Origin of the sequence: Fervidobacterium gondwanense DSM 13020 (genome assembly GCF_900143265.1) — a bacterium.
GTDB lineage: Bacteria > Thermotogota > Thermotogae > Thermotogales > Fervidobacteriaceae > Fervidobacterium > Fervidobacterium gondwanense.
On sequence record NZ_FRDJ01000011.1, the window covers coordinates 1 to 54577 of the forward strand.

Sequence of the window (54577 nt, forward strand, 5' to 3'; positions counted from 1 at the left end):
TTTCCAGCTGATATCGAGCAGATATGAGAAGAGCAGTACAATAATAACAACTAATGTTGTATTCTCTGAATGGGGAGAGATATTTGGTGGAGCGACGATAGCAAATGCAATTTTGGATAGGCTACTCCATCATTCTTACGTGATTTTCATAAAAGGTCCTTCATACAGATTGCAGTCAAAAACAGCATATTTTAGCAACACAAACCAGCAAAACTAAGTTTATTTTTTGTACATTTTTATTTTCGATTTTTTGTTCATTTTGATATTGACATTTACACAAGGATATATGCTCACTAGAGAAGGCGATGACTTCATTGGAGAAAATTGTGAAAGAAGCTCCCGAGATGAATCTTTCGGAACTTCTCATAAATGCATTTTTTCAAATCAGGACGTTTTTGTCACTCCGTGATTCAAAGCTGAATATCACTTCTGAAATCTTTGTCAATGGAGAAAGGATCTTCCCTCCAAAAAACATAAGAGTAGAAAATCACTACCTTCCAAACCAATACAACTATAAGATCAACATTAAACATAATGCTGTAAAGTTCTCCTTGTACACTTCGCGTGATTTGAAGGCTTTCGAGTCTGCTTATGTAAATTCTTTACTAAAGAATATAGAAAGCGCTTTTGTTCAGAAGGAAGGATTTGATGTTGAAGATGAATTCGTCTTGATGATTTCCAAGCTCGTCGAGGCAAGGTCCGAAGAAACAGGAGAGCATGTTAATAGAGTATCGGAAATTGCAAAGTTTTTGGCACAACTTTCCGGCCATAGTTCGAGAGATGTAAAGTTAATTCACGGTGCCGCCGCACTACACGATATAGGAAAGGTAGGTATTCCGGACTATATACTCAACAAGCCTGCTAAACTCGATGATAAGGAATTCGCGATAATGAAGGAACACACTCTGATAGGTTTTGAACTTTTGAGGAATTCCTCACTTAAAATATTCCAGACAGGTGCAGTCATAGCTTTGGAACACCATGAGAGATGGGACGGAACAGGATATCCATATGGACTGGAAGGCGAACAAATTACTCTCGAGTCGAGAATAGTCCAGATTGCCGACGTTTTTGAGGCGTTAACTCAAGACAGGTGCTATAGGCCCGCATGGCCGCTTGAAAAAGCTATAGAATATATGAACGATATGAAAGGCAAGCAGTTCGACCCGTGGCTAATAGAACTGTTTAACAAGCATTTAAGAGAATTTGTACAAATTGTTCAAGATAAACAGGACGAGGAAGCAAATTAATTCCCATTTCTGAGTTGATCAACAAATTTGTTTAGATTTTCAATAGCTTTGGCAAAATCTTTCGGAAGTCGTGCAATGAATCTCATCTTTTCGCCAGTCCTTGGGTGGTAGAATGATAAGCTGAGTGCATGGAGCATTTGCCTGTATATTTCAAACTGCTCGTCTTCTTTTGCTCTTCCGTACACCTCATCACCCATCAGCGGGTGTCCTATGTACTTCATATGCACCCTTATCTGGTGAGTCCTGCCTGTTTTCGGATATGCAAACACCAGAGAGCCGATATTTCCGAATCTCCGTACAACTTTATAATGTGTTAACGCCGGTTTCCCATATTCAGACTGTGTCGTTGTCATCTTGACTCTAAGCACAGGATTTCTCGCTATGCTTATCTCAATATCACCCTCAGGTCTTGTAGGAACGCCCTTAACAAGGCAAACATAAAGCTTTTCAGTCACTCTGTCTTTGAATTGTTTTGTAAGTGATTGGTGCGCTAAATCATTCTTAGCTATTACCATCACTCCGCTTGTGTCTTTGTCAAGCCTGTGAACAATTCCGGGTCTCATTACCCCGCCTATACCTTGCAAGTCTTTGCAATGATACAGCACTGCATTAACAATAGTACCAGATGTGTGTGATGGAATTGGGTGAGTGATTATGCCCGGCTGTTTGTTTATCACCAGTATATCTCTATCTTCATAGATTATATCAAGTGGTATATTCTCCGGAAGAATCTCCGGAAGTTTCGGTTTCTCCGGGACTTTCAAGGTAATTATATCCCCAGACTTCACCTTGTAGCTCGGCTTCTTCGAAGTCCCATTGACCAGAACTTCCCCGCTTTTGATAGCCTTTTGAATATACGTTCTCGAGATCCAGTCTGGAGTCTTTTCCATTACGAATTTGTCGAGTCTCCAGCCGTCTTCCCTGTTCGTCACTTGTATATCCATCAGTTCTGTTCGGTCTGTATCTCCTGTATATACCTCTTGAAATTGTACCATTTGTTAACGTCTCACCTGCACTTTTTGATCTATCTTTACTTTTCCGATGTGAGAAAAGTGGTCCGTGTTTAAGTTCTTCCCTGATAAACGATATGCCTAAACCGACAGTGCCAATCGTTATGAATATGTCAGCAACATTGAAAACTGTTGGCCATCCTAAGAACGTTATGAAATCAACAACATAACCGTATCTGATTCTATCGATGAGGTTCCCGAGTGCACCACCTAATATGAACCCAAGCATTGTTTGGGTAAATTTGTTAAGCTTTAAAAACAGAGGTATAGTTGACAGTCCAATTATAATCAAGAGAGTAAGGTAAATAACAATCTCTTTCACGCCCGCAAACAGTCCAAACGAAATGCCTCTGTTTGTAGCATGTGTTAAGAAAAATATGCCATAGATTCTCTTAATCGTTCCAAGTGGTATGTACAGAGTCGTGAGATGCTTAGTTATTTGATCAAGCGTAAGTGCTAAGACAAGCCAGAACATCCTATCATTCCTTATCAAGATATTTGAGAAAACACGTCTCAGATTTTTCTGTAGATGAAAGGACTGGCAACTTCAAGACCGAGGTTTCTGTAATTGAATATCCTCTCAGTATTCCCTACAAAGAGTATTCCACCTGGTCTGAGGCTCTCTGCAAATCTTCTGTAAAGTTGGTCCTTTGCCTCCATTTCAAAGTATATGACAACATTCCGGCACATAATCATATCGAGACCTTTTTCAAATGGGTCTTGCAGCAAGTTGTGCCTCTTAAACTGTACGCGGGCTTTTACGTTCGGTTTCACGACGTATTTACCATCTCTTACGATAAAGTATTTCTGTATGTACTCTAACGGTGTGCTCACCATCGACCTTTCTTCGTACTCTCCGATTTGCGCTCTCGTTAGAACACCCATATCTATATCGGTTGCGAGTACCTTTGCTGTTAGTGGAGCCTTTAATTCTTCAAGAAGTATAGCTAATGAATACGGCTCCTCGCCAGAAGAACAACCGGCACTCCAAGCTTTAAACCTTGCACCGCTTTCCTTCAAAAGTTCAGGTAAGAAAGTCTTTTTTAATTCTTCCCATTTTTCAGGATTTCTGAAGAACTCTGTCACGTTTATCGTCAATTTATCAAGGAATTCGTCCTTTTTCTTATTATCCTTCATAATCAAGTCAAAATATTCTTTATAACTCTTGCAGTTGTACTTTCGTATAAGCATTTCGATACGTCTTTTCATTCTCTCAGGCTTGTAACCGGAAAGGTCGAGCCCCATCGTTTCTTTTATCTTGCCAACAAACCATTCAAACTGATCCCAAGGAAGTTCTGGAATATCACCAGATTGGAAATTCGACATCCAGGCGAACTTCTTTTCCTTGAAGTCGTCCAACGACATAGACTCCACCTACCTTCCAAATCACTCTTCCAATTATAGTATCGTTTCCATCTATATTATCGTTTACAATATTGATTTCAAAGTTATCCGTTTTGAGAGCCATCCCGTTTACTAAATCGAAGCTGTTTGCACTATCTGATGAGTGATAAATTAGCGCATAAAGAACGACGTTCTTTTCCGATAAAAAGAAACCTAAACCTGTCTTTTCTCCTGTGAAAACGTAAACTGTGTTGCCGATTCCAAAGTTAAACCCATTTTGTGTCCGTTCTACGAACGCGTACAAATTAGCTGAACCTATAGGAATTCTTATAGAGGCGTTGACTGCCATCCCGGAACCCAAAATCGAAAAATTCTCGGTTTTATGGATTAGTCCGCTACCTGCGTATCCTGTGCCTACCCACGTGGCATACCAAACTTTCTGAGCAGGGTTGAAAAAAGTTGAGAAAGGAATAGAAGTGTTAAAAGCGGTGTAAGTAACTTTATACGGGGCTTCGATGAATTCAAACGATTCGAAAAGGTCTGAAATATCGGGCTTAATAAATACAAAACCAGCGTTCTCTGTTAGAGGTATATCCACATCGAACTTAGCTTTGAATTTCCAAAAAGAAAAATCGTACTTAGCATTTAACTTCATCGTAGTATCAAACGGAGAGACGCCAAAGTAGAGCGTCTCTCCATTTGATATCTGGTTAAGTAGTATTAAAAATGCAAACGTCATCACAAAAATAGGAATTCTTTTCCTGAATTTCTTCCCTGGATAGTCTTTTGCCTTTTTCAAAAGTTCCAACCCCAAGTTAGTTTTGGTTTAAGTTTTAGCCTTCGAGTTTCGCCATTATCGCTTCGAGTTCTGCATCATCAATATCGAAGTTGCCAAATACTTCTTGAACATCGTCGTTGTCTTCGAGTGCATCTATAAGTTTGAGAACCTTTTCTGCTTCCGAACCTGTTACCTTAACGCTGTTCTTTGGTTTGTACGTAATCTTTGCTTCTCCTGTAAATCCGTTGCTTGCAAGTGCTTCTTTCACACTTGTTAGAGATTCTGGAGCTGCGTAAACGAGTACTGGGTCTCCCTCTTCTATATCTTCTGCACCTGCATCGATTGCAAGAAGCGTGAATTCATCCATGTCAGAGATCTTCTCTGCAGGAATTTCAATAACTCCCTTTCTTTCAAATATCCATGCAACTGAACCGCTTTCTGCTAGTGAACCGCCGTTCTTGCTGAGGATGTGCCTGAGTTCTTGAGCTGTCCTGTTCTTGTTATCTGTGAGTGCAAGTATGTAAAGTGCTACTCCACCTGGTGCATATGCTTCGTATATTATTTCTTCGTACCTTTCGCCTTCGAGTTCACCCGTACCTTTTTTGATTGATCTTTCAACGGTGTCTTTTGGCATGTTCGCATCTCTTGCTTTTTCTAAAACTGCTCTTAGCCTTGGGTTCGTATCTGGATTTCCGCCGCCTTCTCTTGCCGCTACGATGATTTCTCTAATCAACTTTGTGAATATCTTCGATCTTTTCGCGTCCTGCGCAGCCTTCCTGTGTTTAATATTCGCCCACTTATTGTGACCTGACATACTCTCTTCCTCCTTAAGAAATTTTCATTTAAAATTATCTTTCTCCCGGTTTTATTACCTTATCTATTATACCATATTCCTGTGCTTCTTGAGCACTCATGAAAAAGTCCCTGTCCGTGTCTTTTTCTATTCTTTCAATGTCTTGCCCTGTATGTTTGCTTAGAATATCGTTAATTATGTGCTTGATTCTGAGTAGTTCCTTCGTGAGTATCTCCACATCTTTGGCAGTACCTTCCGCTCCGCCGAGTGGTTGGTGTATCATAATCCTGCTGTTTGGCAATGCGAAACGCTTACCTTTCGCACCGGCAGCAAGAAGAACTGCCCCCATTGAAGCAGCTTGACCGACACATATGGTTGCAACATCGCATTTCACGTACTGCATTGTGTCGTATATCGCAAGTCCTGCTGTCACCAATCCGCCAGGCGAGTTGATGTAAAGCTGGATGTCTTTATCAGGGTTTTCTGCTTCTAAGAAAAGTAACTGAGCAACGACAAGGTTCGCTACATGGTCATCGATCGCACTGCCAAGGAATATTATCCTGTCTTTCAGCAACCTTGAATATATGTCGTACGCTCGCTCATATCTTCCGGTCGTCTCTATAACTATAGGCACATACTGGTCAAAAATCTTTTTCATTTCTTTATCCATCAAATATCATCCCCTCTTGAGAGGCTTAAAATCTTGTTATTTATTCCTCTTTTCCCTCTTCTTTTTCTTTGAAGGAAACTTCCTCAATCTGTGCTTTCTCAGAAAGTATCTTTGCAACCTTTGACTCCACTATTTCCATTATTACTTCATTCCTGATGTCCTGCCTTCCTTTGATTATCGCTTCTGCTCTGTCCGGGCTGACTCCCCACTCGACAGAAACTCTTTCTGCGTATGCCTTTATATCTTCATTGTCAACCTTTATATCATTTTCTTCGGCAACTTTCTTGACAACAAGGTCTTTCTTAATCATGTTTATGTAATAGCTTCTTAACTCCTCAACGAGCTTTTCTTCGCTTCCATAGTTCTGGACATATGCATCGTACTTTCCTTCTTCTTTCAGATTGTCGATGATATTTTCAACAGCTCGCTGTATTGTTCTTTCACTGATATTTATCTGTGCAATTGATGGTATCTGGTCAATTATCTGCACTCTATATGAATCTCCGAGTTCTCTGTCGTATATTTCTTTTCCTTCACTCTTAAATTTGTCTTTAAGTTGGTCAACTGTTTCAACGTTTTCAACAGCCAAAGATTTGACGAATTCGTCTGTAAGTTCTGGTAATATTCTGTTGTATACTTCCTGAACTTCGAGGATGTACTTGTAAACAATCTTCTCTTCACCTTTTTCGAATGTCTTTTCAAATTCAACAACATCGCCTTTTTTCTTACCGTAAAGCTGTTTTACAACATCACGTTCGTCATCCTTAAGGAGCACGTATTCTCTCTCTTCGCCGTCTCTAACTTTCTTTTCACCAAGCAAGACGGTTTCCTTAACCTTAACCATGTCGCCTTCTTTAGCTTCCTCTTCCTTCGGTTCTAATATGGCATGTTCTTCTATTACATATTTTACCCTCATGTCGACATACCCTTCAAGTACTTCCTCTTCCTTAGCTTTTCTAATCTTCAACTGAGCCGGATCAAAGTTAACTTCTGGCTCGAGGTGGAGCTCAACGGTGACCTTGCCACCCTCTGGTGTAACCTTTACATCCGCGACAACAGGCGGTAAGAGCAGATTAACGCTTTCCTTATCGAGTTCTTTTTCCGCTTCTTTGATAGCTTCGTCCGCAATGTAGATATCGTAGAATGCTTCTTTGAGTCTGAGTTTGTAAACTTCCTTTGGAACTCTTCCTGGTCTGAATCCTTCGATATGGTATTTTCTCTTATTCAATTCTTCAACTGTTTTGTCTTCGAGTCTTTTTATATCCGCACTGTCGAATGTGTACTCGCGGATTATAACATTTTCCTCTTTGCTGATTTCTTTGACTTCCATTCTTGCACCTCCATTTTCCCGTTTTCCATTATCACTTTAAAAAGGGGCGTTCAGCCCCTCCTTTTTAAATACGACTAATCAATTCACTATTATTCTCGATTATTCTTCCACGAGTTGGAGAACTGACAATTCAGCACCGTCTCCTCTTCTTGCACCGACTTTTATAACTCTTGTGTATCCGCCGTTTCTTGAAGCATATTTTGGAGCTATTTCGTCAACAAGTTTGTTAACAAGTTGCCTATCTCCAAGTTCTGCAAATATCTGTCTTCTGATCGCTACGCTTTCATCTTTGTTTTCATTCTTAATCTTGTACGCCTTAACTGCCTTCGTTATGAGCTTTTCAACGTATTCCTTACCTACTTTTGCTTTTACTGTTGTGGTCATTATCGTTCCATGCTCGATGATTTCCTTTGCGAGGTTTCTCATCAACGATACCCTGTGAGTACCGTATCTATTCAGCTTATTTCTCTTCATCCTGTGTCTCATTTCATTTGTCCCCCTTTCTTAGCGAAAGACCGAATTTTTCGCGGAGTTTTTCTTTTACTTCGTCAAGTGATTTGGTACCAAAGTTCTTTATTTTGAGTAGTTCCTCCTCTGTTCTATCGAGCAAATCTCCAATTGTTTCAATCTTGTCTCTCTTGAGACAATTCAGTGACCTTGCAGAGAGATCAAGCTCTTCGATTTTCTTCGACGCAACGTCTTCCGTTGACGCGAGTTCTTCTGAAACGGGTATTGTCTCCTGATAAGTCGGGATTGGTAATTCTTCAACATCGCTGAGGCTCTGCTCTATGAAGTTGAAGTGGTCAAGAATTATCTTAAGTGAGTGCTTGAGCGCCTCTGAAGGCTTGACACTCTTTTTCGTCCATATTTCGAGAATGAGCTTCTCGAAGTCGGTCCTCTTATCAACACGGACATTTTCCACAAGCCAGTTCACCTTGATAACCGGACTGTATACTCCGTCAAGTACAATCCAACCTATCTCAGGTCTCTCGTTTCTTTCGCTTGCTGGGATAAACCCTTTTCCAGATGTTGCGTACAGTTCTATTTCAATATCAGCGTCTTCATTAAGCGTGGCTAAGTAATGATTCGGATTTACCACCACGACACCCGCTGGACAGTTAATATCCTTCGCACTAAGTATACCCGGTCCTTTTTTGTTAATTATCAACTTAACAGGTGATTCGACGTACGATTCAACTCGCAATTGAACTTTTTTGAGGTTAAGGAGTATTTCCATTATGTCCTCTTTAACGCCATCGATCGTATCGAACTCGTGATATTTTTCCGGTTTTATGAATCTTACATCAGTTATTGCAAAACTCGGTATGGATGAGAGCAGGACTCTTCTAAGAGTATTGCCTATGGTAACTGCGTACCCCTTTTCAAGCGGGGCCATGGAATACCTTGCATAGTAATGGTCTTCGTGTTCCGCCTGCTCTTCGAGTTTGAACTTTCTTCCAAAAGTTTGAAGCATTAATATCACCTCGAGTAGAATTCAACAATAGCTTGTACGTTGACTGGTAGGTCTGTAACCTCTTCGAGTTTTGGATTTCTAACATATACGCCTTTGAATTGTTCGTAATCTGCTTCAAGCCAAGGAGCGATTGCTTTGCCTTTGTTGAGTTCTATTGCCTGTTTTACTGGCTCGATGCCTCTACTCTTTTCTTTTATCGATATTACATCGCCTGGTCTTACTTGGTAAGAAGGAATGTCAACTTTCTTACCGTTTACAAGTATATGGCCATGGGATACAAGCTGTCTTGCTACGCGTCTATTGATGGCAAATCCAAGTCTATATACCACGTTATCGAGTCTTCTTTCAACTTGAGCAACCAAGTTTTCACGGGTATCGCCTGACTGCTTTGCTGCTCTTTCATAATAGATTCTGAACTGTTTTTCAAGAACACCATATATTCTCTTCATCGTTTGTTTTGCTCTAAGTTGCAATCCGTATTGCGTCAATTTTTTCTTTTCTCTACCGTGTTGTCCCGGTGCGAAAGGTCTCTTGTCAAATGGACACTTTTCACCGAAGCATCTGTCGCCTTTAAGGTAGAGCTTCATTCCTTCTCTTCTGCAAAGTTTGCACAAAGGTCCTGTATGTCGTGCCATTATTTTCCCTCCTTATTGAGCACCAAAAGGTTATGCAAAGTTATACTCTTCTTCTTTTTGGTGGTCTGCAACCGTTGAATGGAATTGGTGTTGCATCCCTGATGTTTTCAACTTCTAAACCTGCTGCTTGGAGTGTTCTTATCGCTGTTTCTCTTCCAGCGCCTGGTCCTTTAACAACTACATCGACTCTCTTGATTCCCATCTTAACCGCGTCTTTTGCTACTTTGTCAGCAGCGAGCTGTGCTGCGTATGGTGTACCTTTTCTCGTCCCTTCAAAACCTGCGGTTCCTCCGCTTCCCCAACTCAGAACGTGACCGTTCGGGTCTGTTAAACTGATAATTGTGTTATTGTACGTTGATTTGATGTGGACTACACCGTGGTCAACGGCAGCTCTCTTTTTTGGCTTTGCTTTTGAACGACCTTTCGCCATTTGATTTTCCCTCCTTTAAACCTCTTCAACTCGTTCGTGTTACTTATTTACCTTTTTTCTTAATCCTGCTTGGTCTTGGACCTTTACGAGTCCTTGAATTTGACCTTGTCCTCTGACCTCTTACTGGAAGTCCGAGTTTGTGCCTTAAGCCGCGGTAACACCCTATATCCATTAACCTCTTTATATTCCTCATTACTTCTGTTCTGAGTTCACCTTCAACTTTGTAGTTCTGTTGAATGAAAGATGCGATTTTGCTTATTTCATCTTCTGTGAGGTCTTTAACTCTCTTGTCTGGGTCTACGCCTGTTCCTTGACAAATTTCAAGCGCTCTTGTTGGACCTATACCGTAAAGGTATCTCAATGCGATGTGTACTTTCTTATTGCTCGGTATTTCAACACCAACGATACGAGCCATTAATCTCCCTCCTCAAACTTTTTTCCTAAAGTATAACTTATCCTTGTCTTTGATTGTGTTTTGGATTTACCTTACAAACTACAAATACTTTCCCTCTTCTTTTGATAATCTTGCAGTGTTCACATCTTTTTCCCACAGATGCTTTTACTTTCATGTTTATCGCTCCTTTCAGAGATTTATTAATTTTGTTCTTATTCTTCGTCGTCCAAAATTTCTTCTTCGCCTTTTGCGTCTATCTTCTTCCTGTAGACTATGCGCCCACGGGTGAGATCGTAAATCGTTAATTCAACAACCACCCTGTCTCCAGGAACTAACCTGATGAAATTCTTTCTCATCTTTCCTGATACATGGGCCAAAACTTTAAATCCGTTGTCTAACTGGACTCTGAACATAGCATTTGGCAGTGCTTCAACTATTGTTCCTTCCATTCGTATGACGTCTTCCTTGTTTTTCAGAAAAATCACCTCTCAAATTTCCAAGGAAACTTAAACACTTAAAACCTACTCGCTTAGCGTTAAAATCTCGCAACCGTCCTCTGTGACCAAGATAGTGTGTTCAAAATGTGCAGATCTCTTTCCATCAACCGTAACAACTGTCCAACCATCATCTAAAATTACTACGTGCCAGCCGCCTTCAGTAACCATAGGTTCTATCGCAAGTGTCATTCCAGCCTTTAAAATTACTCCTGTACCCGGTTTTCCATAGTTCGGTACTTGTGGGTCTTCGTGAAGAGCTTTTCCAACACCGTGACCTACAAAATCTCTTACAACTCCAAATCCGTGTTTTTCTATGTAACTCTGTACAGCGTAAGATACATCACCTAATCTAACGCCCGCTCTGACCGTCTTTATTGCTTCAAGCAATGACTCGTAGGTTACTTTCACAAGTTCTTTCCCGCGTTCGTCCGTTTCACCAACTACGTAGGTTACTGCACCGTCTCCGTAGTATCCTTCATAAACAGCGCCTACGTCAATTGAAACAATGTCGCCATCTTTAAAGACTTTCGACTTGAGCGGAAAACCGTGAATAACCTCGTTGTTAACTGATACTGTTGTTATGTATGGATAGCCTCCATACCCTTTAAAAGCGGGCTTGCACTTCATTTCCTTCAACGTCTTTTCTGCCATAAGCTCTATATCGAAAGCGGGTGATCCTTTAACGACATAGTCTTTTGCCCTTTTGAGAATTTCGGCAACCGCCCGCCCGGCTATCTTCATCTTTTCAATTTCATCTTTTGTCTTGATTCTTATCATTTTTATTCCAAACCACCTAATATATTAAACAACATTTTCATTACTTCTTCTACACTTTTTCTACCATCTAAGGTAAAAAGTTTGTTTTGATTTCTATAATATTCGATTAAGGGCGATGTTTTCTCGATGTAGACTCTGAATCTACCTCTCACAACATCTTCCTTGTCATCGTCTCTCTGTATCAACTGTCCACCACAATCGTCGCAAATTCCTTCTACCTTTGATGGAAGTGTGATGAGGTTGTAGACTTTACCGCACTTTGAGCATACTCTCCTTGTCGATATCCTTTGTACAACGGTCTCTTCATCTACTTCGAAATATAGTGCTCCCGTCAACACTCTTCCCATTCTGGTAAGCATATTGTCGAGCGCTTGAGCTTGGTTGAGTGTCCTTGGATACCCGTCGAGTATGAAGCCATTTTCGCAGTCTGGCTGTTTTAGTCTTTCTTCCACAAGTGCGTTTGTGAGCTCATCTGGTACAAGGTTTCCTGAATTGACTATATCCTGAACCTTTTTACCCAACTCCGTACCCTTCGCAATTGCTTCTCTGAATATGTCTCCTGTTGAGATGTGTGGTATGCTGTACTTTTCTACTACCCTCTTCGCGTAGGTTCCCTTACCTGCGCCCGGAGGTCCTAAAAAAATCAGGTTCATGCATTTCACCTTCTCGTGCCGCAGATTACTTTAGGTTACTTTCTGCCAGCTATTTTACCCTTCTTAACGAAACCTTCGTAATTTCTCATTATCAAGTGCGCCTCTAACTGCTGTGCTATATCAAGTGCAACACCGACAGCGATAAGCGCACTCGTACCACCGAGCCAGATGTTAACTCTTGTTATGCCTTCAACCAAGTATGGGAGCAGAGAAATGCCAACCAAGAATATCGCGCCAAGGAACGTAACTCTGTTGAGCACGTACGTGATGTACTCTTCTGTTGGCTTACCTGCCCTGATTCCAGGGATAAATCCACCGTATCTCTTTATGTTTTCAGATATATCCTTTGGATCTATCACAACTACGCTGTAGAAGTATGTGAAGAAGAATATTAAGAGCGCGTATACGATTATCATGAGTGGGTTCTGCATTCCGAAAAGCTTAATTGCCCATTGCGCACCAGTAATCTGAGCGATAGCCTCCGGTATGCTGACGATTGCCCATGCGAATATTATAGGAATAACGCCAGAGTGGTTTACCTTTATCGGTAAGTGTGTGCTTGTGCCACCGTATATTCTTCTTCCAACCATTCTTGTTGCATACTCTATCTTTATTCTTCTTTCTGCTTGCTGCACGTAGATTATCGCTACGATCATGAATATTGCAACTGCAACTAAGAATATCCAACCGAAGATGTTAAGGTTTCCAAGAACTGCTGTTCTAAAGTATGCTGGGTATCTCGAAACAATACCTGCGAAAATCATTATACTGACACCGTTTCCGATACCTTTTTCCGTAATTCTATCACCTATCCAAAGGAGGAACATCGTACCTGCAACGAGTGATACGGTTGAGACAAACGAGAAGAGCCATGTATTGACAGCAATTATTCCTTGATAGCTCCTTGCCAAACCGAAAGAAACAACGAACGATTGCAGTGCTGCAAGCCCAAGTGTGAGATTCTTGGTATAGTGCTGGAATTTCTTTCTTCCCTGTTCTCCTTCTTTAAGTAGTTCTTTCAAAGAAGGAATTATTGAAGCAAGTAATTGCATGATAATCGATGCGTTGATGTATGGAGTAACACTCATTGAAAATACTGAGAATCTGCTGAACGCACCACCGGTGAAGACATCGTAGAAACTAAGAACGCCACCGGCCAAGCCGGTGCCTTGCTTGGAAAGCGCTTCCCCCCAAGCTTTTATGTTAACTCCCGGTACTGGTACATAAATACCAAGCCTGAAAACGAGTAACATTAAGAATGTAAAGATAACCCTATCCCTAACCTCTGGAATCTTCATTGCATTCCGCAGCGCTTTCCACATTATTAGATCACCTCTATTTTACCGCCGACTTTTTCGATCTTCTCCTTAGCTTTTTCACTGAACTTGTGAGCCTTTACTGTGAGAGGTTTTGTAATTTCTCCTCTCGCAAGAATCTTTACACCATCGTATACTTTGTTGATTATACCTTTTTCAAGGAGAGCTTCTGGCGTTACTACGTCGTTGTTATCGAATTTTGCTTCAAGGGTTTCAAGATTTACCACAGCATAAACTTTCTTCGCAAAGTTATTGAAGCCGAACTTTGGAAGCCTTCTGTGAAGTGGTGTCTGACCACCTTCCATCCATGGCCTTACCTTGCCAGTTCCTCTTGATTTTTGACCTTTGTGACCCTTTCCTGCTGTCTTACCCTTTCCTGAACCTTGACCTCTACCGAGTCTTTTGTACTTTTTGTTTGAACCAGGGGTTGGTTTAAGACCATCTATAGTAAGCATTTCATTTCCCCTCCTTATTCTTCAACTTCTTCTACTTTGAGAAGATGCTTTACTTTTTCTACCATTCCTCTTATCTGCGGACTGTCATCTTTAACTACTGTCTGGTGCATCTTTCTTAAACCGAGTCTTCTGACCGTGTCTTTCTGATCGTATTTGTATCCTATTGGACTTCTCACAAGTGTTATCTTAAGCTTCTTCATACATTAGCCCTCCTTCTTAACACCGCGTACTACTTGAGCAGGTGTTATGTCCCTTAGAGCAGCAACTTTCTCAATTGAGAAGAGGTTCTTTATTCCATCAACTGTTGCTTGAGCAATGACAACTGGATTTGTTGAACCCATTGCTTTTGTAAGAACGTTCTGAACACCAGCCAATTCGAGAATTGCACGGACTGTTCCGTTTGCAATGATACCAGTACCTGGCGCTGCAGGTTTCATGAGAATCTTTGCTGCGTCTTGTCTTCCAACAACTTCGTGAGGAATTGTACCCTTCACAACTGGAACTTCTATTATGTTCCTTTTCGCACTGACAAGAGCTTTTCTAATTGCATCGGGTACTTCCCTTGCCTTTCCAACACCGACGCCAACTTTTCCTTCTCTATTTCCAACGACTGCTAAAACTCTGAAAGAAAGGTTCTTTCCACCCTTAGTTACTTTTGTCGTCCTTCTTATTTCTATAATTCTTTCTTCGAATGTCTCGGCTGATTGTTTTATCTTTTCAACAATTTCTGACACTGTGAGCACCTCCTAACATTACCAAATTAGAATTTCAATCCGGCTTCTCTTGCTGCATCAGCAAGAGCCTTGATTCTACCGTGGTACTTGAATCCTCCTCTATCGAAAACAACTTCCTTTACTCCTTTTGCGATAGCCCTTTCAGCAATGAGTTTCCCAACCTCTTTGGCTGCTGCCACATTCCACGTTTTCTGGAGTTTTTCCCTGAGTTCCTTCTCAACTGTGGAAGCAGCGACTATCGTTCTGCCAGCAACATCATCTATAATCTGAGCATAGATGTGCTTTTCGCTTCTGTAAACAGACAATCTTGGTCTTTCAGGAGTTCCTGATATTCTCTTTCTTATTCTTCTGTGCCTAACAAGCCTTAATTGTTTGCGGTCTTCTCTCTTTATCACGTCTTATACCCCCTTATGCTTTCTTTCCTTCTTTGAGGTTGATGACTTCGTCTACGTACTTGATTCCTTTACCGCTGTATGGGTTCGGTTCTCTCCATTTTCTTACATCTGCGGCGTACTGTCCAACTCTCTGCTTATCGATTCCGCTGACAATTATTTTGTTTGGTGCGGGAACTTCGACTTTTATATCATCTGGTATATCCATTTCAACTGGGTGTGCGTAACCGAGGCTCATCACGAGCTTGTTGCCTTGAAGTTGCGCCCTGTAACCGACACCAACGATTTCAAGTTCCTTCTTGAATCCTTCTGTTACGCCGATAACCATATTTCTAACAAGTCTCCAGTACGTTCCGACCATTGCTTTGAACTTTCTTTCGTCGGATTTTCTCTTTGCAACCTCGAGATTTGGTTCAAACCAAACTTCGTTACCTTCAACTTTGATGTTAACAAATGGATGATTTGCGAGTTTCAACTCGCCTTTTGGACCTTTTACCTTTATTTCAGAGTCGGTGATTGTTAACTGAACATTTGCAGGTAGTATAACTGGCTTCTTAGCTATACGAGACATGGACTACACCTCCTTACCAGATGTAGGCAATTACTTCTCCACCGACTCCATGTTCTGCAGCTTCTTTGTCGGTGAGCACGCCTTTTGATGTGGATATAATCGCTATTCCAAGTCCATTCTTAACTCTTGGAAGATTATTTGAACCAACGTATATTCTTCTTCCAGGCTTTGAAACGCGGACTATACCATGAATAACTCTTTCCCTGTTCTTTCTTGAGCCTTTGTACTTGAGCTGTAGTCTGAGAATTCCCTGTTTGCCATCTTCGATATATGTATATCCCTTAATGAATCCTTCTCTTACAAGAATATCAGCAATTGCTTTCTTCAAATTAGACGCAGGGACATCTATCTGATCTTTGAAAACAAGATTCGCATTCCTTATTCTTGTAAGCATGTCAGCTATTGGATCGCTCCACACGGTTAACACCTCCACTATTACCAGCTTGCTTTCCTAACGCCCGGGAGTTTTCCCTCGTTAGCAAGTTTTCTGAAACAAACTCTGCATATTCCAAATTCCTGATAGACTGAATGAACTCTACCGCATATGCTGCATCTTGTATATTCTCTTACCTTGTATTTCTTTGGCCTCTTCCATTTTTCAACCATTGCTTTTCGTGCCATTTAATATTACCTCCTTATTGCTTTTTGAATGGGAAACCGAGTAGCTCGAGTAACCTTCTTGCTTCTTCATCCCTCTTAGCCGTTGTTACAACAACAATATCCATACCTTGTATTCTCTTTATCTGGTCTGGAGAGATTTCTGGGAAAACGAGTTGTTCTGTTAAACCGAAGCTGTAGTTTCCTTTTCCATCGAAGGAGTTTGGATTGAGACCTCTGAAGTCCCTAACTTTTGGAAGAACGAGGTTAACAAGCTTGTAGACGAAATTGTACATTCTTGGACCTCTAAGAGTTACTTTAACACCGACGGTCATGCCTTTTCTAACTTTGAAGTTTGATATACTCTTCTTCGCTTTCGTTATCAAAGCTTTTTGACCAGCAATCATAGTAAGTTCTTTTGCATGCGCCTCAACGATTTCTTTATTCCTTGAACCTTCGCCAACACCCATATTTATAACAACTTTAACGAGTCTTGGAACTTCGTGAATGTTTTTGTATCCGAATTCTTTCATTAATGTTGGTACCACTTCGTTCAGATACCTATCTTTCAGCGGTACGAATTCGTAGGCCATTTTTTACTCCTCCTTACTTCTTATCTATGATTTCTCCACATTTCTTGCAGAATCTCACCTTTGAACCGTCTTCGAGCACCTTGAATCCTACTCTCGTTGGCTTGTCACAGCTTGGACACACGAGCATTACTTTTGACCAGTAAAGTGGGGATTCCTTTTCGATTATACCACCCTGTCTCATCTGTCCTGTCGGTCTTTGGTGCCTTTTTACAACATTGACACCTCTAACGAGCAACTTTTCTTCTTTTGGAAGAACTTGGATGACTTCTCCCCTTTTGCCTTTATCTTTACCAGAGATAACTTGCACTGTGTCACCTTTTTTTATCTTCTGTGCCATCGATTACCACCCCTTACCATACTTCTGGTGCAAGAGAGACTATCTTCATGAAACCTTTTTCTCTGAGTTCTCTTGCAACTGGTCCGAATACACGTGTACCTTTTGGTTGATTAAACTTGTCAAGGACAACTGCTGCGTTATCATCGAATCTGATGTAGCTTCCATCTGGTCTTCTTATTTCTTTTCTTGTTCTAACTACAACTGCCTTAACTACGTCACCCTTCTTTATATCTGTGTTGGGCACAGCTTCTCTAACGCTGCAAACAACTATATCACCGATTGAACCGAATTGTTTGTGTGAACCGCCAAGTACCCTTATAACTCTCAGTACTTTTGCACCTGAATTGTCCGCTGCTACGAGGTAGCTTTCGTTCTGTATCATTGGTCACTACCCCCTTCGATAATATCCTCTGTCTCTGGCGTTTCTGCAAGTTTTGAGTGCTCAAGAATTTGAACAACAACCCATCTCTTGAGTTTGCTGAGTGGTCTGGATTCTTCGATTTCTACCACATCACCGATCTTGCATGTGTTGTTTTCATCGTGAGCATAAAATTTCTTGGATCTTTTTACGTACTTGCCAAATTTTGGGTGTTTCACAAGGCGTTCAACTTTGACCGTTACTGTCTTGTCCATTTTATCACTTACCACAACACCGATTAATCTTTTCTTAGGCATGTGTATTACCTCCTTATACCAAGTTCACGTTCGCGAAGGATTGTTTTGATTCTTGCAATGTCTCTCTTTGTCTTCTGTATCAAGCTGGAGTCTCTGAGTTCGCCCATCGCGTTTTGGAATCTGAGGTTCATCAACGTTCTTTTCTTCTCTTCTAACAATTTTGCCAATTCTTCATTATTCATATTTCTGATTTCCACTGGTGTCATACTGCTTCACCACCTATGTGATGTCTCGTAACTATTTTCGTTTTTATAGGAAGTTTTGTCGCTGCGTATTCTAAAGCTTTCAATGCTGTTTCTTCGTCAACTCCGCCGATTTCGAACATTACTTTTCCAGGTTTTACTACTGCAACCCAACCTTCAACGTTACCCTTACCTTTACCGAGTTTTGTTTCAGGTGGGTGTTTTGTGTATGATTTGTCTGGGAATATCTTTATCCAAAGTTTTCCTTCTTTCTTCAATGTCCTTGTGATTGCGAGCCTACATGCTTCTATCTGCTGAGCTGTGATCCACGCAGGTTCAAGGGCTTTCAAACCGTATTCACCGAAAACTACCAAAGCTCCGCCTTTTGCTTCGCCCTTTGTTCTGCCTCGATGTTGTTTTCTGTATTTAACTCTTTTTGGCATCAACATGGTTTTGCTAACCTCCTTCTTCACACTATCTTGTGACCGTCTCGAGAATGCCTCGATTAACTTGTACGTTTCTTTTCATTTAGAGCTTCTCTTCTACCATTTTATTGATTTTATCGCTTCATCGTGTTCAAAATTAGAGTTGGGCGTCTCCTTTGTAAATCCAGACCTTTATACCGATTGTACCGTACTTTGTCTCTGCCCTTGCTGTTGAGTAATCGATAACTGATCTGAGTGTCTGGAGTGGAAGTCTTCCCTTAAGGTACCATTCGGTTCTTGCAATTTCTGCTCCAGCAAGTCTTCCTGCAACCATTATCTTTATACCCTTTGCTCCTCTTTTGAGTGCAGCTGTTATTGCTCTCTTCATGACTATCTTGTAGCTTGCCCTCTTTTCTATCTTCTGTGCGATCGATTCTGCTACAAGACTTGCCTCTGTTTCGGGCGTTTTTACTTCAACTATATCGACACCGAATTTTCTGTTGAACTTGCTTTCGAGTGCCTGTCTCAATTCAGTAATGCCAGCACCCTTCTTTCCGATGAGTATTCCAGGTCTTGCTGCGTAGATTGTTATAAGAACTCTCTCTGCGTCTGGTCTTTGTACAAAAACTCTTGCAATTCCAGCTTGATTGTAAGTCTTCTTAACAAAATCCCTAATCGCTTCGTCTTCAAGGATATATTCGCTGTACTTCTTCTCATTGAACCACTGAGCATCCCACTGAGTTGTTATACCGAGCCTAAAACCCTTTGGATGAACTTTTTGACCCACCTATATCACCTCACAACGTATTATTTTGCACTATTTTCCTTTTCTCTGTCTCTAACAACAACAGTTATATGTGACATCCTCTTTTGAATGATGTCAGCTCTTCCGCGTCCGCGTGGCCATACCCTTTTCATTCTTGGACCATCATTTACATAACATGCAGCTACGTAAAGATTTTCTTCGGAAAGTCCGAGGTTATTCACTGCATTCGCTACAGCAGATTTTAACACATTATATACGAGTCGTGCAGCCTTTTTAGGAGAAAATTCAAGAAGATTATACGCTTCTGAAACATTCTTACCCCTTATGGAGTTCACAACAGCTCTCGCTTTTCTTGGAGATATGCGAACAAACCTTGCGACGGCCCTTGCTTCATATTTTGGTAACGTAGCGAGTGTTTCTTTACGCTTCGCGTGGAACTTGGACCTCTTGAGCCCTTCTCTTTTGATGACGGTTTGCATTATTTAATCCCTCCTTATTTCTTTACCTCACCTTTTTTGGCTGACTTGTTCGTATGTCCACCAAATCTTCTTGTGAAGGAAAATTCACCAAGTTTGTGGCCAACCATGTTTTCTGTGATGTAAACTGGTATGTGCTTCATTCCGTTGTAAACTGCAATTGTGTGACCTACCATCTCAGGAACTATTGTGCTTGCTCTGCTCCATGTCTTTATTATTTTCTTTTCGCCAGTTTCGTTTAGTAATCTGATTTTCTTCAAGAGTTTGGGGTCTACAAATGGTCCCTTTTTACTGGAACGGCTCATTTATTACACCTCCTGATTAACCGTTTCTTCTTCTAACGATGAATTTATCGCTTGCTCTCTTACCTCTTCTGGTCTTGTAACCCTTTGCTGGAACTCCCCATGGACTCTGTGGGTGGTGACCTTTTCCTCTACCTTCTCCACCACCGTGTGGGTGATCAACTGGGTTCATAACAACACCACGAACGTGTGGCTTTTTACCAAGCCATCTTGTTCTACCAGCTTTACCAGAAACTTCGTTTTTGTGATCTTCGTTTCCAACTACTCCTATTGTTGCGTAGCATCTTACGTGAACCTTTCTAAGTTCACCAGATGGCATCCTTAACAATGCATAGTCGCCTTCTTTTGCCATTAATTGACATGCCATACCAGCACTTCTGGCGATTTTTGCCCCGCCTCTTGGGTAGAATTCTATGCTGTGAACTATTGTACCGACTGGTATGTTTTCCAATGGCAATGCGTTACCTGGTTTGATTTCAGCCTGAGGTCCAGAGAGTACTGTATCTCCAACATTTAAACCGTTTGGGGCAAGTATGTACCTTTTTTCACCGTCTGCGTAAACAAGCAATGCTATTCTTGCGGTTCTGTTTGGATCGTATTCTATTGAGGCAACCTTAGCGGGGATATTTTCTTTTTCCCATCTTCTGAAATCGACTATCCTGTAAAGTCTCTTGTGACCACCGCCTCTGAATCTTACTGTAACCCTACCGTGGTGGTTTCTTCCAGCGGTCTTTTTCAAAGGAACAACAAGTGACTTTTCGGGTTCTGTTTTTGTAATTTCCGAAAAGTCTGGAATAATCATGAAGCGTCTACCTGGAGTTGCTGGTTTAAATCTCTTGAGACCCATTATTATTCACCCCTTACGCCTGGAGTTCTTTAATTGTGTAGCCTTCTGCTAACTTGACTATGGCTTTTTTCCATTCTTTTGTGTATCCTTCTCTCGCCATGTAACCTCTTCTGAGGTCTCTTTTTGGTTTTGGCTTCACAATCAAAGTGTTTACTCTTTCTACTTTAACGTTGAAAAGTTTTTCAACAGCTTCTTTTATCTGTTCTTTATTAGCATTCTTGTCCACTTCAAAGACGTATTCTCTTTCTGCTCTCAAGTTCATTGACTTTTCACTGATTATTGGTCTTATTATGATATCGGAGTATTCTTTTCTCATTTTCCGAGCACCTCCTCAATTTTGCGAACGGTGCCCTCTGTAAGGACAACCTTTGAGGCATTTATTATATCGTAAACGTTTAATCCATCGATGTTATCTCCGTTGTTGTTATTCGGGTTATTAGCAAGTATAACCTTTACGCCAGGAATGTTTCTTCCTGAAAGTTTGACATTCTCGTACGCTTCTTCTTTCTTGGCGATAACGAACAATACCTTTTCGTTAGCGATTCCAAGAGCCTTTAATACTTCCCTCATCTGTTTCGTTTGAGGTTTATCAAATCGTATGTCGCTTACGACAATGAGGTTACCTTCCTGGAATCTTACCGAGAGAGCTGACTTAAGAGCGAGTCTCTTCATCTTCTTGTTCATTCTCTTTAAGTAATTTCTTGGCTGTGGACCGTGTGCCACACCACCGTGTCTCCAGTGGATAGCTCTGATAGAGCCTTGTCTCGCTCTACCTGTGTGTTTTTGTGGCCATGGTTTTCTTCCACCACCAGCTACCTCTCCGCGTGTCTTGGTAGATGCTGTTCCAGCTCTCGAGTTTGTGAGCTGCATGTCGACATAGCGCCACATGACATCATAGTTAGGCTCGATGTTGAATACTTCGTCGCTTATTTCGATGTTGCCAATCTGTTCACCTTTGATATTCAAAAGTGCTATACGTGCCATAATCTTCTTCCTCCCTTACTCCATTTTCGGAGCACGTCCCCGTTCTTCATCTCATGCAAGGACTGTGAAAGCAAAAAAAATTATGCCTTCACAGCGCTTCTGATAAGAACAAGGCTGCCCCTCGCTCCTGGCACTCCACCTTTAACTGCTATTAGGTTGTTCTCTGTGTCTACTTTAACAATCTCTGAATTGAGTACGGTAACTCTTTCGTTTCCGTACCTTCCAGGCATCCTCTTGCCTTTAAATATTCTTGCTGGTTCAGTGTGTTGACCGACAGAACCAAGTTCGCGGTGGAATTTCGCACCGTGTGCTTTTGGACCACCTTGGAAGTTCCATCTCTTCATTGCACCAGTGTATCCTCTACCTTTTGTCCAACCCGTAATATCAATTTTATCGCCTTCTTGGAAAATTGCAACTGTTATTTCTTGACCAACTGAATATTGATCAACATTTTCGACTCTGAATTCTTTAAGCACCCTCATTGGCTTTACGTTTGCCTTCTTAAAAACTCCAAGAAGTGGTTTCGTTACTTTCTTTTCGCTGACTTCCTCAAAACCGAGCTGAACAGCGTTATATCCATCTTTTTCTACCGTTTTCTTTTGCACAACGTAACATGGTCCTGCCTTAAGAACTGTTACTGGAACAACCTTATCATCTTTCCACAATCTGGTCATTCCGATTTTTCTTGCAAGTATAAATTTCATCGCAAAACACCTCCGAGGACTCACAGATTGATTTCAACGTCGACACCTGCTGGAAGATTTATCTTCATCAGAGCGTCAATCGTTTTTGAGTTCGGTTCGATTATATCTATAAGTCTTTTGTGTACTTTCTTTTCAAATTGCTCTCGTGAATCCTTATGTTTCAATGGTGACCTTAAAACAACGTATAACGTTCTTTCCGTTGGAAGTGGAATTGGTCCTGAGACCTTCGCATTTGTCTGCTTTGCCACTTCAACTATTTTCTTTGCTGATTCATCGAGTAATCTATGATCATATGCCCTTAGCCTGATTCTAATCTTTTGTCCTGGCATGCCTTACCCTCCTTCTTAGAAAAGGGGGGGAACCCCCCCGATTACCGTTTTTATAATTGTATAATCAGGTCTGAATTACTCAATTATTTCAGAAACGACACCTGCTCCAACCGTTCTTCCACCTTCACGAACTGCGAATCTCATACCTTTTTCGATTGCGACTGGGTAGATGAGTTCAACTGTCATTTCAAGGTTGTCACCAGGCATGACCATTTCTGCTCCTGCTTGGAGGTCAACGATTTCGCCTGTAACGTCAGCTGTTCTGATGTAGAATTGTGGTTTGTAACCTTTTGTGAATGGCGTGTGTCTTCCGCCTTCTTCTTTCTTGAGAACGTAAATGTTTGCTTTGAACTTCTTGTGTGGTGTGATTGATCCTGGCTTTGCCAAGACTTGTCCTCTTTCAACCTCGTCTTTGTCAATACCTCTCAACAGACAACCAACGTTGTCTCCAGCCATTGCTTCGTCGAGTTCTTTTCTGAACATTTCAACGCTTGTGATAACTGTCTTTCTTGTTTCGTAGCTCATACCGATGATTTCTGCTTCAACACCTGGTTTGATAACGCCACGTTCGATTCTTCCTGTAACAACTGTACCTCTACCAGTGATTGAGAAGACGTCTTCAACTGGCATGAGGAATGGTTTGTCGACTTCACGAACTGGTTCTGGGAAGTAGTTGTCCATTGCATCGAGAAGTTCCTTTATTGATGCGAGATCTGGGTGATTTGGATCGTTTGGTGCTTCGACTGCTTTAAGAGCGGAACCTCTTACAACTGGAAGTTCATCGCCAGGGAATTCGTATTTGCTGAGAAGGTCTCTTACTTCCATTTCAACAAGGTCAACAAGTTCTGCGTCATCAACCATGTCAACTTTGTTGATGTAAACAATTATTGCAGGAACGTTAACCTGTCTTGCGAGAAGAACGTGTTCTCTTGTTTGTGGCATTGGCCCGTCTGTTGCTGCAACAACAAGGATTGCACCGTCCATCTGAGCTGCACCGGTGATCATGTTCTTAATGTAGTCAGCGTGACCTGGACAGTCGATGTGTGCGTAGTGTCTCTTTTCTGTTTGATATTCAACGTGTGTAATGTTGATGGTGATACCTCTTGCTCTTTCTTCTGGTGCCTTGTCGATCATTTCGTATGGTGTGTAGTCTGCCCATCCGAAGAGTGAACAGTACTTTGTGATAGCTGCTGTGAGTGTTGTCTTTCCGTGGTCAATGTGTCCAATCGTACCGACGTTCATGTGGGGTTTGGTCCTTACAAATTTTTCCTTTGCCATACTTTTGACCCTCCTTCTTCACCTGTGGTGGAGTAATGTTTTCGTTATTTTTTCAAAATTTTCTCTGCAACTTTGTCAGGTACTTTATCGTAATGGGAGAGAACCATTATATAGTTCGCTCTACCTTGAGAAAGTGACCTGAGCGTCGTTGCGTATCCAAACATTTCACTTAGTGGAACAAGAGCCCTTATTACCCTTAAATGTCCTCTGTTTTCAAGAGCATCGATATGTGCTCTTCTTGAATTGAGGTCCGCTATGACGTTACCCATGTATTCTTCTGGTGTCGTCACTTCTACTTTCATGATCGGTTCGAGAAGTACTGGGCTTCCCTTTTCCATAGCATCTTTGAATGCCATGCTTGCGGCGATCTTAAATGCCATTTCCGAGGAGTCTACTTCGTGGTATGAACCGTCAATCAGTGTAGCCTTAACACCAACAACCGGGTAACCTGCGAGAACTCCAACCTGCATCGCTTCTTTTACGCCTTCTTCAATTGCCGGTATGTACTGTTTCGGTATGACACCGCCAACTGTCTTGTCCTCGAATTCAAACGTCTTATCCAAGCTAAGTGGCTCGAATGTCATTACCACATGACCGTACTGACCTCTACCACCGCTCTGCCTAATGTATTTACCTTCAATCTTGACATCTCTTGTAATTGTTTCTCTGTATGCAACCTGTGGCTTACCAACCCTTACATTTACGTTAAACTCCCTCTTGAGCCTGTCGACTATAATCTCGAGGTGAAGCTCGCCCATACCCGAAAGGATCGTTTCACCTGTTTCTTGGTCAACATAAGCCCTCAAAGACGGGTCTTCATCGAGTAAAGATTGGAGAGCCTTAGAAAGCTTCGTTTCGTCATCTTTCGTTTCAGGCTCGATAGCTATGGAAATAACCGGTTCCGGGAATTCCATCTTCTCAAGAATGATGTGAGTTCCTTCTTGACAAACCGTATCCGCAGTTATTGTACTCTTCATTCCGATGACACCGACGATATCTCCAGCTCTGACGTATTCAACGTCTTCCCTCTTGTCTGCGTGCATAAATATAAGCCTTGAGACGCGTTCCTTTACATTCTTCGTTGTGTTGATTACGTAACTTCCCTTTTCGAGCCTTCCACTGTAGACTCTAAGGAAGGTGAGTTTTCCAACGTATGGGTCTGTCTGGATTTTGAACGCGTATGCTACAAAAGGACCGTCTTCCGTTGGGAAAACTTGAACTTCATTTCCTTCCTTGTCAAATCCACGAACTGGTGGAAGGTCAAGAGGTGATGGGAGATACCTGACAACGCCATCCAGCAGAGGTTGAATTCCAACGTTCATCTTTGCCGAACCACAGAAAACTGGCGTCCCGAGGTTTCCGATTGTGATTCTCCTGAGTGCTTGATGGAGCTGTTCTTCAGTTGGTTCTTCACCTTCGAGGTAGAGTTCCATTATTTCATCGTCTACCTCTGCGATCTTTTCTATCATATCTTCTCGAGCTTCTTCAGCCTTTTCGCGCCACTCTGCTGGAATTTCTTCGTAAACCATGTCAGTGCCTTCGGAATTAAGCCATCTGATAGCCTTCATCTGTATGAGGTCGATAACACCTTTAAAATCGCTCTCGGCACCCATCGGAAGCTGGACAGGGATTGGGTGTGCACCAAGCCTGTCAACCATCGTCTGAACTGCCATCTCAAAATCGGCACCAGTTTTGTCCATCTTGTTCATGAATGCAATTCTCGGAACATTGTACTTGTCTGCTTGTCTCCAGACAGTTTCGGACTGTGGTTCAACGCCGGCTGTCGCATCAAAAACAGCAATGGCGCCATCCAAAACTCTCAAGGACCTTTCAACTTCGATAGTGAAATCAACGTGCCCCGGTGTGTCTATAATATTAATACGGTGCTCCTTCCAAAAACACGTTGTTGCTGCTGATGTTATGGTGATACCTCTTTCCTTTTCTTGTATCATCCAGTCCATCGTTGCTGTGCCGTCATCGACGCTACCGATGTTGTGTTTTCTTCCAGTGAAAAACAAAATACGCTCGGTAGTTGTCGTCTTACCGGCATCGATATGTGCCATTATACCAATGTTTCTTAACTTATTCAGGTCGACATATAAAGCCTTTATCTCTTCCATAACTTCCTCCTCGAAGACATAAAAATGTCAATGCATCAAGATTACCATCTGAAGTGTGCAAACGCTCTGTTTGCTTCAGCCATCTTGTGGACGTCTTCTCTCTTCTTAATAGCTGCACCAGTGTTGTTGTATGCGTTCAAAAGTTCTTCTGCCAATTTCTCCTGCATTGGTTTACCTTTCTTTGACCTTGCAACGTCTACTATCCATCTGATAGCAAGAGTTGTTTTCCTTGGTTCCTGGACTTCAACTGGAACTTGGTAAGTTGCACCACCGATTCTCCTTGGCCTTACCTCAACGATTGGTTTAACATTTTCAACGGCCTGTTTGAAAACTTCAAGTCCGTCTTTTCCAGTTTTCTGAGCAAGAATATCGATTGCTCCGTAAACGATCTTCTGTGCTATTGATTTCTTTCCATCCCACATAATCTTGTTGATCATCTTTGTTACGAGCACTTCTCCGTAAACTGGATCTGGTGGAACTACTCTAACCTCGGCTCTTCTTCGCCTCATTCAATTCCCTCCTTATTTCTTGCCCTTCGCACCTGCTGCAGCACCTGCTTTTGGTCTCTTTGCACCGTACTTACTTCTGCTCTGGCGTCTATTTTCAACACCTGCTGCATCAAGCGTACCGCGGATTATTTTATATCTGACACCTGGCAAGTCCTTAACCCTTCCACCTCTTACAAGAACTATTGAGTGTTCCTGCAAGTTGTGTCCAATGCCAGGGATGTAAGCGGTAACTTCAATACCGTTTGAAAGTCTTACCTTTGCTATCTTTCTAAGAGCTGAGTTTGGTTTCTTCGGTGTCATTGTGGAGACCCTGACACACACTCCTCTTTTCTGGGGATGTCCTTGAAGTGCTGGTGATTTGGATTTTTCCTGAACCTTTTGCCTTCCGTGTCTTACCAATTGATTAATCGTAGGCATCTTAACCCTCCCTTCAAACTCTACATTCGTGAGATATTATAACCACGCATTTTCGAAAATACAATAAAGCCCGTGTGAATTTTTTGTTTCGAACACTTAGTCGGGCGTTTTTGTTCGTTGTATGAAGATACTATTGGTTTATAGAATCCAAAATAAAGGGCGCATATGCGCCCTACTTTTTATCTTGGCTGGGGCGGTAGGACTCGAACCTACACAACTGGAGCCAAAGTCCAGGGTCCTGCCAATTAGACGACGCCCCAGCGCTAAGTTTGACTTCATTTGTGACTTTGGCTACAAAAAGTTGGTGGGTGCGGCAGGGATTGAACCTACGACCTCTTCCGCGTCAAGGAAGCGCTCTCCCACTGAGCTACGCACCCACTCATACTAAGCGATACACATTTTACTATGTATTGGATATTCTGTCAAGGGGTTTATTTGTTTTTCGTGTTAAATTGCTCGTTCTATCTCTTCAATAGCCGATTTTATAACACCTTTTGAATACTCAAATAGTTTCTCCTCTTCAGGACTCAACTTCAACTGAATTATTCTCTCAACACCGGACTTTCCGAGAATCGCAGGGTATCCTATATAAACATCGTCCAAAAACACAGACGGAGTCCAAACTCTTTTTTCGTTCTTCCACATACTCTCAACAAGCCTCGCAACGACTGCACCAATTGCCAGATTTGTTGCACCCTTCTTTTCGATTATCTTGTACGCCGCTTTTCTGACCTCGTTAACTATTTCATTGAAATCGATACACGGTTTTTGACTCCTAACTTTGCAGTCGGCGCAGTAATCAGAGAGGAGTACACCACCTATTGTTGCGTTCGAGACGGGCATAAATTCACTATCACCGTGTTCACCGATTATATAGGCATGGATATTCGCCGGCGAGACTCCGCAGTGCTGCGACAATATACTGCGTAGTCGAGCTGTGTCTAATGTTGTACCGCTTCCGATTACCTTCTGCGAATCAAAGCCTGTGAATTTCCAAATGAAATACGTCAGGACATCAACAGGATTAGTAACATTGATTACTATGCTATCAGGTGCGTAAGTCTTTATCTCTTCCGAAATCTGCCGAATGATCCTGACGTTATCTAAAAGAAGATCCAGCCTTGTCTCACCAGGCCTTTGTGCTCTGCCTGCCGTTATAATCACAAAATCACTGTCTTTAATATCTTTCGGCTCGCCAGCATATATTTTGCAATATTTGAACATCGCTGAAGCGTGAAAAAGGTCGTATGCTTCTCCTGCCGCTCTTTGTTTGTCTATGTCTATCAGTACTATCTCGTCTGCAATAGACGTATGAAGTATAGAGTAAGCAACACTCACACCAACTCTTCCCGCTCCGTATACACTAATCTTCATAAATATCACCTCCGTTCCTAAGTTTTATTATATCACAACTTAGTTACTTTGTCTAACCTAAGTTTTGCATAATAATATAGGCACCCTTAAAAGGGTGCCTGTATATTAATGTGCATTAAAATGTGAGTATATTAATCTTTCCAGTTCACTAAGATAACTGCGAACTCGCCGGGTTGGAGGTTAACTGGTATAGTGTTTCCGAGCTCAAAGCCAAGCTTTCTCTTACCGAACCTTGTTATCAGTCTTACATCTTTGGCTTTGATATCTCTTCCAACTGTCTCTTTCAGAAATACTTCAACATATTTTTCATGAACAAGATTAAGATTTCCAAGCACAATTGCGCCTATATCTCCTTTCCAGTAGCTGTAGTTAGCGGTTGTGCCATCTTGATAGCTTAGATAAACATATCTAAATACTCCATCCATAACTTTTTCAATCTCTTCTCTCAATCCCAAGAGCCATCTTAAATAGTTGTACATATCTTTGCTTGCTTTGTCCCAGTGCATTGCGTAATAGTCGAAGAACGCAAGTTTACCATAGAATTGGTCATCGGGTGGTAGGACTGTCTTACCATAAATGGTGTTATCTAACCCAAGATTCATCGGTTGTATTTCTTCTATTTCCTGACCGCTGTTGATGTACGGTATAGAATTCGGCGACAAGTACAGTAATGCTGGTGCAAGGTATTTTAACTTATTTCCATTTTCCCTTGCCACAACCCTCGGAGTGTCTGGTGTTTCACAAGATGCGATGTAAGGAACCTCTAAATTTGGCACTATTTCTTCTATGAACTTGTAAAATTCACTCGGTCGTGCCGAAGCGTACCAGCTGTTTCCGAGTATACATTCGTACCCTTCACTCTTAGCTTTCTTGTCGTTCTTCATTTCAAGTTCTTCTGCAATAAATCCGAATGCTGGGTCAATTGCCTTTGCCGCTGAGATTATCATGTCTTGAAGTTCCGATGGCAATGCATGTCCCATATCGATTCTTGCGCCATCTATTCCAAATTTCTTCTGATAAGTTGGTACTATGTTTGCAATATATTCCCACAGCCTTTTGTTTGGCTTCTTGCCTGGAAATTTGCTTGATTTTATTACGTCGAATAACACATACGGTGGTTGGTCTTTTGAAACGTATTTCTGACTCGCTTCGGGATGGTCGAGGTACAGCCTGAAGAATGTAACATCATCCCAAGTCGGTTGCGGGTCATTTACCCAGTCTGAGAAGCCCGGAGGTGTTATTATCCCAAACTCTTTGGCTATATTTGAAAGTATATCTCCTTCCATCTTCTTAACCTTTTCCCATTTTTCAGGGTCTAATTTATCAGGCGATAACGTGAATTTCTTAAGGTGTTGTTTCACTTCTTCCGAAGAATAAATTATTTCAAGGTCTTCTGGGTCTGGAATTTTGAATGGCAGTTCTGGTATGTGAGGTGGCTTATAGTTTGCGACCTCTTCTATCTTTATCCAGTAGAACCAGTCTGGGTGAGTTTTAATCAAGTCACTATCTCTCGCTGCTGTCCTTGGTATGAAATCAAGGACTACGCGTATTCCAAGCATGTGTGCTGCCTGAACGAGCGCTTTGAACTGTTCTTCAAGTTTGATGCCTTCCAAGAGAGGATCTGCGTAGCTCTCGTCAAGTTCAACAGGATTCTTGACAGCGTACGGTGAACCAACCTCGCCTTTCTTAAAAACATCGCTCATCTTTGAAATCGGTAGCATGTACAGAACATTGATGCCCAATTCTTTAAGATATGGGAGCAAGCCTATCATCTTCAAAAACGTCCCAGACTCTTTGTAGCCAAAAATGTCCTCCGGTTCGAATGCGCCAAATCCTTTGTGGTTGTAAGCTACTGTTGCTCTTGGCAACGCTCCATACATCTTTGCCTTTCTGAGCCAACTTGCATCGCTCTCACCGTTGATTTGGGCAAGTGACTTGGAATAATCCAGTCCCTTATCGTTTTCTAAAATCGAATCAATAACAGCAGCGAAATATTCGTATGGATCGACAAAGTATCTTCCATCCTTCATGGAAAGCTTTCCAGAATAATTTGAAATAAGCCAGTGTGACGGGATAGCATAAAGTGTTTTTCCTGTGATTTTCTTTTTCAAATACTTGCTAAGTTCCTTCAATTCTTTCATACACATACCTCCTATACTTTAGCGTACGCTTCATATCATTCACGTATTGACGAGATTCAAGATATATTGTATAATCTTTCACGCGGGACGGAGGCGTGTCCGAACTGGCTAAGGAGCCGGTCTTGAAAATCGGTGGTGGTCAAACCACCGTGTGGGTTCGAGTCCCACCGCCTCCGCCATTTTTTATTCTATAGCCTCCTAACTTCACCAGACGCTTCCGCCGCCAATTTTCGCATCTTATCATTCAACACTTCGACTTCCTTGTCAAAGTACCAAGCAGACAGCATCAACAAGAAGCCGCAGATAAACCAGAAATACGCACTGACCTCAAGGGCTGCACCGAGTGTGCCAAGCGCAACAGACATCGAACCTCCAAAAAACCTTCCAATTCCTGTTCCTACGGAATCTGTAAGGTTGAATATAGAGAATATCCTTCCTCTATCTTTCGGTTCGTTGACGTTTAAGAGCATCATTTTCACATTAGGACCTGTGTACGAATCCATTGCAGCAGCGATGAAACCGAGCAAGCCGAACGTAAGAAACGCTCCCAGTCCGGTTGGGAAGTATGGGTATCGAAACACTAAGACTGTGAAGAAAACCCCGAGAATTGTTGTTATAGCCGAAAGAAGTGGGACAAGCCTTTTAGACTTCTGGTAAACCTTTTCTCCGACGAATCCACCAATGATGTTACCCGCTATGCTCCCCAATGCAAAGAGCAGGAACATCGTCGTTGCTTGGTTCAAGTCCATCATTTTTTCCCTTCTGAAAAATTCAATCATGAAATAAGGTATCGCACCCCATGGTACTGTACCGGCGATTCCTTGCAAGAATAACAGCAGATTAGTCTTAACTCTCACAAGCTGAGCATAATCTGATAATTTTACATTAGCTACATATTCCGCACTACTTTCAACAAAGCCTTCCTCGTGTGAGCCCCTTTTCGGTTCTTCCAAATAATTAATTATCAATGGGATTATTATCAAATTAGGTGCGGACACAAGAATAAATGGTATTCTCCAACCAAATATGCCTGCGCTGTAACCCGCCACAAGCATACCAACTATACCCCCAACAGTTGAAGCGAGCCCAAGAATCGAAACAACCTTTCCCCTTTCTTTGTGCCCAAACATATCCCCAACAAGAGAATAAGAAATCGGGAACGAAGCACCAATACCAATACCGGTCAGCACACGCCAGAAGAACAACTGCCCGAAAGTCCCAGATATTGCCGACAACAAACAAGGAATCTCTCCGACAAGAATCGAAGCGACAAGCAAGGCTTTTCTGTTATATCTATCAGACAAATAACCCCATACAAGGCTGACAAGCGCCCCTACAATGCTAAAAACACCGCCAACAAGACCGATGTGTGAGTCCGTAACTTTGAATTCCTTTTCTATCATTCCAATAACCGGACTCATTACCATCTGGTCTGCGTTTAAGATAACTAAGAGCAAAAAAAGAAAAAATACAACTTTTCTTCTATTCTTCATTGATTCATTCATCACTATCCCCCCATACAAACTATTTGACTTTCTCTCAGCCACCTGAAGGTAACAGCTTTCACTTCAGAGGCCAGGTTTTCTGTTTAATTTTCAGGTTTTCTGTTTAATTTTAGGAAACTTATCAATATGTGAGTATTATCCCCGCACGTTTTAAGAGCTTACACCCTAAGTTTTGTACACTCGCCTTTAAATGTCTCAGATAGACAATAGAAATTTATCTAAGGTTAATTGACCAGAGGTATTGGTTGTACGCATCACCTGTAAAACTATTGCGCTGTGAAAAAACTTTTCAATTTTCTCAGATACTCATAACAATACCTACGATTTTCGATATTTTCGGCAGATACAGTTAGTATTATACCACAGCATCCCTATGTTTAACACACTGTGTAAAATAACCAATATTTAATTATATAAGGATAGATTATGTTAAAATTTATCATGTAGGGATGCGTGTAATTAAAAGAGAAAAATGGGGGGATAGTATGATAAAGGTTTATACAGATGGGAGCTATAAACATGGACTTGTTGGATACGGTTACATGATATTCGACGGGGTCGAACTTGTAGCAAAAAGCGTCACGGTAAGACGTCCGCAGACTTCTCTTAAGAACGTTGAAGGTGAAATATTGGCTGTCTTAGCAGCCTTTAGGAAACTAAAAGAACTATACCTAAACCTACAAGGGGATACAGTTATAATCGCGTGTGATCTTGAGGAATGCAAGAGGATTTACCAAGGATTAAATGAAAAAGAGGAAAACGATCACGTCAGTGATGAAGAAAGAAATTTCTTTTCTAAATGTAGAGAATCAGCAAAAGAAATAGTTAGCTCCTTGAATTGCAGAGTATCATTCGAGACTGTAAAAGGACACGAACATCCAACTCACAACCAACTTGATTCTGCTATTTTTAAGATAATCAATAAACGAGCGGTAATTCAAAACAACTTTCAAGAATTAAGAAGTGCACCCAACAGTCAGAATAAATCCGATTTTGCATACATTCCATCGCATATTTTCTCCATACATGAATATGAATACCTAAAAGAAGTTTTTACTCTATTAAGAAATACCGATAATTGTTGGAGGGTTTGTGATATAGAAGCAGTGATTGCTGAATCCGGGATAAAATACGACAAGGCAAAATCACTTTTGGATAGACCTCTCGAAATTCTTTTGGATGATAGTGTCCGGTATGGGGTTTTGGAAAAGATAGATGACAAGTACAGAGCCAGTGATATAAAGGATTTCTTCTACAGAGAAATTAAAAATGTAACACCACAAACCGTTCACAACCCAAGCGATAATGAAAGGAAAAACAGCGTATACGTCCAAGGATATAAGAACTTTATTGTTAATATCCTATCGAAAAACCAAAAGGCACTCTCAGCAGAAGAGATAGAGCAAATCACGGTGGAGAAAAACCAAGTCTGGCAAAGCGAGAAAAGCAAAGAAAAACTAACGTTCGTCCAGTTGCTCGACGTATTAGTGAAAGAAGGCAGGATAAAGAAAATCTCGAAGAACGGCAAGAGTTACTACAGATTTAGTCAGAACTAAATCTTCTATACTTTCTTTGGACAAGTTCTGTTATTTCCCATTAAGATACGCTCTGTCTCGTTGAAAAGTCCTTGGTAAACTATATTATCCGTTATGGATTTGTAGCTCTTTATTTCTAACAAATTGTAAGATAAAACAGTATCATCCAGAATGCGGTAGAGAGTTTTTCTAATGTTAGGTCGCACTCTGTCAACGAATGCGTCAATACTGTCGCCACTATTAAACCCATGCTCAAGAAGGATCGGGTTATAGTTGTTTTTCTTTGCATCCTTTTTGATATCATCGAAAGCATCGAGGACGTAAATCCACTTTCCAAGATTATACGCCATATTCTTGAGAACAATCATGTTCATCTCATCAATGCCGTCTATATCTGATACAAGTAGTTGCAAAATCCTTCCAAAGACATCGGAAGCCCTTTCAACATTTCCAACTTTATTCTTTTCAAAATCTCTAAGCTCTTTTAATAAACCAACGAGCTGGTGTTCAAAATCGTTTGAATCATCTGCCCTATGAATCGATTTTGCAAGTAAGAGTTTTACAAAGTTCTTGTCGTCTTCGTAATCATCGATAAGTTTGTACTCCAAAAGTTTCAAGAATCTTGTTGCAGCAAAATCTATGTCATCACCAGAAAAGTATTTTACCCTTTTAAGAGTTTCAATGCAGAACTTTTTATTGTACCCGTACCTCTTCGCTTTCAAACCGGAAATCACAAGTGCCAAAAAAACTGCATCATATGTGAGAAAGAATTTTGAGATATATTTCATCTTTTGCATACTCGTACACACACCGCAGTAGAATCCTCTGAATTCGTCAAGTTCTCTTAGTTTCAATTCATACCTCAACGGTTTTACATATCCGAACATATGAACACTCCTCTTAGCTAACATCAAAGCTATTTTATCACTATTTTGTGATATACTCAAAAAATGAAAGTAACTGGATGCAAGGTGGTGCTTTGATGTCTGCGAAATCTGGAATGAAAAACATTGAACGAATAAGAATCATAACCATAAACGGTATGATAAGCGCCTTGTTATTTGTCCTATTGTATGTTGGGCATTTAACTCCAAGTGAATGGACGGTTCTGATATTGGTCTCATATGGTTGCTACATACCATACCTTTTTGCTGACACATTCTTCTCCGGATTGAGCACCGTTTTGGCTGTCAACATACTTGGCTATGTATTTATCCCAAGGCTAACGTATGTTATTACTTTCTCATTCATCTCTCTGTACATACCCGTTCGATGGCTTGTCAGAAATAAAAATCCGATACTTGGATGGTCAACAAGATATGCGTACTATAACTTTGCATTTTTCGTGTGGCTTAAAATCGAAAGCGCTCTGCTTGGAATAGATATTATAGTTGACACTTCAAAGTCGATAAATCGTTTGCTTGAAGTATTGTCGATAAACATTCAGATGAGTAATACTTTTGCACTGATTGCAGTAATTGTATTTGGAAATCTCTTTTTCACCGCGTATGAAATACTTTTTGAAAAGGTTATGAGATATACTCACAAGTGGATTAAAAGTATTGCAAAGAGAGAATAAAATTGCTCTAAACTATTACTTCCATTTTATGTGATAAAATACTCTTGTAGTCGATTTCCAAATATCAAAGGGGGATTATTATGCGCAGTGTTTTTGAAATATTGAATATACCAGAGGACACTCCAAAACAAGAAGTTGAAAAAATGTATAAGGAAACTCTCGAAAAATATTCACCTGCAAAATACGAAAACCATCCGCTGAGAAATGTCGCTCAGCAAAGGTATGATGAACTTATACGTGCTTACGAGGAATACTCTAAATCGAATAAATCGGAAACTAAAAGTTTTGAAAACGTTTCTCATATACCCCTTGGTTACAGGCCCGGATACGCCTATTACCGCAGAGGTGGATGCTGCTGTGATAACGATATATTAGAAGCCTTCTGCTGCATTTGGAGCGCAGACACTTGTTGTGAATGTATGGGCGGAGATTGTGTGAAGTGTATGTGAGTGCTTAAAATAAAAGAACAGACGGAGGCATTCCGCCTCCGTTTTTGCTATCTTTCTATTCACTTTAGAAAAGTGGCTCAAACCCCTGCTGGTTCCAGTATGTCTTCCTTGCCTCGTCGTAAGCTTCAAGCAGTACTTTCTTGTGCCCTTCTTCCCATATTGCTAAGATATTCAGTATCTTCTTCATCTCTTCGTCTGCTACTTTCTCAGCGCTTTGGCGGTAGAATTTTTCAAAATCTTCTTCAATAAGGTACGCCATTCTCAGTATCGCTAAGTCGTTCGCCATTTCATCGAGCGTGCCTGTAACAGTTTCGCTTTTTTCCCTTTCTTCGAAGAAGTCACTCTTTGCCATCGCCACTTCCGTGTCTTCGATTGTTATTTCTATATTGTTCTGCGCTTTTTTCATAAGTCCTTCAATAAAGTGCACGTGATCATTTTCCATATTAGCAAGGCCTTCTAAGATATCTTTGATGTCTTTGCTTGAAACCTTTTTTGCCTTCTCTTTGTAGAATTCCCTGCCTTCAATTTCTCTCATTAAAGCAAACCTCAGAATACCGATTATTTTTTCCATGCTCTCACCCCCTCGGAAGTTGTGAAGTCTTGGAAATGGTTATTCTATTCCAAGTATATCATACATCCGCTGGATATATTCCCTTATTTCATACTCAGAAAAATTTCTTGCAAACCTTTTCAGCTCGTTCCCTTCTTCGTCTTGGAAGAGTATCGTCGGTACTGTGAAGACCATGTTTTGACCTGCAACGTCTGGGTTTTGTATTACATCTATAACCTCAAGCGGTAGGTTGTAATCCTGAGCAATTCTTTCCATCTTCGGTAAGAACGCGACACACACTCCACATTTGTCGTTTTTAAAATACAAAGCTCTTATCTTTGCCATCTTTACTCTCCTTTCTTCTTTTCTTCGTTGTTTTTATTGAAAAATCCATTTTGGTACATAAAATCAAACACTTTGCGAGCTATCGGTGCAGCGTAATGTCCCCCGCTTTCTCCGTTTTCTATAAGTACTAAGACAGAATATTCTGGGTTTCTCGACGGTGCAAAGCCTATAAACCATGCGTGAGGTGATCCACTGTGTGTCTGAGCAGTACCTGTTTTCCCAGCAACTACAATGGGAAAGCCTTTGAAAGATGATGCAGCTGTTCCACCGTTTGCAGCGCTGCCTTGTACCGTTGTCACTTGCTCAAGACCATCAATTATGATATCCCATTGTCCTTCGCTTATCTTTAGCTCGACTTGTTTAGTTTGAATTTCCTCGTTTAGTGCTAACCTTGGTGCAACGTACAAACCTTTGTTTGCTATTGTGTTGTACAAAAAGAGCATCTGTATGGGCGTAACGGACAGAAAACCTTGCCCGATTCCGTAAAGTATTGTATCTCCCGGGTACCATTTTTCATTGAGCGCTTCTTCTTTCCACTGCGGGGTAGGTAAGGTTCCGGCAACTTCTCCTGGTATCTTTATTCCTGTTTTTTGATCAAAGTAGAAAGCCTTAGCTACCTCAACAATCTTGTCTACCCCAACGTCAAGCGCAGCGTTGTAGAAATAGACGTTGCACGATACTCTCAATGCTTTTTTCAGGTCGACTAAACCATGCCCAGGCAAGTGCCAGTCTTTGTATTTTCCGGTTATCCGTCCTTTCGAGTCTCTATAATAGTATATTCCTCCGCAGTTAACACTGCCGATATCTCCGTACAAAAGCTCAGCTATTGCCGTTATGACTTTGAATGTTGATCCTGGAGGATAGACACTGGAAATCGCCCTGTTTAAGAGAGGGTTAAGGGGATCGTTTAGCAGTTTATCCCAAGTAACTGGATCAAGATTATTTAAATCAACCTCAGGAGCTGGATACGACACCATTGCAAGTATGTCCCCTGTTTTTACTTTTGATACGATTATAACCGATGGTGATGCAAGTTGCGTGAGTAAATCGTATGTATATTTCTGAAGCTGGAAATTTATGGTAGTTTCTAAATCGAGTCCGTTTTCACCTATTCCCTCTATTACTCCTTGTTCAAAACCCCCGCCCGGTGATTTTATACCGTACGAAACTGATAGTCTTCCTTTTAAGACTTCATTATATGTGTATTCCAATCCCGACATTCCTTCACCGTCTTTGTTGACGCTTCCAACCAAGTGGTACAAAAATCCATATGACTTTCGTACTTCTTTTAGAACAATATTGTACCCAAGGCTTTGAAGCAGAAAAGCTTGTTCCCACGTTATCTCAACGTTGCCTGTGTTCTTCAAAATTGCAAGTTGGTTATCGTCTATGTATTTTCTAAGAGCCTTTTCATCGTCCGCTGTGTAGGATTTCACACTCAGTGTTGGTACTCTTTCACTCCAAGCAAGCTTAGTACCATCGGATGAATAGATCGTACCTCTCAATCCTTTTGTGTATGTGCTTCTTCCCATTAGTTCATTGAAGAATGTTTTGTGTTTGGATTGGTCAATAACCTGAACTTTTATCAATCCGTAGATTACATAAACAAACATGAGGGCAAATAGTATAAAAGGTATGTATGCTCGCACACTTGAAGTTCTATTGGACACTTTTATTCACGCTCCGGTTGATTTTCTGTTTCCTTTTCCAATTTACTGTTATACATCTCTATTATTTCACTCACAACTTTTTCCTCATCGATGTTTGGATTGTCAAGCTTCATGGCAAAAAGTTTTTCAAGAATCTCGTTGATCTGCGGCCCAGATTTTAGACTGTACTTTCCCATCAAGTATTTACCGGTTACTGTCTGAAGTTTTGTTGACGAGATTGTATCTATGTACTGGAGTAGATAACTTTGTCCTTCGTCTGTCAGATAAGCTGATAGGTGGAGGTAAACATAAGGATTTGCTTTTCCAAGAACTTTGTATATATCAGAAAAATTTAATCTCAGTTCTATCATTTCTTTCAAAGGTAGCATTATGTTCTCAGTGAACTTAATGCTCTCTATAAACTTTTTTGGATACCCGTACCTTGCTCTCACGGTTTCGAGAGTTTGTTTGTCATAGTATTCTAATAGTATTGTCGAGATGGCATAAAAATCACTGACTGATTGGTATCTTTCTTTTATTTTTGGCAAGAATTTGAAGAGTCTTGCAAGTTTTTCATCCATTGTTTGTGTGTAATAAGTTTTCGGAAAGATGTGTTTTATCATGTTCAAATTTGTCATTCTTCTTATAGCTTTCATCGGGTTGTCTTCCTCGAGAATTTTCTCTATCTCCTGCCTTATCCTTGCGCCTGTTACTCTTTCTAAATATCCTCCTTCGAGGTTTTGTTTCAAAACCTCGAGCGTGTGTTCTTCCATTTTGAAGTTGTATCGCATTTCGAATCTTACACCGCGTATCATACGCGTCGGATCCTCGATGAAACTCAAGTTATGTAAGATTCTTATGATTCCCTGCTCAAGGTCCTTCTGACAGTTGAAGAAATCGTATAACATGCCATATTCAGAAGGATTGAGTTTTATGGCCATCGCGTTGATTGTAAAATCTCTTCTGTAAAGGTCTTTTTTTATCGTGCTTATGTCAACTTGTGGAAGCTCAGCTGGTTTTTCATAGTATTCCGTTCTTGCGGTCGCAACGTCTATTTTGAATCCGTCCCTGAATATTACAGATGCCGTGTAGAATTTTTCGTACGGCACAACTATCGCATCAAATTGTTGGCCTATGTATTTTGCAAATTCTATACCGTTTCCCTCAACTACTATATCAACATCGTAGTTCTCTATATCAAGCAACAAATCCCTTACAAATCCACCGACAACGTAGACCGACATCTTCAATTCATTGCCATAAGCTCCAAGCAGTCTGAGAAGATTAACCAGTCTACGAGGTAGTCGTTTGTTCATCAAGTCTTTTATGTTGACAAATGATGGATTGGTTTCTGCCTCACGAATAATTGTTTGGCTGTGTGTTGCTCTAATAATGTCAGACCTTGTAACGATACCGACAAGTATGTTATTTTCGTCAAGTATTGGTATTCGACCAACATCGTTTTCAATCATGAGTTTCTTTAGAGTATTTACCGGAGTTTCGGTCTTTGCTGTGATTAGTTTCGAGCTCATTATTGATTTAATAGGTCTTTTCCCAAGTCCATGGTTTATGGCTTTCTCTACTGTTTTCTTAGTTACTATGCCTACAAGCTTGTTCTCTTCCACTACAGGTATCCCACTGTGACCAGTGACTTCCATTATCCTGTTAACTTGTTCTATCGTTTCTGAGGCCAGAGCAGTTCGAACAGGCGATGACATTATGTCTTTTGCTTTTAAACCGGAAGATATGTACTTTGGAATTGTATTCAGTATCTTGTAAATCACTTCCTCAACAGAGGCCATCGATACACTTGCTGACGCTGCCTGTCTGTGACCTCCACCGCCAAACTCGGCCATTAAACCCCTTATATCTACATCTTGAGATTTTGTTCTTCCAACAATGAAAATTTTCTTACCCATTCTCACGACAACGATAAGCGTTTCTGGCTCTTGGGCGTACCAATATTTCGAAACAACGGCTGACAGACTCCCAATAAATTTCTCCGTCTCATCGTGAGCAATAGTTACGTTGTGGTTCTCTATATTATACGTCTTGCTGTTCTGCAAAAGGTTATGCAGTAAAGTTTTCTGGTCAATTGTAAGGTCAAAGCGTATATATTCTGAAATTGTTTCAAGTGAAAGCCCCTGCGAGTAGATGTAGTGAATTGCCTCAAAATCTTCAAGTGTCGTGCTTGAAAATAGGAAACTTCCAGTGTCTTCATATATCGCTATACCCAAGAGCGTTGCTTCTTCTTTTGTTAGTTTTATTCCTCGTTCTTTAAGCATTTTTACAACAATTGTTGTGGCAGCGCCAGTTTGCCTGATGATCTTGTTAAAAGTGTATTCTTCAATTACTTCGTCGCGTATATCAGGATGGTGGTCGATCACTGTAATTTTAGCTTTCTTGCTTAGTTTCTGTTTTATTTCATCGCCAATTCTTTCAAGCCCTGGAGTATCGACTATTATAAGCTCTTCTATTTTCTCGTTTATTTTTTTCAGTTGTTCGGAAGTGATGTACAGGAAGTTATCCTCGTAGATGCGCAGATATTCTTTGAGGTTCTGGAGCGGAACGCCTGAGACAACGATTTCAAAGTCCGGATATAGCTTTTTAATCCCTATGCATGATGCGAAGCCATCAAAATCTGGATTAATGTGAGTTGTAATAACTTTCACCTAATCACTTCCCGCTTTTTGAGTTTGTTAACAGAACCAGTTACAATTTCCAGTTCCCCATGGCTGTCTATCTTCGCAATCGCATAGAATATCTCTAAGTATCGCTGAAAGATGCCTTTTGGCTTCCTTTCAACAACTGGTTTCCAAGAACCGCAGTTCAAATAGAATTTAAGTTCATTGCGGACTTTCAGTATTTCAAACCCTGGATGGTGATTGTGTCCCATCACAATTCCATTCAGATTCTTGAGGTTTATAAGTTCTCTATGACCATTTTCTAAGTATCCCTGGAGAGATTTAGAAAAGGATTTTGGGTTTTCAAAGATTCTGATGGAAGCCCTTTTCAAATAGTCTGTCTTCCGAACTTTTCGGAGTTTCATCACCGTTCGGACTAATATCTCTCCGAGTTTTATTCCGCCGAGTTTGTTCAAAAACAGTATAGAAAGCTTACTCATTAATGGATAGTTCTTTTTCATCCAGTATTTTGCTTCGTCTTCCCTCATCATTTTGATAAAGTTATCTATCCAAAGGTTTAATAAGTTTACACTTGTTTCGTACACGTCAGATATTTTTTCAAGCCAATGGAAAACATCAAGAGTGGGCCTGATATTATCATAATCGCTTAAAATTTCTTCGGGTAAGAATTCTTTAAGTGTGCTGTCGAAATTTATCATCATGTACCTTGCTATGAAGTCACCAAGCGGAGGTATTACTTCTCCATTTACTTCCGAAAATCTGTTTACTGCATCGTACTGATTTCCGTGAACCGCTAAGATCCCCGTTTCTTCATCATAATAGTAGGGAACGATATTGATGTTTCGAAATCTATTCTTCAGAAATTCTTGGATCTTTTTATTTTTCAGTATATAGTAATCGTGATTCCCAATAACATAGTGCACCTTTCCGCTAAATTTTGAAAGCGAATCGAAAACCTTCGGATGTGCTTTTTCAATACTTTCGATCACACGTTCATCCAAAGAGTTTACAAGTTCCCAGAATGGTTTCAATCCGTTTTTGTGCACTTCTTGTGTTTCGAGAATTTCAAATCCATCCCCAACAATAACAAGCTCTGGGTTTTCAAATCGACCCCAGTCTTCAATAAGTGATTCAAAAAGTTCATCCTGATTGAAATCGTCTTTTCCGGTCCCGTCACCCACGTGCAAATCGCTTATAAATATTATGTTCCTCACTTGCTTCCCCCTGAAATTCAGTATTCGAAAATTTTTTCCGGATGCACAAAAAGGATTCTTGTGCCTGGGATATTTACTTTTCTCAATGTTCTTTCAAGTGATCTGACGTATCTCGAGGATATATGATAAAGTATGAGCGTTTGTACGTTGGCTTCTTTTACCAGCTCTATAACTTCATCGAGTGAAGCATGGTTGTTGAATTTCCTATCTTCTTTTTTTAGGAATGTACACTCATGAAACAGTATCTCCGTATCGATTATGTCTTCTTTCTTCAACAGCACTGTGTCTCCTGATATTGTGAGCACCTTTTTTTCATAAGTTTCTGTTATTTCATCACTTCCTATTGATTTTACGAGTCTTGTTATTTCTTCTTTCGGTAAACTCCTGTATTCTTCCTTCAAGCGCCTCCGAACTTCTATCAGGTGATATCCGTAAGCTGTTTCACTATAAGTGTGGACTACACTGAAAGGTTTTATGTATCTAGTAGTGGAGCTCTGTTCTCTGATTGGTATTCTTTCATTCTGTTTAACAGGAACAAATTCAAGTTTGAATCTCAACTCATTATTCGCCCTTTTGAGAAAATCGGCGTAGAGTTCTATTCCACGGTTGCCGGCTGGGTAATATACTGTCAACGGCTTTTCTCTGTCTCCCATCGCGTTGTTTCTGGTGTTTATTATCGACCACAGGCCGGCTATATGGTCTACGTGTCCGTGTGTCAAGAAAACATTTCTAACAGCATATATTTTGTTGCTTAACATCGTGGAAACACCTTCGCCAGAGTCAAAGAGTAATCTTTCCGGTGAGTAATATATCCATGTCGAGTAAAGTGCCTTGGAGAATGCGATGATATTCAAAATTTCCACTCCTTTGTGACGCTTTTTTGCTCTTCAAATTACTCTTTTTCAACCTCAACTTTCACCTTTCCAGAAACACCTGCTGGAAGTTTAACAGTTATGTCGTACAGTCCAAGGCTCTTTATAGGCGAATCGAGGACTACCCATTTCCTGTCAAATTCCTTTCCAATGACTTTCGTAATCTCTTCAGCGATATTTGCATTCGTGAGCGAACCGAAGAGTTTTCCACCTTCACCGGCTTTGGCTTTGATTTTGAAAACGTGCTTGTGCAATTCAGAAAGAAGAGCTTCACTTTCTTTTTTCTGTTCTTCGAATTTCCTTTGCTCTTCTTGCTTTTGTCTTTCGAGTTCTTTAAGCACTTCTGGTGTTGCTTCCTTCGCAAGGCCTTTTGGCATTAGGAAGTTTCTTGCATAACCATCTGACACATTTACAACTTGTCCCTTCCTGCCAAGTTTTGGAACATCTTGAAGCAATACTACTTTCATGCTAATACCTCCTTAATCCTATTCTTTCCTATTCACAACGAGATATCTATCTTTGCCCGCAAGATCTTTTATTATCTTCCCACCTGTGAGTTCTCTTAGAGCGTTTCCCTGGTCATGACCTATCTCCATCAAGACTATTTTACCGTCAATCTTGTACTTTTTAAAGAACTCTTTGTAAAAGTCGAGTCCTTCTGGACCTGCAAAGAGGGCTTCGGGCGGTTCGTAAGAAAGTTCTTTTTGAAGTTTCACATCGCTTCTAACGTACGGTGGATTGCTGACAACCATTTCTATATTATCCCATATTTCTACAAACGGATCTGCAAAGGCACCGAGCCGGAAATCACATTTAATACCATATCTGTCAGCGTTTTTCCGAGCAACTTCTAATGCCTTTTTGCTTACGTCTGTTCCATAAATGAATACACCCGTTTCAAGTGCTAATGTGACCGCTATAATTCCACTGCCCAACCCAATGTCAATCAGGTTCTTCAGATTGTATTCTTTTATGTACTTAATTGCCAATTCCACGAGCCCTTCCGTTTCCCACCTTGGTATCAGCACACCTTCTGATATGTAGAATGTTCTACCGTAGAATTCTACTTCGCCCAAGATATATTGAAGTGGGTAGCCTGATAGCCTTTTGTCTAGGAGCTTTAGCACCTCATCAGGACATTCCATATCATCGTGCGCAAGTATGTACTCCTTACTTTTTCTCAAGTATTTTGCTATCAAAATAAGAGCCTCCCGCTCGGGAAGCCCTTTTCTTTTGTAAACAGCGATAACCTCTGAGATCTTCATGCTCAATTTCGTTCCCGGATGAGTCTGTTAAATTCCAAGCTGTTTTCTTACAACTGGGTCTATCCTATCAGGTGTCCACGGTGGATCGAATGTAAGCTCAACCTCGACGTTGTTTACGCCTTCAACAGTCCTTACTTTCATTTCGGCATCGCCCATAATCCCTCCTGCCAACGGACACATGGGCGTTGTCATTGTCATAGTTATCTTCACATTGTTCTGGTCATCTATGTTTATATCGTAAACAAGCCCGAGCGTCACAACATCAAGACCTATTTCCCAGTCGATGACTTCTTTTAGCTTGTTCCAAACCGCCGTTCTGAGTTCTTCCTTTGTCATCTTATTTCTCTCCTTCCTCTTCTTTAGAAAGTTCCTCTATCTTTCCAGCTATTTCGTACGCAACGTTCGAGATGTATTCTTCATCCGGTCCCTGTACGAATACCCTTGCAAGAGGTTCAGTACCGGATGGTCTAACGACGATGTCTGTATCTTCGCGTTTGTATTTTTCAACAAGCTCGCGAATCTCTGGCTTCTCAACAATGAGCTTGTTCTTGCACTTAACGTTTATCATTATCTGTGGATAATCTGGTATGCTCTCTGAGAGTTCTGAGAGCGGTTTATCAGCACGCACCATTGTTCTCAGTACCTCAAGTGCTGTAATCAATCCATCTCCGGTCGTGGATTTATCAAGATATATAATATGTCCGCTTCTTTCTCCGCCTATAACAGCTCCGACTTCCTGCATCTTTTCTAAAACATACCTATCTCCAACCTTGGCTCTGAGTAGATTTATTCCTCGCTCTTTCAAAAATACTTCCAACCCTTTGTTCGACAAAACAGTCCCGACGACTGTGTCGTTTTTAAGTCTGCCCTCTTCTTTCATTAGCAATGCAGAAATTCCCATTATCCTGTCTCCGTGAACCTCGTTCTTTTTCTCATCAAGTAGGATGCATCTATCAGCATCTCCATCGTGGAGGATAGCAAGGTTGTGGTTCGTCATCTTCTCTCTTGCAGCGTTTGGTTCTGTAGAACCACAATTGACATTGATGTTGTATCCATCGGGTGAGTTGTTGATTACATCAACTTTGGCTCCCAATTTTTTCAAGGCGTACGGCGTTGTCTCATACGCAGCACCGTTTCCTGCATCAACCAATATCTTCATGCCACTCAAATCCAAGTCTGCGAATTGCTCAAGCACGTAGTTTGTGTATTCTTCGAAAGCGAGTTTGTAGTCTATCACACAGCCAATTTCGTTGTAGTTTGCGTAGTGCAGTTCTTTCATACGCTTTTCAAGATTCTCTTCTACCTCGTCTGGCAGTTTGAACCCTCTTGATATAACCTTTAATCCATTGAATTCTGGTGGATTGTGCGACGCAGAAATCATTATTCCAACTGCATCTTCCAATTTTGTAATAATAGCTAATGCCGGTGTTGGAAGAACGCCACATCTGTAAACTGTTGCTCCCGCCGATGTTGCACCTGCAATTAACGCCGCTTCAAGCATATCTCCACTTGCTCTTGTATCCTTTGCTATAAAGACCCTGTTGCTTATGTACTTTCCAACAGCATTTCCAAGTCTAAACGCAATCTCAGCGGTCAATTCTTCGTTTACAACGCCTCTTATACCGTCCGTCCCAAAAAGCCGCATATTTATACCCTCCTAAGTTTGTTAATTTCTTACGATCTGCGTTACTCAATATTAGCGACTACCAGTTTCTCGCGGAACAAGTGATCTTATCCATTCAACAAATGCTGGGTAATTTCGAGTTTGCACAAAAACTCTGCCCGGACCTCTAAAATCGCAAACTAAACCCTCTCCCCCGAAGAGCGTTGATTTAAAACCGCCAAAGGTTCGTACATTCCAATTAACACTTCCATCGAACGCAACGACATGACCAGTATCTATCGTAATGCTATCACCCGGTCCAAGCTCTAACATCTTTATGCCACCAAAAGAAGATATTGCAACCTGTCCATAGCCTTCCAGTTTTAACAAGAATATCCCTTCACCGGAGAAGAATGATTTAAAACCGCCAAACGAGACGTCCATGTCAATTTGAGGGTCACTTGCTAAGAATGATGTCGACTGAACGAAAAGTGTGCCATTTGTTTGAACAATTTCAATATCCCCCGGTAGTTCCGGTGCAATGCCAATCTCACTATCTCCGCGCGAGATGTACGTGTTCATAAAGAAACTCTCTCCGCCGAGAAGAGTTCTTTTTAAAGCTTTCCAAACTCCACCGGTGGACGTCTGCACCTCTATTGGACCTCTCATGTATACCATCGCTCCAGGTTCTACCTTAATCTGCTCACCAGGTCCGAGAGAAACTTTTAACAATGCATAGCTACCCTTAAATTCAATGTTCCCGTTCACAGAGCTTCACCCACTTTCAAGATGTAGACACCGTCTTCTCCGTCGAACTCTTTCAAGCGCACCTTGATAATTTCAGAATCCTTAGCACTCGGAATGTTCTTACCAACAAAATCAGGTCTTATTGGGAATTCCCTATGTCCTCTATCGACAAGTACCGCGAGCTTTATAGACTTTGGCCTTCCGCGCGAAATAATACCATCCATCGCTGCCCTTATCGTCCTGCCTGTGAATAGAACGTCATCAACTAATACAACATGCTTGTCGGTGATATCAAAATCTATTTTACTCCTGTCACTATCCTTTGGAGTTCTTTTCTCATCATCACGAAAAGGAGAAACGTCTAACGCACCAACTGGAATCTCAACACCTTCTATCATCGATATATTCTTACCTATTCGCTGAGCCAAGTACCAACCTCTTGTAATAATACCTATAAGAACTAACTCTTGTGCTCCTTTGTTTTTTTCCAAAATCTCGTGCGATATTCTCATAAGTGACCTGCGGATATCGTCTTCTCCCAATATCTTAACCACCATACCACTTCCTTATTTCTAATATTTCTATGTTTCACAGTTTCACATATTAAATCCCACAGAAATTTTGACACCAAATGTTTTTGATAGCTCAGGGATATTATCTATTGTTTCAAAATTGTAATAGCCACTAATTTCAAAAAAGTAATTAGACATTGCAAATGTACCATTAAAATTGAGTGCGTTGCTGAGTTTCGCACTTCGCAAATCATAGAGCGGAGAATATGAAACCACTAAGGTTTTTAATGAGTCGAGGTTATTAAGAGACACTCCAAGGCCAAACCTTAGGACATCTGCGCCGAAACTTAGAATTTCAAAATTCATACCGAATACATTGAATACATAGTCGAAAATTACTTGAAATTTAGGTGCTAATCTCTCGCTCTTCTCGTTGTAAAACATTACATCATATGCTGAAAAACTCATATTTAACTTATCAAGAATCCTCATTAGTCCGCCAACGTCAATTACCAAAGCCTTTGCATCCGCTGGTAACACCCTAAGTTTGAAGTTAACGGAGTACAATTTAGAAACATCAATAAGTCTGTAGTTGATTGTACCCGTAGCGTAAGAAGAATCGGTCGTATAACCAAGTTCTCCAATGAGATTCCCTTCTCTTTGACGCCAGTAAAAGCCTGTGTTGTAATAAAAAGATTCATCCGTATCGAACGACAAAACAAGAGAATTTTTACCGCTCAGTATATAAACCGGATTCTGGTAAAAAGATGCGCTTATCGAGACTGACAGGAAAACAAAGAGTACACTAATTATTAGTGTTATCTTTTTTCTCATAGGCCTTTTTCACCCTTTCGCGGAACACCTCGAAAGTACCGTTCTCGATACTTTCACGCATCTTTTTTCCAAATTCCATCATGAAATGGACATCGTGTATTGTGAGCAATATCTGACCAAGCACTTCTTCCCTATCGAACAGATGTCTTAAATATCCTTTCGAAAAGTTTCTGCACGTATAACAGGTGCAGTTCTCATCTATCGGAGTCTTATCGTACTTGTACCTTGCTGAGCGTATGTTGAACTTACCATTCCACGTAACAGCCAATCCATGTCTTGCAACACGCGTTGGAAATACACTATCGAATATGTCTACACCGTTTGCCACCAAATCGACTAAAAGATCAGGAGAACCACCGCCCATGAAGTACCTCGGCTTATCATATGGCATTTTCGGAGCTGTGAATTCGACTATCTTCATTGTTACTTCACGAGGTTCGCCAACACTCAGGCCACCGATTGCAAATCCATCAAAATCGTACTGCGTGATATCACTCAAACTCTGTTCACGTAAATCTTCATAAATTGCACCTTGAATTATACCGAAGAGCGCCTGATGGGATATCCTCCTGAGATGTTCAAGACTGCGCTTTGCCCATTTAGTAGTCAATTTAACAGACTTCTTAGACTCCTCATACCCGTCTTTCGGGTCTGCACAATAGTCAAAAGCCATCACTATGTCTGAGCCAAGAGTTGCTTGAATTTCCATCGAAAGTTCGGGGGTTATAAAATGCTTGGAACCATCAAGCGGAGACATTATCCACACGCCATCGTCTGTGATTTTCTGACCTTTTTTCAGGCTGAAGACTTGAAACCCGCCGCTGTCTGTAAGTATCGGTCTATCCCAATTCATGAAGTTATGCAGCCCACCAAAATCTCTAATGACGTCTAAACCGGGTTTAAGATAAAGGTGGAAAGCATTCGAAAGAATTATCTGTACGTCGTTCTCTTTCAAAATATGCGGGGTTACAAGCTTTACATTAGCATTTGTACCGACAGGCATAAATGTCGGTGTTTCAACTACACCATGGGGAAGGTGCATCCTTCCCCTTCTTGCTTGCCCAACAGTTTTCAAAAGTTCAAATTTTAGTAAACCCATTTTCTTTTATCAGCTCCTGTATTCTTTCGTAGTAAACTTTTGCTTCTCCCATCACTTCATACATTTCGTCCATTATCTTCTTTTTAAAAGATTCATCGACCATAGATTTCAAGTTAATCATAACGTTGTATTCGCCTATTTTACATGCCGCTCTTGCAAGTTCGGCCGCACTGAACGCATCGGAAATAGCATTCTGATTACCCCATTTTGCAACAATCTCTGCATACTTCAAAACATCACGAGCACATTCAATCAATTCGAAAGGAGTTGCAACCGCCTCTTTAAGAGCGGATTGTATTTTCTCTTCCTTTGTCGGGTCTTCTTTCGGTAGTTTGTACGCTTCCATGACTTTATCAAATGCCTTAACATCCTCATTAGCAATCCTCAAGCTTCTTTCCAAAACAAGCTCCATGTTTTCCAATACTTCTTGCATCAAGGCTTCATAATTCTCATATTTTTTCTTGCCCAAAGTAAGATTAGCAACCATAGAATTTAAAGAAGCGCCAAGTGCTGCCACAACCGCACCAACTGCTCCACCGCCAGGCACTGGTGTCTTCTCTTTAACTTTATTACAAAGTTCCTCAACCGATAATTTTCTTATATCCATAAAACCCCCTCCTTGCGAATTTTCTAATCTAAAATAATCTGCCTAAAGAGAATCTACAAGAAAAAATCGTTCCTGAGTTTATTATATCACAAATTATACAATTGAAAAATAAAAAGTGTGTGGTAAAATATCTCCGGTGTCGTGCTAAGCGGGGGGCTGGTGGTCCCCTATACCCGAAACCCACCTTATGCGGGGCTGAATTCCCCGTCTGAGGCTCCCTGGGTTCGGCATCGGCACATCCGGTGACGTTGAAGGTTGGGTCCCACGCAACAACTACCTGCGAACCGGGTCAGGTCCGGAAGGAAGCAGCCCTAAGTAGGCAAGTGTGTGCCGTGGGAGTGCCCGGCTGGAGCCACGCAGGATGTGTGCGACCGGGTCTGGGCTCGTCGAAGCGGGGTGCACGGCACCCTTTTTTATTTTCTATAAATATTATAATTCGAGGGGAGCCGTAAGCCGGATTCTGTTTCGACAGGCATCTGTCTATGCGGTCTACCCGGGGGAGTAAGGGCGGGACACCCAACCCCCTGTTTGACCTTGCTCCGGATGTGGGTTGCCAAGCCAGTGCATTGCTGCACTGCTGGTGAGCTCTTACCTCACCTTTCCACCCTTGCCTTACTCAGCTTACACCTTTCAGGCGGTTTCCGTTTCTATGGCCCTATCCATGGCTCACGCCACCTGGCCGTTAGCCAGCATCCTTCCCACGGAGTCCGGACTTTCCTCAGGTCAGCCTCGTGTGACTGCCCGCGCCTGTCCGCTCCCCTCGAAACAATTTTAAAAAGTTTGCAATCTAGCAAAGTTCTTATACCATGTGATAATTATATGATATTTCTCAAACTTTTCAATAAATTCGTTCAATTTGTCCTTATTTTCAAAAAACACAGACACTAAAGTCGTTGATTCTATTTGAATCAATGGTATAATAATTTCAGAATTGTTCGTATTACGAATTATTAATGTGATATTTAGGAGTGATAAATTTGGCAAAAGTTGATGTGTTATCGCATAAAATTGAATATTCATTGTTTCACTTAGCTTGGCCGCTCGTTGTTTCAAACGCGCTTCAAACAATATATAACATCGTTGATTCTTATTTTCTCGGAAAACTTGGTCCTATCCAGTTTTCAGCTTCAACTATCACGTGGCCTGTGATATTTACTTTCATATCATTGGCAATGGGATTCTCTCAAGCAGGGATAGCAATTGTATCACAAAACTACGGCAGACGGGATTTGAATGCAGTGAAGAAATCGATGGGACAATTGTATTTGGTGACGATAGTCGCAGGGTTATTGTCTACAAGTATTGGTATAGCTCTCACCAAGCCAATAATTTACGGTATTGCAGGTCAAAAAAGTATTGAAGTAATACCATATGCAATTAGCTACTACATTGTTGATATGATAGGTCTTCCACTTGTCTTCGTCATAAACGCCACTACCTCGGCAATGCGTGCTGTTGGAGACTCGCAATTCGGCATGCGGGTGACACTTTATATGAATCTTGTCAATATGCTTTTTGATCCATTGTTGATATTCGGTATAGGGCCTTTCCCAAAACTCGGAGTTGCAGGTGCAGCTTGGGCGACAAATATCGGAAGGTTCATTGCGGCAGGAATAAGTATCTGGCATGTTTTTTCCAAAAGAGCACACATCAAAGTTGAAAAGAAAGACTTCAAGCCCGATTGGAAATTGATAAAACTTATACTTAAATTAGGTCTACCAAGCGCTCTTGGAATGTCTATAACGTCAGCGGGGTTTGCGGTGATAATGAAGTACGTTTCGATGTTTGGGCCAATAGTCATAAGCGCTTATGGTATCGGTAACAGAGTGACCAACCTAGTCTCAATGATTTCGTTTGGACTTGCAGGTGCAGTATCGGCAATGATTGGACAATTCGTTGGAGCTGGAAGATACACAGATGCTGAAGAGACCGTCAAACGGGCTTTTTGGTGGAACATCACAATAATCGGCGTGCTTTCTCTCCTCACATTCATATATGGAAAAGAGGTTACGAAATTCTTCATAAACGATCCGGGTGTAATTGGAATGGGCGACATTTTCTTTAAATATATATCTTTCTCCATGCCCATATTCACCGCTTATATGATTTACAATAACGCACTAATCGGTGCTGGAAAGACTATTCTAACAATGATAGGTGATATACTTAGATTGTGGGCGATAAGGATCCCCATAATAGCAGTGCTTTCAGTAACGTTGGGATTCAAAGGTATATTCATAGGCATGATCATCAGCAATCTGATTGTCTTTTTCGTGACTTATGCGTTTTTCAAATTTTCAAATTGGAAAAAGGCAGTCGTGTAGTGATCTTTTCAAGAAAGTTGAGGTGATTGCATGCAGTTTTCTCACGAAATAAACTATATCTTTTTGGACTATGATGGTACGATCATCGAAAACGCTGAAGAAGAATTTTTAAGGAACTACTTCAGTCTCCTGTCAAAGAAACTGGACAGCACTTTTGATGAGACACTAAGATTGGTTATGAGCTCAGTTCAAGATGCTGTCGCAAATCAAGATAGAATGAACCTTTTTGAAAAGTTTGGTGAAGCTATCTCTGCAAGAAGTGGAAAATCAAAAGAGTACTGGATTGATAAATTTTTAGAATTCTACAACACAGATTTCGACCAACTCAGGCAAATTACACAACCGAACAAAGAATTCGTCAATGTCGTTAACAAGACAAACAAGTCCCTCATTTTCGCATCCAACCCGCTCTTTCCAAGAATAGCAACGTACAAGCGAATACAATTTGCTGGTCTCAATCCAGAAATGTTTTACTACGTTGCCCACATGGAGAATAGCACTTATGCAAAGCCGAACCCCTTATTCTTTAAGGAGATAATCGAAAAGCTAAAACTTCACCCTGCTGAATGCGTTATGATAGGCGATTCTGACTTTGACAAGGCTTGTGAAAAGGTAGGAATAAAGTTCATTCACATTTCAGAAGAGGAAAAGTGGAGAGAAATATTCTAATTCTGGCAAATGAAAATCGGGGGTGTTTTAACACACCCCGACTTTAATCGCTTAGTGATAAAATCAGAAGAGCACAATAGCAAGATAATCTATTGCTGAAGAAACTATTAGGTGATACACTTCTCTTGGGATTTGAATGTTTAACTCATCGTACAACTCGTCCATTAATTCCATAACCTCAGCCTTTTTCTTTTCTCCATCACCGGGTCTTTCGACCAGCAACATGAAAAGTTTCAGAATGTCCCATACCCACTTCATGTCTTTTCACCACTGATACTAAATTATTCAATCAAATTTACAAGAATTTCCACATTCGTCTCTGTGATTCTCGCTTCGTCTGGTTCAGAATCTGATGGAACTACTCCAAGTTGCTTGAGCAACAGCATATCAGATTGTAGTTCTGAAGGATTTATCGTATCTACTGGTTCTGGGATGTTTATCCTGTAAGTTCTTGTTCTATTTCCATCTGGTTTTCTGTACATCAGTGTAAGTCTTTTCATATAATATCACCCACTTCTTCCGTTGTTACCGCTTGCGCACTTTCGCAAATGTACTTTGAGTATTTGTCAAGAATGTCTACAACTGTTTGAGCATTCTCTTGAGTAAAGGAATCATCTACGTTGATTGTCTGCCTTCTATAGACACGGTTGTTTAATTCATCATAGCCGACTATCCAACGCAAAACCAACCTCTTCATTCTTGCACCCCCACTTTGATTCTCTATGTTTCTTTGTTTCCTTTTTCCCTTGTTCCGCTTGCCTGCGCAGGCAAATAGATGTATCTCCCCGAGGACCTACTTTAACAAAAAATTAAAAATTAAGGGTTCGGAAGAATCCGAACCCTTTAACTTATCTCGTTAAGTGTTTCAATCTTTCTTTCGCCAAACTTTTACCGCATTATAGATAATCCATACCAAAAATCCGATTGCCACTATTGGAAGGAGCGCAATGAAGAAGAAATACACTATTGCCAAAAGTATTAAAAAGAGGATTATACCTATTACCCACACCAATAGCGGTGCAAGAAATGGCAAAAACGTTATCAGTACAAGCAACACCACTAAGATACCTATCAGGGTGAATATCCACATTGTTTCTGCACCTTCTCTCCAGTTTTTAATTATTTCAAGTTCAATAGCTTGTATTCAGGTAGTCCGTTTCTAAATGGTGGATATGGCTCACCTTTTATCAACGGCAATGCGTACTTGAAGAATTTATCAGTCACCGCATATTTATCAAAGAAGTCTTTTGGTAACATCTTCGTCTGCTCGGCTACCAAGTTCAGCGGGACAGATGAATATCTTATCTGATAAGGTTCATCATTTACGCGCTCCATCGTGACCATGACACCGTAATTGTCTTCGAGAGCGTATCTGACAGCCATCCTACCGCACATCTCTGCTTCCTCCACGTCTGTTGCGCTCGCTATATGCCTACCGCTTCTTTGCAAATAATCAGGAATCGCAACGTGTGTCTTTAAGCCGAGCTCTGACCTAACCATACCTGCGATGGTAAATCCAACGCCGCCAAGTTGCCTGTTACCAAAGCTATCCGTGAAGCCCATGTCAGAAACAAAGAAACCGTCGGGATATTTCAAACCTTCAGCTACTGCGATTGCACAATAGCCTTTTTGTGAAATTACTCGATCAACTGTCCCGAGAAACTCATCTTTGTTGAATGGTTGTTCAGGAAGTAATATCACGTCAGCACCTATTCCGTTAATCCATCCCAGTCCTGCTGATGCTGCCAGCCAACCTGCGTGTCTTCCCATGATTTCCATAACGAAAACCTGCGTGGAATCTACGTACATGCTCCTCAGATCAAACGCCGCTTCCATCATCGCTATGGCTATGTATTTTGCTGCCGACCCAAATCCTGGACAGTGGTCCGTGTGAGGCAGGTCGTTATCGATTGTCTTCGGTACACCAACAACTTTCAGCTCGTACCCACGCTTTTGTGCCTCCAATTGCAAACGCCAAGCGGTGTCCATAGAGTCGTTACCGCCGTTATAGAAGA

The 54577-nt window shown here is 41.1% G+C and carries 71 protein-coding genes, 3 tRNA genes, 2 other RNA genes and 2 pseudogenes (1 of these 78 cut by a window edge); 9 read left to right on the forward strand and 69 right to left on the reverse strand.

Annotated elements, in window-relative coordinates:
* A pseudogene (gene istB, locus BUA11_RS08230) lies at positions 1 to 217 on the forward strand (IS21-like element ISCbe3 family helper ATPase IstB); the annotation flags it as partial.
* Positions 218 to 314: 97 nt separating this feature from the next.
* Complete coding sequence (locus tag BUA11_RS08235) at positions 315 to 1250, forward strand: HD-GYP domain-containing protein (RefSeq protein WP_072760393.1); 936 nt, start codon at positions 315 to 317, stop codon at positions 1248 to 1250.
* Here the strand turns inward: BUA11_RS08235 and BUA11_RS08240 are convergent.
* The 46 genes and pseudogenes from BUA11_RS08240 to BUA11_RS08465 form a co-directional block, all read right to left on the reverse strand.
* A complete protein-coding gene (locus tag BUA11_RS08240) occupies positions 1247 to 2194 on the reverse strand; it encodes an RluA family pseudouridine synthase (protein ID WP_072760395.1) in 948 nt (315 codons plus the stop codon). The genes BUA11_RS08235 and BUA11_RS08240 overlap by 4 nt on opposite strands.
* A 145-nt stretch (positions 2195 to 2339) precedes the next feature.
* Positions 2340 to 2735: pseudogene (gene lspA / locus BUA11_RS10240) on the reverse strand (signal peptidase II); the annotation flags it as partial.
* Positions 2736 to 2773: 38 nt separating this feature from the next.
* Entirely contained in the window at positions 2774 to 3625 is an 852-nt protein-coding gene (locus tag BUA11_RS08250; RefSeq protein WP_072760399.1) for a CheR family methyltransferase, read from the reverse strand.
* Positions 3564 to 4403 carry a hypothetical protein gene (locus BUA11_RS08255; protein ID WP_072760401.1) on the reverse strand — a complete coding sequence of 280 codons (840 nt, stop codon included), beginning with the start codon at positions 4401 to 4403 and terminating at the stop codon, positions 3564 to 3566. The genes BUA11_RS08250 and BUA11_RS08255 overlap by 62 nt, the downstream gene beginning before the upstream one ends.
* Positions 4404 to 4437: 34 nt before the next feature.
* Positions 4438 to 5196, reverse strand: coding sequence for a YebC/PmpR family DNA-binding transcriptional regulator (locus BUA11_RS08260; protein ID WP_072760403.1), 759 nt, complete (start codon positions 5194 to 5196; stop codon positions 4438 to 4440).
* A 34-nt stretch (positions 5197 to 5230) separates the two neighbouring features.
* The gene (gene clpP / locus BUA11_RS08265) at positions 5231 to 5845 is read right to left on the reverse strand and encodes an ATP-dependent Clp endopeptidase proteolytic subunit ClpP (RefSeq protein ID WP_072760578.1); all 615 of its coding nucleotides are present in this window, start codon (positions 5843 to 5845) and stop codon (positions 5231 to 5233) included.
* 40 nt (positions 5846 to 5885) lie between these two features.
* The gene (locus tag BUA11_RS08270) at positions 5886 to 7175 is read right to left on the reverse strand and encodes a trigger factor (RefSeq protein ID WP_072760405.1); all 1290 of its coding nucleotides are present in this window, start codon (positions 7173 to 7175) and stop codon (positions 5886 to 5888) included.
* A 99-nt stretch (positions 7176 to 7274) separates the two neighbouring features.
* A complete protein-coding gene (rplQ, locus tag BUA11_RS08275; protein ID WP_072760407.1) occupies positions 7275 to 7661 on the reverse strand; it encodes a 50S ribosomal protein L17 in 387 nt (128 codons plus the stop codon).
* A 1-nt stretch (position 7662) separates the two neighbouring features.
* Positions 7663 to 8649: a DNA-directed RNA polymerase subunit alpha gene (locus BUA11_RS08280; RefSeq protein WP_072760409.1), complete on the reverse strand. Its 987-nt coding sequence runs from the start codon at positions 8647 to 8649 to the stop codon at positions 7663 to 7665.
* A 5-nt stretch (positions 8650 to 8654) separates the two neighbouring features.
* A complete protein-coding gene (gene rpsD / locus BUA11_RS08285; protein ID WP_072760418.1) occupies positions 8655 to 9284 on the reverse strand; it encodes a 30S ribosomal protein S4 in 630 nt (209 codons plus the stop codon).
* Between the two features lie 40 nt (positions 9285 to 9324).
* Complete coding sequence (rpsK, locus tag BUA11_RS08290; RefSeq protein ID WP_072760420.1) at positions 9325 to 9714, reverse strand: 30S ribosomal protein S11; 390 nt, start codon at positions 9712 to 9714, stop codon at positions 9325 to 9327.
* A gap of 43 nt (positions 9715 to 9757) precedes the next feature.
* Complete coding sequence (gene rpsM / locus BUA11_RS08295; RefSeq protein ID WP_072760422.1) at positions 9758 to 10129, reverse strand: 30S ribosomal protein S13; 372 nt, start codon at positions 10127 to 10129, stop codon at positions 9758 to 9760.
* Between the two features lie 37 nt (positions 10130 to 10166).
* Positions 10167 to 10283, reverse strand: coding sequence for a 50S ribosomal protein L36 (rpmJ, locus tag BUA11_RS08300; protein ID WP_072760424.1), 117 nt, complete (start codon positions 10281 to 10283; stop codon positions 10167 to 10169).
* 37 nt (positions 10284 to 10320) lie between these two features.
* Positions 10321 to 10584: a translation initiation factor IF-1 gene (infA, locus tag BUA11_RS08305; RefSeq protein WP_072760580.1), complete on the reverse strand. Its 264-nt coding sequence runs from the start codon at positions 10582 to 10584 to the stop codon at positions 10321 to 10323.
* Positions 10585 to 10629: 45 nt separating this feature from the next.
* Positions 10630 to 11382, reverse strand: coding sequence for a type I methionyl aminopeptidase (map, locus tag BUA11_RS08310; protein ID WP_072760426.1), 753 nt, complete (start codon positions 11380 to 11382; stop codon positions 10630 to 10632).
* 2 nt (positions 11383 to 11384) lie between these two features.
* Positions 11385 to 12035 (reverse strand): adenylate kinase, encoded by a 651-nt coding sequence (locus BUA11_RS08315; RefSeq protein ID WP_072760429.1) that lies wholly within the window; start codon positions 12033 to 12035, stop codon positions 11385 to 11387.
* A gap of 35 nt (positions 12036 to 12070) precedes the next feature.
* Positions 12071 to 13357: a preprotein translocase subunit SecY gene (secY, locus tag BUA11_RS08320; protein WP_072760431.1), complete on the reverse strand. Its 1287-nt coding sequence runs from the start codon at positions 13355 to 13357 to the stop codon at positions 12071 to 12073.
* A gap of 2 nt (positions 13358 to 13359) precedes the next feature.
* Positions 13360 to 13806 carry a 50S ribosomal protein L15 gene (rplO, locus tag BUA11_RS08325; RefSeq protein WP_072760433.1) on the reverse strand — a complete coding sequence of 149 codons (447 nt, stop codon included), beginning with the start codon at positions 13804 to 13806 and terminating at the stop codon, positions 13360 to 13362.
* Between the two features lie 14 nt (positions 13807 to 13820).
* Positions 13821 to 14006 carry a 50S ribosomal protein L30 gene (rpmD, locus tag BUA11_RS08330; protein ID WP_072760435.1) on the reverse strand — a complete coding sequence of 62 codons (186 nt, stop codon included), beginning with the start codon at positions 14004 to 14006 and terminating at the stop codon, positions 13821 to 13823.
* 3 nt (positions 14007 to 14009) lie between these two features.
* Positions 14010 to 14540: a 30S ribosomal protein S5 gene (rpsE, locus tag BUA11_RS08335; RefSeq protein ID WP_072760437.1), complete on the reverse strand. Its 531-nt coding sequence runs from the start codon at positions 14538 to 14540 to the stop codon at positions 14010 to 14012.
* A gap of 26 nt (positions 14541 to 14566) precedes the next feature.
* The gene (gene rplR, locus BUA11_RS08340; RefSeq protein ID WP_072760439.1) at positions 14567 to 14935 is read right to left on the reverse strand and encodes a 50S ribosomal protein L18; all 369 of its coding nucleotides are present in this window, start codon (positions 14933 to 14935) and stop codon (positions 14567 to 14569) included.
* Between the two features lie 13 nt (positions 14936 to 14948).
* Positions 14949 to 15503: a 50S ribosomal protein L6 gene (gene rplF, locus BUA11_RS08345; protein ID WP_072760441.1), complete on the reverse strand. Its 555-nt coding sequence runs from the start codon at positions 15501 to 15503 to the stop codon at positions 14949 to 14951.
* A 13-nt stretch (positions 15504 to 15516) separates the two neighbouring features.
* Complete coding sequence (gene rpsH, locus BUA11_RS08350) at positions 15517 to 15921, reverse strand: 30S ribosomal protein S8 (protein ID WP_072760443.1); 405 nt, start codon at positions 15919 to 15921, stop codon at positions 15517 to 15519.
* A 17-nt stretch (positions 15922 to 15938) separates the two neighbouring features.
* Positions 15939 to 16124 (reverse strand): type Z 30S ribosomal protein S14, encoded by a 186-nt coding sequence (locus BUA11_RS08355; protein WP_072760445.1) that lies wholly within the window; start codon positions 16122 to 16124, stop codon positions 15939 to 15941.
* A gap of 14 nt (positions 16125 to 16138) precedes the next feature.
* A complete protein-coding gene (gene rplE / locus BUA11_RS08360; RefSeq protein WP_072760447.1) occupies positions 16139 to 16693 on the reverse strand; it encodes a 50S ribosomal protein L5 in 555 nt (184 codons plus the stop codon).
* 13 nt (positions 16694 to 16706) lie between these two features.
* Positions 16707 to 17030, reverse strand: a complete 324-nt coding sequence (rplX, locus tag BUA11_RS08365) for a 50S ribosomal protein L24 (protein WP_072760449.1) — start codon at positions 17028 to 17030, stop codon at positions 16707 to 16709.
* Positions 17031 to 17043: 13 nt separating this feature from the next.
* A complete protein-coding gene (gene rplN, locus BUA11_RS08370) occupies positions 17044 to 17412 on the reverse strand; it encodes a 50S ribosomal protein L14 (RefSeq protein ID WP_072760451.1) in 369 nt (122 codons plus the stop codon).
* Positions 17409 to 17705 (reverse strand): 30S ribosomal protein S17, encoded by a 297-nt coding sequence (gene rpsQ, locus BUA11_RS08375; protein ID WP_072760453.1) that lies wholly within the window; start codon positions 17703 to 17705, stop codon positions 17409 to 17411. The genes rplN and rpsQ overlap by 4 nt, the downstream gene beginning before the upstream one ends.
* Positions 17706 to 17710: 5 nt before the next feature.
* On the reverse strand, positions 17711 to 17911 hold the full coding sequence (gene rpmC, locus BUA11_RS08380; RefSeq protein ID WP_072760455.1) for a 50S ribosomal protein L29: 201 nt from the start codon (positions 17909 to 17911) through the stop codon (positions 17711 to 17713).
* Positions 17908 to 18336 (reverse strand): 50S ribosomal protein L16, encoded by a 429-nt coding sequence (gene rplP, locus BUA11_RS08385; protein WP_072760457.1) that lies wholly within the window; start codon positions 18334 to 18336, stop codon positions 17908 to 17910. The genes rpmC and rplP overlap by 4 nt, the downstream gene beginning before the upstream one ends.
* Before the next feature lie 133 nt (positions 18337 to 18469).
* Entirely contained in the window at positions 18470 to 19099 is a 630-nt protein-coding gene (rpsC, locus tag BUA11_RS08390) for a 30S ribosomal protein S3 (RefSeq protein ID WP_072760459.1), read from the reverse strand.
* A gap of 20 nt (positions 19100 to 19119) precedes the next feature.
* Positions 19120 to 19557, reverse strand: coding sequence for a 50S ribosomal protein L22 (gene rplV / locus BUA11_RS08395; protein WP_072760461.1), 438 nt, complete (start codon positions 19555 to 19557; stop codon positions 19120 to 19122).
* A 14-nt stretch (positions 19558 to 19571) separates the two neighbouring features.
* Positions 19572 to 19859, reverse strand: a complete 288-nt coding sequence (gene rpsS, locus BUA11_RS08400) for a 30S ribosomal protein S19 (RefSeq protein WP_072760463.1) — start codon at positions 19857 to 19859, stop codon at positions 19572 to 19574.
* A 16-nt stretch (positions 19860 to 19875) separates the two neighbouring features.
* The gene (rplB, locus tag BUA11_RS08405) at positions 19876 to 20703 is read right to left on the reverse strand and encodes a 50S ribosomal protein L2 (RefSeq protein ID WP_072760465.1); all 828 of its coding nucleotides are present in this window, start codon (positions 20701 to 20703) and stop codon (positions 19876 to 19878) included.
* A gap of 13 nt (positions 20704 to 20716) precedes the next feature.
* A complete protein-coding gene (rplW, locus tag BUA11_RS08410; RefSeq protein ID WP_072760467.1) occupies positions 20717 to 21019 on the reverse strand; it encodes a 50S ribosomal protein L23 in 303 nt (100 codons plus the stop codon).
* Positions 21016 to 21687 carry a 50S ribosomal protein L4 gene (rplD, locus tag BUA11_RS08415; protein ID WP_072760479.1) on the reverse strand — a complete coding sequence of 224 codons (672 nt, stop codon included), beginning with the start codon at positions 21685 to 21687 and terminating at the stop codon, positions 21016 to 21018. Before rplD ends, rplW begins: the two co-directional genes overlap by 4 nt.
* Before the next feature lie 80 nt (positions 21688 to 21767).
* Positions 21768 to 22391 carry a 50S ribosomal protein L3 gene (rplC, locus tag BUA11_RS08420; RefSeq protein ID WP_072760481.1) on the reverse strand — a complete coding sequence of 208 codons (624 nt, stop codon included), beginning with the start codon at positions 22389 to 22391 and terminating at the stop codon, positions 21768 to 21770.
* A gap of 20 nt (positions 22392 to 22411) precedes the next feature.
* Positions 22412 to 22720 (reverse strand): 30S ribosomal protein S10, encoded by a 309-nt coding sequence (gene rpsJ / locus BUA11_RS08425; RefSeq protein ID WP_072760483.1) that lies wholly within the window; start codon positions 22718 to 22720, stop codon positions 22412 to 22414.
* 75 nt (positions 22721 to 22795) lie between these two features.
* Positions 22796 to 23998 (reverse strand): elongation factor Tu, encoded by a 1203-nt coding sequence (gene tuf / locus BUA11_RS08430; RefSeq protein WP_072760485.1) that lies wholly within the window; start codon positions 23996 to 23998, stop codon positions 22796 to 22798.
* A 44-nt stretch (positions 23999 to 24042) separates the two neighbouring features.
* Positions 24043 to 26118, reverse strand: a complete 2076-nt coding sequence (gene fusA, locus BUA11_RS08435) for an elongation factor G (RefSeq protein ID WP_072760487.1) — start codon at positions 26116 to 26118, stop codon at positions 24043 to 24045.
* A gap of 41 nt (positions 26119 to 26159) precedes the next feature.
* Positions 26160 to 26627, reverse strand: a complete 468-nt coding sequence (rpsG, locus tag BUA11_RS08440; protein ID WP_072760489.1) for a 30S ribosomal protein S7 — start codon at positions 26625 to 26627, stop codon at positions 26160 to 26162.
* A gap of 12 nt (positions 26628 to 26639) precedes the next feature.
* Positions 26640 to 27044, reverse strand: a complete 405-nt coding sequence (rpsL, locus tag BUA11_RS08445) for a 30S ribosomal protein S12 (protein ID WP_072760491.1) — start codon at positions 27042 to 27044, stop codon at positions 26640 to 26642.
* Between the two features lie 185 nt (positions 27045 to 27229).
* Positions 27230 to 27304: transfer RNA gene (locus BUA11_RS08450), tRNA-Gln, on the reverse strand.
* Positions 27305 to 27346: 42 nt separating this feature from the next.
* Positions 27347 to 27421, reverse strand: a tRNA-Val gene (locus BUA11_RS08455).
* Between the two features lie 70 nt (positions 27422 to 27491).
* Positions 27492 to 28418: an L-lactate dehydrogenase gene (locus BUA11_RS08460; RefSeq protein ID WP_072760494.1), complete on the reverse strand. Its 927-nt coding sequence runs from the start codon at positions 28416 to 28418 to the stop codon at positions 27492 to 27494.
* A gap of 131 nt (positions 28419 to 28549) precedes the next feature.
* Positions 28550 to 30559, reverse strand: a complete 2010-nt coding sequence (locus tag BUA11_RS08465) for an alpha-amylase family glycosyl hydrolase (RefSeq protein ID WP_072760496.1) — start codon at positions 30557 to 30559, stop codon at positions 28550 to 28552.
* 89 nt (positions 30560 to 30648) lie between these two features.
* On the opposite strand from BUA11_RS08465, the gene BUA11_RS08470 reads away from it, so the two are divergent.
* Positions 30649 to 30738, forward strand: a tRNA-Ser gene (locus BUA11_RS08470).
* A 9-nt stretch (positions 30739 to 30747) separates the two neighbouring features.
* On the opposite strand, the gene BUA11_RS08475 is transcribed toward BUA11_RS08470, so the two are convergent.
* The gene (locus tag BUA11_RS08475; RefSeq protein ID WP_072760498.1) at positions 30748 to 32064 is read right to left on the reverse strand and encodes an MFS transporter; all 1317 of its coding nucleotides are present in this window, start codon (positions 32062 to 32064) and stop codon (positions 30748 to 30750) included.
* A gap of 485 nt (positions 32065 to 32549) precedes the next feature.
* Between BUA11_RS08475 and BUA11_RS08480 the strand changes: the two genes are divergently transcribed.
* Positions 32550 to 33620 carry a ribonuclease HI gene (locus BUA11_RS08480; protein ID WP_072760500.1) on the forward strand — a complete coding sequence of 357 codons (1071 nt, stop codon included), beginning with the start codon at positions 32550 to 32552 and terminating at the stop codon, positions 33618 to 33620.
* Positions 33621 to 33625: 5 nt separating this feature from the next.
* Here the strand turns inward: BUA11_RS08480 and BUA11_RS08485 are convergent, their stop codons facing one another.
* Positions 33626 to 34486, reverse strand: coding sequence for a DUF5685 family protein (locus BUA11_RS08485; RefSeq protein ID WP_072760502.1), 861 nt, complete (start codon positions 34484 to 34486; stop codon positions 33626 to 33628).
* A 95-nt stretch (positions 34487 to 34581) separates the two neighbouring features.
* On the opposite strand from BUA11_RS08485, the gene BUA11_RS08490 reads away from it, so the two are divergent.
* Both BUA11_RS08490 and BUA11_RS08495 read left to right on the forward strand, forming a co-directional pair.
* Positions 34582 to 35178, forward strand: coding sequence for a hypothetical protein (locus BUA11_RS08490; protein ID WP_072760504.1), 597 nt, complete (start codon positions 34582 to 34584; stop codon positions 35176 to 35178).
* Positions 35179 to 35258: 80 nt separating this feature from the next.
* Entirely contained in the window at positions 35259 to 35627 is a 369-nt protein-coding gene (locus BUA11_RS08495) for a hypothetical protein (RefSeq protein WP_072760506.1), read from the forward strand.
* 64 nt (positions 35628 to 35691) lie between these two features.
* Here the strand turns inward: BUA11_RS08495 and BUA11_RS08500 are convergent, their stop codons facing one another.
* From BUA11_RS08500 to BUA11_RS08570, 15 genes are read right to left on the reverse strand one after another with little or no spacing between them, the layout of a single operon-like run.
* Entirely contained in the window at positions 35692 to 36198 is a 507-nt protein-coding gene (locus BUA11_RS08500) for a ferritin-like domain-containing protein (RefSeq protein ID WP_072760508.1), read from the reverse strand.
* 39 nt (positions 36199 to 36237) lie between these two features.
* Positions 36238 to 36522, reverse strand: coding sequence for a thioredoxin family protein (locus BUA11_RS08505; protein WP_072760510.1), 285 nt, complete (start codon positions 36520 to 36522; stop codon positions 36238 to 36240).
* Positions 36523 to 36524: 2 nt separating this feature from the next.
* Positions 36525 to 38192 (reverse strand): peptidoglycan D,D-transpeptidase FtsI family protein, encoded by a 1668-nt coding sequence (locus BUA11_RS08510; RefSeq protein ID WP_245789649.1) that lies wholly within the window; start codon positions 38190 to 38192, stop codon positions 36525 to 36527.
* A gap of 2 nt (positions 38193 to 38194) precedes the next feature.
* Positions 38195 to 40843 (reverse strand): CBS domain-containing protein, encoded by a 2649-nt coding sequence (locus BUA11_RS08515; protein ID WP_072760512.1) that lies wholly within the window; start codon positions 40841 to 40843, stop codon positions 38195 to 38197.
* Entirely contained in the window at positions 40840 to 42030 is a 1191-nt protein-coding gene (locus tag BUA11_RS08520; RefSeq protein WP_084634424.1) for a metallophosphoesterase, read from the reverse strand. The genes BUA11_RS08515 and BUA11_RS08520 overlap by 4 nt, the downstream gene beginning before the upstream one ends.
* A gap of 17 nt (positions 42031 to 42047) precedes the next feature.
* Positions 42048 to 42884: an MBL fold metallo-hydrolase gene (locus tag BUA11_RS08525; protein ID WP_072760514.1), complete on the reverse strand. Its 837-nt coding sequence runs from the start codon at positions 42882 to 42884 to the stop codon at positions 42048 to 42050.
* A gap of 38 nt (positions 42885 to 42922) precedes the next feature.
* Positions 42923 to 43369 carry a 50S ribosomal protein L9 gene (gene rplI / locus BUA11_RS08530; RefSeq protein WP_072760516.1) on the reverse strand — a complete coding sequence of 149 codons (447 nt, stop codon included), beginning with the start codon at positions 43367 to 43369 and terminating at the stop codon, positions 42923 to 42925.
* Positions 43370 to 43387: 18 nt separating this feature from the next.
* Complete coding sequence (gene prmC, locus BUA11_RS08535; RefSeq protein ID WP_072760518.1) at positions 43388 to 44167, reverse strand: peptide chain release factor N(5)-glutamine methyltransferase; 780 nt, start codon at positions 44165 to 44167, stop codon at positions 43388 to 43390.
* Between the two features lie 27 nt (positions 44168 to 44194).
* Positions 44195 to 44503, reverse strand: a complete 309-nt coding sequence (locus tag BUA11_RS08540) for a metal-sulfur cluster assembly factor (RefSeq protein ID WP_072760520.1) — start codon at positions 44501 to 44503, stop codon at positions 44195 to 44197.
* A 1-nt stretch (position 44504) separates the two neighbouring features.
* The gene (glmM, locus tag BUA11_RS08545; protein ID WP_072760522.1) at positions 44505 to 45812 is read right to left on the reverse strand and encodes a phosphoglucosamine mutase; all 1308 of its coding nucleotides are present in this window, start codon (positions 45810 to 45812) and stop codon (positions 44505 to 44507) included.
* Between the two features lie 51 nt (positions 45813 to 45863).
* The gene (locus tag BUA11_RS08550; RefSeq protein ID WP_072760524.1) at positions 45864 to 46538 is read right to left on the reverse strand and encodes a TIGR00266 family protein; all 675 of its coding nucleotides are present in this window, start codon (positions 46536 to 46538) and stop codon (positions 45864 to 45866) included.
* Positions 46535 to 47071, reverse strand: a complete 537-nt coding sequence (pyrR, locus tag BUA11_RS08555) for a bifunctional pyr operon transcriptional regulator/uracil phosphoribosyltransferase PyrR (RefSeq protein ID WP_281246571.1) — start codon at positions 47069 to 47071, stop codon at positions 46535 to 46537. Before pyrR ends, BUA11_RS08550 begins: the two co-directional genes overlap by 4 nt.
* A gap of 42 nt (positions 47072 to 47113) precedes the next feature.
* Positions 47114 to 47863: a hypothetical protein gene (locus tag BUA11_RS08560; protein WP_072760527.1), complete on the reverse strand. Its 750-nt coding sequence runs from the start codon at positions 47861 to 47863 to the stop codon at positions 47114 to 47116.
* Entirely contained in the window at positions 47835 to 48962 is a 1128-nt protein-coding gene (gene tgt / locus BUA11_RS08565) for a tRNA guanosine(34) transglycosylase Tgt (RefSeq protein WP_072760529.1), read from the reverse strand. Before tgt ends, BUA11_RS08560 begins: the two co-directional genes overlap by 29 nt.
* Complete coding sequence (locus BUA11_RS08570) at positions 48943 to 49569, reverse strand: cyclodeaminase/cyclohydrolase family protein (protein ID WP_072760531.1); 627 nt, start codon at positions 49567 to 49569, stop codon at positions 48943 to 48945. Before BUA11_RS08570 ends, tgt begins: the two co-directional genes overlap by 20 nt.
* Before the next feature lie 139 nt (positions 49570 to 49708).
* Here BUA11_RS08570 and ffs point away from each other — a divergent pair.
* Positions 49709 to 49973: signal recognition particle sRNA large type (gene ffs / locus BUA11_RS08575), an RNA gene on the forward strand.
* Between the two features lie 29 nt (positions 49974 to 50002).
* Here ffs and rnpB read toward each other — a convergent pair.
* Positions 50003 to 50332, reverse strand: an RNA gene (gene rnpB / locus BUA11_RS08580) — RNase P RNA component class A.
* 205 nt (positions 50333 to 50537) lie between these two features.
* Here rnpB and BUA11_RS08585 point away from each other — a divergent pair.
* Both BUA11_RS08585 and BUA11_RS08590 read left to right on the forward strand, forming a co-directional pair.
* The gene (locus BUA11_RS08585; protein ID WP_072760533.1) at positions 50538 to 51893 is read left to right on the forward strand and encodes an MATE family efflux transporter; all 1356 of its coding nucleotides are present in this window, start codon (positions 50538 to 50540) and stop codon (positions 51891 to 51893) included.
* A gap of 30 nt (positions 51894 to 51923) precedes the next feature.
* Entirely contained in the window at positions 51924 to 52562 is a 639-nt protein-coding gene (locus BUA11_RS08590) for an HAD family hydrolase (protein ID WP_072760535.1), read from the forward strand.
* Positions 52563 to 52625: 63 nt separating this feature from the next.
* On the opposite strand, the gene BUA11_RS08595 is transcribed toward BUA11_RS08590, so the two are convergent.
* From BUA11_RS08595 to BUA11_RS08615, 5 genes are all read right to left on the reverse strand, one after another.
* Positions 52626 to 52820: a hypothetical protein gene (locus BUA11_RS08595; protein ID WP_072760537.1), complete on the reverse strand. Its 195-nt coding sequence runs from the start codon at positions 52818 to 52820 to the stop codon at positions 52626 to 52628.
* A gap of 23 nt (positions 52821 to 52843) precedes the next feature.
* On the reverse strand, positions 52844 to 53062 hold the full coding sequence (locus tag BUA11_RS08600) for a DUF2922 domain-containing protein (protein WP_072760539.1): 219 nt from the start codon (positions 53060 to 53062) through the stop codon (positions 52844 to 52846).
* Positions 53059 to 53259 carry a DUF1659 domain-containing protein gene (locus BUA11_RS08605; RefSeq protein ID WP_072760541.1) on the reverse strand — a complete coding sequence of 67 codons (201 nt, stop codon included), beginning with the start codon at positions 53257 to 53259 and terminating at the stop codon, positions 53059 to 53061. Before BUA11_RS08605 ends, BUA11_RS08600 begins: the two co-directional genes overlap by 4 nt.
* Before the next feature lie 168 nt (positions 53260 to 53427).
* Entirely contained in the window at positions 53428 to 53652 is a 225-nt protein-coding gene (locus tag BUA11_RS08610) for a hypothetical protein (RefSeq protein ID WP_072760544.1), read from the reverse strand.
* 29 nt (positions 53653 to 53681) lie between these two features.
* A protein-coding gene (locus tag BUA11_RS08615) for a 6-phosphofructokinase (RefSeq protein ID WP_072760546.1) crosses the window boundary here: on the reverse strand, positions 53682 to 54577 show its 3' portion. 283 nt of this gene lie beyond the right edge of the window; 896 of the gene's 1179 nt are visible here — the last part of the coding sequence; the start codon falls outside the window, past its right edge — the gene reads right to left on this strand; it ends in the stop codon at positions 53682 to 53684.

What these genes read in the sequence shown, in the direction of transcription:
- BUA11_RS08355 (WP_072760445.1), bottom strand. Translation starts at nt 16,124, where the DNA reads ATGGCACGAAAAGCAATGGTTGAAAAATGGAAGAGGCCAAAGAAATAC.
- rpsJ (WP_072760483.1), bottom strand. Translation starts at nt 22,720, where the DNA reads ATGCCAGGACAAAAGATTAGAATCAGGCTAAGGGCATATGATCATAGA.
- rplX (WP_072760449.1), bottom strand. Translation starts at nt 17,030, where the DNA reads ATGGCACAGAAGATAAAAAAAGGTGACACAGTGCAAGTTATCTCTGGT.
- BUA11_RS08505 (WP_072760510.1), bottom strand. Translation starts at nt 36,522, where the DNA reads ATGGCAAAGATAAGAGCTTTGTATTTTAAAAACGACAAATGTGGAGTG.
- rplO (WP_072760433.1), bottom strand. Translation starts at nt 13,806, where the DNA reads ATGCTTACTATAGATGGTCTTAAACCAACCCCTGGTTCAAACAAAAAG.
- BUA11_RS08495 (WP_072760506.1), top strand. Translation starts at nt 35,259, where the DNA reads ATGCGCAGTGTTTTTGAAATATTGAATATACCAGAGGACACTCCAAAA.
- BUA11_RS08595 (WP_072760537.1), bottom strand. Translation starts at nt 52,820, where the DNA reads ATGAAGTGGGTATGGGACATTCTGAAACTTTTCATGTTGCTGGTCGAA.
- clpP (WP_072760578.1), bottom strand. Translation starts at nt 5,845, where the DNA reads ATGGATAAAGAAATGAAAAAGATTTTTGACCAGTATGTGCCTATAGTT.
- BUA11_RS08280 (WP_072760409.1), bottom strand. Translation starts at nt 8,649, where the DNA reads ATGCTTCAAACTTTTGGAAGAAAGTTCAAACTCGAAGAGCAGGCGGAA.
- rplB (WP_072760465.1), bottom strand. Translation starts at nt 20,703, where the DNA reads ATGGGTCTCAAGAGATTTAAACCAGCAACTCCAGGTAGACGCTTCATG.
- rplW (WP_072760467.1), bottom strand. Translation starts at nt 21,019, where the DNA reads ATGAGAAAAGAATACTCCGATATCATAATAAGACCAATAATCAGTGAA.
- prmC (WP_072760518.1), bottom strand. Translation starts at nt 44,167, where the DNA reads ATGAAGATCTCAGAGGTTATCGCTGTTTACAAAAGAAAAGGGCTTCCC.
- map (WP_072760426.1), bottom strand. Translation starts at nt 11,382, where the DNA reads ATGATAAGAATCAAGACAAAAGATGAAATTGAAAAGATGAAGATAGCC.
- BUA11_RS08610 (WP_072760544.1), bottom strand. Translation starts at nt 53,652, where the DNA reads ATGTGGATATTCACCCTGATAGGTATCTTAGTGGTGTTGCTTGTACTG.
- BUA11_RS08315 (WP_072760429.1), bottom strand. Translation starts at nt 12,035, where the DNA reads ATGAACCTGATTTTTTTAGGACCTCCGGGCGCAGGTAAGGGAACCTAC.
- BUA11_RS08560 (WP_072760527.1), bottom strand. Translation starts at nt 47,863, where the DNA reads ATGAGAAAAAAGATAACACTAATAATTAGTGTACTCTTTGTTTTCCTG.
- rpsL (WP_072760491.1), bottom strand. Translation starts at nt 27,044, where the DNA reads ATGCCTACGATTAATCAATTGGTAAGACACGGAAGGCAAAAGGTTCAG.
- rpsD (WP_072760418.1), bottom strand. Translation starts at nt 9,284, where the DNA reads ATGGCACGACATACAGGACCTTTGTGCAAACTTTGCAGAAGAGAAGGA.
- BUA11_RS08590 (WP_072760535.1), top strand. Translation starts at nt 51,924, where the DNA reads ATGCAGTTTTCTCACGAAATAAACTATATCTTTTTGGACTATGATGGT.
- rpsQ (WP_072760453.1), bottom strand. Translation starts at nt 17,705, where the DNA reads ATGCCTAAGAAAAGATTAATCGGTGTTGTGGTAAGTGATAAAATGGAC.
- rpmJ (WP_072760424.1), bottom strand. Translation starts at nt 10,283, where the DNA reads ATGAAAGTAAAAGCATCTGTGGGAAAAAGATGTGAACACTGCAAGATT.
- rpsM (WP_072760422.1), bottom strand. Translation starts at nt 10,129, where the DNA reads ATGGCTCGTATCGTTGGTGTTGAAATACCGAGCAATAAGAAAGTACAC.
- rplQ (WP_072760407.1), bottom strand. Translation starts at nt 7,661, where the DNA reads ATGAGACACAGGATGAAGAGAAATAAGCTGAATAGATACGGTACTCAC.
- rplF (WP_072760441.1), bottom strand. Translation starts at nt 15,503, where the DNA reads ATGTCTCGTATAGCTAAGAAGCCAGTTATACTACCTGCAAATGTTCAG.
- BUA11_RS08475 (WP_072760498.1), bottom strand. Translation starts at nt 32,064, where the DNA reads ATGAATGAATCAATGAAGAATAGAAGAAAAGTTGTATTTTTTCTTTTT.
- rplV (WP_072760461.1), bottom strand. Translation starts at nt 19,557, where the DNA reads ATGCAAACCGTCATCAAAAGAGAAGGGCTCAAGAGGTCCAAGTTCCAC.
- glmM (WP_072760522.1), bottom strand. Translation starts at nt 45,812, where the DNA reads ATGCGGCTTTTTGGGACGGACGGTATAAGAGGCGTTGTAAACGAAGAA.
- rplD (WP_072760479.1), bottom strand. Translation starts at nt 21,687, where the DNA reads ATGGCACGTATAGCACTTTTGAATATCAAAGGTGAACAGATTGGCAAC.
- rplE (WP_072760447.1), bottom strand. Translation starts at nt 16,693, where the DNA reads ATGGCCTACGAATTCGTACCGCTGAAAGATAGGTATCTGAACGAAGTG.
- BUA11_RS08500 (WP_072760508.1), bottom strand. Translation starts at nt 36,198, where the DNA reads ATGGAAAAAATAATCGGTATTCTGAGGTTTGCTTTAATGAGAGAAATT.
- BUA11_RS08570 (WP_072760531.1), bottom strand. Translation starts at nt 49,569, where the DNA reads ATGGATATAAGAAAATTATCGGTTGAGGAACTTTGTAATAAAGTTAAA.
- rpmD (WP_072760435.1), bottom strand. Translation starts at nt 14,006, where the DNA reads ATGAAGAAGCTTAAGATAACACTTGTGAGAAGTCCAATAGGATACAAA.
- secY (WP_072760431.1), bottom strand. Translation starts at nt 13,357, where the DNA reads ATGTGGAAAGCGCTGCGGAATGCAATGAAGATTCCAGAGGTTAGGGAT.
- rpmC (WP_072760455.1), bottom strand. Translation starts at nt 17,911, where the DNA reads ATGACACCAGTGGAAATCAGAAATATGAATAATGAAGAATTGGCAAAA.
- rplP (WP_072760457.1), bottom strand. Translation starts at nt 18,336, where the DNA reads ATGTTGATGCCAAAAAGAGTTAAATACAGAAAACAACATCGAGGCAGA.
- BUA11_RS08270 (WP_072760405.1), bottom strand. Translation starts at nt 7,175, where the DNA reads ATGGAAGTCAAAGAAATCAGCAAAGAGGAAAATGTTATAATCCGCGAG.
- BUA11_RS08465 (WP_072760496.1), bottom strand. Translation starts at nt 30,559, where the DNA reads ATGAAAGAATTGAAGGAACTTAGCAAGTATTTGAAAAAGAAAATCACA.
- BUA11_RS08480 (WP_072760500.1), top strand. Translation starts at nt 32,550, where the DNA reads ATGATAAAGGTTTATACAGATGGGAGCTATAAACATGGACTTGTTGGA.
- rpsK (WP_072760420.1), bottom strand. Translation starts at nt 9,714, where the DNA reads ATGGCGAAAGGTCGTTCAAAAGCAAAGCCAAAAAAGAGAGCTGCCGTT.
- BUA11_RS08490 (WP_072760504.1), top strand. Translation starts at nt 34,582, where the DNA reads ATGTCTGCGAAATCTGGAATGAAAAACATTGAACGAATAAGAATCATA.
- BUA11_RS08240 (WP_072760395.1), bottom strand. Translation starts at nt 2,194, where the DNA reads ATGGATATACAAGTGACGAACAGGGAAGACGGCTGGAGACTCGACAAA.
- BUA11_RS08460 (WP_072760494.1), bottom strand. Translation starts at nt 28,418, where the DNA reads ATGAAGATTAGTGTATACGGAGCGGGAAGAGTTGGTGTGAGTGTTGCT.
- BUA11_RS08540 (WP_072760520.1), bottom strand. Translation starts at nt 44,503, where the DNA reads ATGACAAAGGAAGAACTCAGAACGGCGGTTTGGAACAAGCTAAAAGAA.
- BUA11_RS08250 (WP_072760399.1), bottom strand. Translation starts at nt 3,625, where the DNA reads ATGTCGTTGGACGACTTCAAGGAAAAGAAGTTCGCCTGGATGTCGAAT.
- rplC (WP_072760481.1), bottom strand. Translation starts at nt 22,391, where the DNA reads ATGAAATTTATACTTGCAAGAAAAATCGGAATGACCAGATTGTGGAAA.
- BUA11_RS08485 (WP_072760502.1), bottom strand. Translation starts at nt 34,486, where the DNA reads ATGTTCGGATATGTAAAACCGTTGAGGTATGAATTGAAACTAAGAGAA.
- BUA11_RS08260 (WP_072760403.1), bottom strand. Translation starts at nt 5,196, where the DNA reads ATGTCAGGTCACAATAAGTGGGCGAATATTAAACACAGGAAGGCTGCG.
- fusA (WP_072760487.1), bottom strand. Translation starts at nt 26,118, where the DNA reads ATGGAAGAGATAAAGGCTTTATATGTCGACCTGAATAAGTTAAGAAAC.
- rplN (WP_072760451.1), bottom strand. Translation starts at nt 17,412, where the DNA reads ATGATACAGAACGAAAGCTACCTCGTAGCAGCGGACAATTCAGGTGCA.
- BUA11_RS08600 (WP_072760539.1), bottom strand. Translation starts at nt 53,062, where the DNA reads ATGAAAAGACTTACACTGATGTACAGAAAACCAGATGGAAATAGAACA.
- rpsG (WP_072760489.1), bottom strand. Translation starts at nt 26,627, where the DNA reads ATGAGGCGAAGAAGAGCCGAGGTTAGAGTAGTTCCACCAGATCCAGTT.
- tgt (WP_072760529.1), bottom strand. Translation starts at nt 48,962, where the DNA reads ATGGGTTTACTAAAATTTGAACTTTTGAAAACTGTTGGGCAAGCAAGA.
- rpsS (WP_072760463.1), bottom strand. Translation starts at nt 19,859, where the DNA reads ATGAGCCGTTCCAGTAAAAAGGGACCATTTGTAGACCCCAAACTCTTG.
- BUA11_RS08605 (WP_072760541.1), bottom strand. Translation starts at nt 53,259, where the DNA reads ATGAAGAGGTTGGTTTTGCGTTGGATAGTCGGCTATGATGAATTAAAC.
- rplI (WP_072760516.1), bottom strand. Translation starts at nt 43,369, where the DNA reads ATGAAAGTAGTATTGCTTCAAGATGTTCCAAAACTTGGCAGGAAGGGA.
- tuf (WP_072760485.1), bottom strand. Translation starts at nt 23,998, where the DNA reads ATGGCAAAGGAAAAATTTGTAAGGACCAAACCCCACATGAACGTCGGT.